The 57,671-nt window shown below is 51.0% G+C and carries 52 protein-coding genes (2 of these 52 cut by a window edge); 21 read left to right on the forward strand and 31 right to left on the reverse strand.

Annotated features, from left to right (window positions below; genetic code table 11):
* Both GJJ30_RS07510 and GJJ30_RS07515 read right to left on the reverse strand, forming a co-directional pair.
* On the reverse strand, positions 1–21 hold the beginning of the coding sequence (locus GJJ30_RS07510) for an acyl-CoA dehydrogenase family protein (RefSeq protein ID WP_154174541.1). 1,200 nt of this gene lie to the left of the window's left edge; the window shows 21 of its 1,221 coding nt (coding positions 1–21); it begins with the start codon at positions 19–21; its stop codon lies off the left edge, out of view.
* 4 nt (positions 22–25) lie between these two features.
* A complete protein-coding gene (locus GJJ30_RS07515; RefSeq protein ID WP_229313022.1) occupies positions 26–952 on the reverse strand; it encodes a DMT family transporter in 927 nt (308 codons plus the stop codon).
* An 87-nt stretch (positions 953–1,039) separates the two neighbouring features.
* Here GJJ30_RS07515 and GJJ30_RS07520 point away from each other — a divergent pair, with 87 nt between their 5' ends.
* A complete protein-coding gene (locus GJJ30_RS07520; protein WP_154174542.1) occupies positions 1,040–1,972 on the forward strand; it encodes a polysaccharide deacetylase family protein in 933 nt (310 codons plus the stop codon).
* Between the two features lie 27 nt (positions 1,973–1,999).
* Here the strand turns inward: GJJ30_RS07520 and GJJ30_RS07525 are convergent, their stop codons facing one another.
* Positions 2,000–2,758, reverse strand: coding sequence for an SDR family NAD(P)-dependent oxidoreductase (locus GJJ30_RS07525; protein ID WP_154174543.1), 759 nt, complete (start codon positions 2,756–2,758; stop codon positions 2,000–2,002).
* A gap of 351 nt (positions 2,759–3,109) precedes the next feature.
* On the opposite strand from GJJ30_RS07525, the gene GJJ30_RS07530 reads away from it, so the two are divergent.
* Entirely contained in the window at positions 3,110–4,048 is a 939-nt protein-coding gene (locus GJJ30_RS07530; RefSeq protein ID WP_154174544.1) for a CPBP family intramembrane glutamic endopeptidase, read from the forward strand.
* Positions 4,049–4,079: 31 nt separating this feature from the next.
* Entirely contained in the window at positions 4,080–4,727 is a 648-nt protein-coding gene (locus tag GJJ30_RS07535; protein WP_154174545.1) for an HAD hydrolase-like protein, read from the forward strand.
* A gap of 2 nt (positions 4,728–4,729) precedes the next feature.
* Here the strand turns inward: GJJ30_RS07535 and GJJ30_RS07540 are convergent, their stop codons facing one another.
* Positions 4,730–6,379 (reverse strand): ArnT family glycosyltransferase, encoded by a 1,650-nt coding sequence (locus tag GJJ30_RS07540; protein WP_154174546.1) that lies wholly within the window; start codon positions 6,377–6,379, stop codon positions 4,730–4,732.
* A 91-nt stretch (positions 6,380–6,470) separates the two neighbouring features.
* On the opposite strand from GJJ30_RS07540, the gene mog reads away from it, so the two are divergent.
* Positions 6,471–7,007 carry a molybdopterin adenylyltransferase gene (mog, locus tag GJJ30_RS07545; RefSeq protein WP_154174547.1) on the forward strand — a complete coding sequence of 179 codons (537 nt, stop codon included), beginning with the start codon at positions 6,471–6,473 and terminating at the stop codon, positions 7,005–7,007.
* Position 7,008: 1 nt separating this feature from the next.
* Here the strand turns inward: mog and GJJ30_RS07550 are convergent, their stop codons facing one another.
* Together GJJ30_RS07550 and GJJ30_RS07555 are read right to left on the reverse strand one after the other, a co-directional pair.
* Positions 7,009–8,295: an anthranilate phosphoribosyltransferase gene (locus GJJ30_RS07550; RefSeq protein WP_154174548.1), complete on the reverse strand. Its 1,287-nt coding sequence runs from the start codon at positions 8,293–8,295 to the stop codon at positions 7,009–7,011.
* A 296-nt stretch (positions 8,296–8,591) separates the two neighbouring features.
* Positions 8,592–9,239: a phosphatase PAP2 family protein gene (locus tag GJJ30_RS07555; RefSeq protein WP_154174549.1), complete on the reverse strand. Its 648-nt coding sequence runs from the start codon at positions 9,237–9,239 to the stop codon at positions 8,592–8,594.
* 94 nt (positions 9,240–9,333) lie between these two features.
* Here GJJ30_RS07555 and GJJ30_RS07560 point away from each other — a divergent pair, with 94 nt between their 5' ends.
* The 12 genes from GJJ30_RS07560 (at position 9,334) to GJJ30_RS07615 (ending at position 22,029) form a co-directional block, all read left to right on the forward strand.
* The gene (locus tag GJJ30_RS07560; RefSeq protein ID WP_154174550.1) at positions 9,334–10,887 is read left to right on the forward strand and encodes an ArnT family glycosyltransferase; all 1,554 of its coding nucleotides are present in this window, start codon (positions 9,334–9,336) and stop codon (positions 10,885–10,887) included.
* A gap of 65 nt (positions 10,888–10,952) precedes the next feature.
* Positions 10,953–11,498 carry a YceD family protein gene (locus GJJ30_RS07565; RefSeq protein ID WP_310588211.1) on the forward strand — a complete coding sequence of 182 codons (546 nt, stop codon included), beginning with the start codon at positions 10,953–10,955 and terminating at the stop codon, positions 11,496–11,498.
* Between the two features lie 78 nt (positions 11,499–11,576).
* The gene (gene rpmF, locus GJJ30_RS07570; RefSeq protein WP_038121838.1) at positions 11,577–11,771 is read left to right on the forward strand and encodes a 50S ribosomal protein L32; all 195 of its coding nucleotides are present in this window, start codon (positions 11,577–11,579) and stop codon (positions 11,769–11,771) included.
* 184 nt (positions 11,772–11,955) lie between these two features.
* Entirely contained in the window at positions 11,956–12,894 is a 939-nt protein-coding gene (plsX, locus tag GJJ30_RS07575; protein ID WP_154174551.1) for a phosphate acyltransferase PlsX, read from the forward strand.
* A gap of 116 nt (positions 12,895–13,010) precedes the next feature.
* Positions 13,011–13,997, forward strand: coding sequence for a beta-ketoacyl-ACP synthase III (locus GJJ30_RS07580; protein ID WP_154174552.1), 987 nt, complete (start codon positions 13,011–13,013; stop codon positions 13,995–13,997).
* A 95-nt stretch (positions 13,998–14,092) separates the two neighbouring features.
* A complete protein-coding gene (efp, locus tag GJJ30_RS07585) occupies positions 14,093–14,656 on the forward strand; it encodes an elongation factor P (RefSeq protein ID WP_154174553.1) in 564 nt (187 codons plus the stop codon).
* 95 nt (positions 14,657–14,751) lie between these two features.
* Complete coding sequence (accB, locus tag GJJ30_RS07590; protein ID WP_154174554.1) at positions 14,752–15,228, forward strand: acetyl-CoA carboxylase biotin carboxyl carrier protein; 477 nt, start codon at positions 14,752–14,754, stop codon at positions 15,226–15,228.
* 86 nt (positions 15,229–15,314) lie between these two features.
* Positions 15,315–16,658, forward strand: a complete 1,344-nt coding sequence (gene accC / locus GJJ30_RS07595; RefSeq protein WP_154174555.1) for an acetyl-CoA carboxylase biotin carboxylase subunit — start codon at positions 15,315–15,317, stop codon at positions 16,656–16,658.
* Between the two features lie 332 nt (positions 16,659–16,990).
* On the forward strand, positions 16,991–18,391 hold the full coding sequence (locus GJJ30_RS07600) for a chloride channel protein (protein WP_154174556.1): 1,401 nt from the start codon (positions 16,991–16,993) through the stop codon (positions 18,389–18,391).
* A gap of 88 nt (positions 18,392–18,479) precedes the next feature.
* Entirely contained in the window at positions 18,480–19,871 is a 1,392-nt protein-coding gene (locus GJJ30_RS07605; protein WP_154174557.1) for a DUF389 domain-containing protein, read from the forward strand.
* A 281-nt stretch (positions 19,872–20,152) separates the two neighbouring features.
* Entirely contained in the window at positions 20,153–21,493 is a 1,341-nt protein-coding gene (xylA, locus tag GJJ30_RS07610; RefSeq protein WP_154174558.1) for a xylose isomerase, read from the forward strand.
* 77 nt (positions 21,494–21,570) lie between these two features.
* Complete coding sequence (locus tag GJJ30_RS07615; protein WP_154174559.1) at positions 21,571–22,029, forward strand: nuclear transport factor 2 family protein; 459 nt, start codon at positions 21,571–21,573, stop codon at positions 22,027–22,029.
* 15 nt (positions 22,030–22,044) lie between these two features.
* Here the strand turns inward: GJJ30_RS07615 and GJJ30_RS07620 are convergent, their stop codons facing one another.
* The 6 genes from GJJ30_RS07620 to GJJ30_RS07645 form a co-directional block, all read right to left on the reverse strand.
* Positions 22,045–22,422 carry a DUF5618 family protein gene (locus GJJ30_RS07620; RefSeq protein ID WP_154174560.1) on the reverse strand — a complete coding sequence of 126 codons (378 nt, stop codon included), beginning with the start codon at positions 22,420–22,422 and terminating at the stop codon, positions 22,045–22,047.
* Between the two features lie 73 nt (positions 22,423–22,495).
* On the reverse strand, positions 22,496–23,314 hold the full coding sequence (locus tag GJJ30_RS07625; RefSeq protein ID WP_154174561.1) for an enoyl-CoA hydratase-related protein: 819 nt from the start codon (positions 23,312–23,314) through the stop codon (positions 22,496–22,498).
* Positions 23,315–23,510: 196 nt separating this feature from the next.
* On the reverse strand, positions 23,511–24,488 hold the full coding sequence (locus GJJ30_RS07630; protein WP_154174562.1) for a radical SAM protein: 978 nt from the start codon (positions 24,486–24,488) through the stop codon (positions 23,511–23,513).
* A gap of 4 nt (positions 24,489–24,492) precedes the next feature.
* Positions 24,493–24,750 carry a DUF2442 domain-containing protein gene (locus GJJ30_RS07635; RefSeq protein WP_154174563.1) on the reverse strand — a complete coding sequence of 86 codons (258 nt, stop codon included), beginning with the start codon at positions 24,748–24,750 and terminating at the stop codon, positions 24,493–24,495.
* A gap of 50 nt (positions 24,751–24,800) precedes the next feature.
* Entirely contained in the window at positions 24,801–25,643 is an 843-nt protein-coding gene (gene accD / locus GJJ30_RS07640; protein ID WP_154174564.1) for an acetyl-CoA carboxylase, carboxyltransferase subunit beta, read from the reverse strand.
* 88 nt (positions 25,644–25,731) lie between these two features.
* Entirely contained in the window at positions 25,732–26,430 is a 699-nt protein-coding gene (locus tag GJJ30_RS07645) for a DNA alkylation repair protein (RefSeq protein ID WP_154174565.1), read from the reverse strand.
* A gap of 77 nt (positions 26,431–26,507) precedes the next feature.
* On the opposite strand from GJJ30_RS07645, the gene GJJ30_RS07650 reads away from it, so the two are divergent.
* A complete protein-coding gene (locus GJJ30_RS07650; protein ID WP_154174566.1) occupies positions 26,508–27,068 on the forward strand; it encodes an NADPH-dependent FMN reductase in 561 nt (186 codons plus the stop codon).
* 11 nt (positions 27,069–27,079) lie between these two features.
* On the opposite strand, the gene GJJ30_RS07655 is transcribed toward GJJ30_RS07650, so the two are convergent.
* Positions 27,080–27,526, reverse strand: coding sequence for a winged helix-turn-helix transcriptional regulator (locus GJJ30_RS07655; RefSeq protein ID WP_154174567.1), 447 nt, complete (start codon positions 27,524–27,526; stop codon positions 27,080–27,082).
* Between the two features lie 98 nt (positions 27,527–27,624).
* On the opposite strand from GJJ30_RS07655, the gene GJJ30_RS07660 reads away from it, so the two are divergent.
* Complete coding sequence (locus tag GJJ30_RS07660) at positions 27,625–28,473, forward strand: SDR family oxidoreductase (RefSeq protein WP_154174568.1); 849 nt, start codon at positions 27,625–27,627, stop codon at positions 28,471–28,473.
* Positions 28,474–28,544: 71 nt separating this feature from the next.
* On the opposite strand, the gene ftsZ is transcribed toward GJJ30_RS07660, so the two are convergent.
* The 10 genes from ftsZ to GJJ30_RS07710 form a co-directional block, all read right to left on the reverse strand.
* Positions 28,545–29,963: a cell division protein FtsZ gene (gene ftsZ / locus GJJ30_RS07665; protein ID WP_154174569.1), complete on the reverse strand. Its 1,419-nt coding sequence runs from the start codon at positions 29,961–29,963 to the stop codon at positions 28,545–28,547.
* 85 nt (positions 29,964–30,048) lie between these two features.
* Positions 30,049–31,461 (reverse strand): cell division protein FtsA, encoded by a 1,413-nt coding sequence (gene ftsA, locus GJJ30_RS07670; RefSeq protein ID WP_154174570.1) that lies wholly within the window; start codon positions 31,459–31,461, stop codon positions 30,049–30,051.
* Positions 31,458–32,234 (reverse strand): cell division protein FtsQ/DivIB, encoded by a 777-nt coding sequence (locus GJJ30_RS07675; RefSeq protein ID WP_154174571.1) that lies wholly within the window; start codon positions 32,232–32,234, stop codon positions 31,458–31,460. The genes ftsA and GJJ30_RS07675 overlap by 4 nt, the downstream gene beginning before the upstream one ends.
* A 32-nt stretch (positions 32,235–32,266) precedes the next feature.
* A complete protein-coding gene (murC, locus tag GJJ30_RS07680) occupies positions 32,267–33,649 on the reverse strand; it encodes a UDP-N-acetylmuramate--L-alanine ligase (RefSeq protein WP_154174572.1) in 1,383 nt (460 codons plus the stop codon).
* A 156-nt stretch (positions 33,650–33,805) separates the two neighbouring features.
* Positions 33,806–34,906 (reverse strand): undecaprenyldiphospho-muramoylpentapeptide beta-N-acetylglucosaminyltransferase, encoded by a 1,101-nt coding sequence (murG, locus tag GJJ30_RS07685; protein ID WP_154174573.1) that lies wholly within the window; start codon positions 34,904–34,906, stop codon positions 33,806–33,808.
* Positions 34,907–34,921: 15 nt separating this feature from the next.
* Positions 34,922–36,064, reverse strand: a complete 1,143-nt coding sequence (locus GJJ30_RS07690; RefSeq protein WP_154174574.1) for an FtsW/RodA/SpoVE family cell cycle protein — start codon at positions 36,062–36,064, stop codon at positions 34,922–34,924.
* A 75-nt stretch (positions 36,065–36,139) separates the two neighbouring features.
* On the reverse strand, positions 36,140–37,501 hold the full coding sequence (gene murD, locus GJJ30_RS07695; protein ID WP_154174575.1) for a UDP-N-acetylmuramoyl-L-alanine--D-glutamate ligase: 1,362 nt from the start codon (positions 37,499–37,501) through the stop codon (positions 36,140–36,142).
* 130 nt (positions 37,502–37,631) lie between these two features.
* Positions 37,632–37,961, reverse strand: coding sequence for a large-conductance mechanosensitive channel protein MscL (gene mscL, locus GJJ30_RS07700; RefSeq protein ID WP_154174576.1), 330 nt, complete (start codon positions 37,959–37,961; stop codon positions 37,632–37,634).
* 112 nt (positions 37,962–38,073) lie between these two features.
* On the reverse strand, positions 38,074–38,856 hold the full coding sequence (locus GJJ30_RS07705; RefSeq protein ID WP_154174577.1) for a transglutaminase family protein: 783 nt from the start codon (positions 38,854–38,856) through the stop codon (positions 38,074–38,076).
* Positions 38,857–39,031: 175 nt separating this feature from the next.
* Positions 39,032–39,565 carry a thioredoxin family protein gene (locus GJJ30_RS07710; protein ID WP_229313023.1) on the reverse strand — a complete coding sequence of 178 codons (534 nt, stop codon included), beginning with the start codon at positions 39,563–39,565 and terminating at the stop codon, positions 39,032–39,034.
* 539 nt (positions 39,566–40,104) lie between these two features.
* On the opposite strand from GJJ30_RS07710, the gene GJJ30_RS07715 reads away from it, so the two are divergent.
* Positions 40,105–40,821 (forward strand): LexA family transcriptional regulator, encoded by a 717-nt coding sequence (locus GJJ30_RS07715; RefSeq protein WP_154174579.1) that lies wholly within the window; start codon positions 40,105–40,107, stop codon positions 40,819–40,821.
* 62 nt (positions 40,822–40,883) lie between these two features.
* Here GJJ30_RS07715 and GJJ30_RS07720 read toward each other — a convergent pair whose 3' ends face one another.
* A complete protein-coding gene (locus GJJ30_RS07720) occupies positions 40,884–41,360 on the reverse strand; it encodes a hypothetical protein (RefSeq protein ID WP_229313024.1) in 477 nt (158 codons plus the stop codon).
* Positions 41,361–41,575: 215 nt separating this feature from the next.
* Here GJJ30_RS07720 and GJJ30_RS07725 point away from each other — a divergent pair, with 215 nt between their 5' ends.
* Entirely contained in the window at positions 41,576–43,288 is a 1,713-nt protein-coding gene (locus tag GJJ30_RS07725) for a GMC oxidoreductase (protein ID WP_154174580.1), read from the forward strand.
* 79 nt (positions 43,289–43,367) lie between these two features.
* Here GJJ30_RS07725 and GJJ30_RS07730 read toward each other — a convergent pair whose 3' ends face one another.
* From GJJ30_RS07730 to GJJ30_RS07740, 3 genes are all read right to left on the reverse strand, one after another.
* The gene (locus tag GJJ30_RS07730) at positions 43,368–44,114 is read right to left on the reverse strand and encodes a GLPGLI family protein (protein WP_154174581.1); all 747 of its coding nucleotides are present in this window, start codon (positions 44,112–44,114) and stop codon (positions 43,368–43,370) included.
* Between the two features lie 15 nt (positions 44,115–44,129).
* Positions 44,130–46,964 carry an outer membrane beta-barrel family protein gene (locus GJJ30_RS07735; RefSeq protein WP_154174582.1) on the reverse strand — a complete coding sequence of 945 codons (2,835 nt, stop codon included), beginning with the start codon at positions 46,962–46,964 and terminating at the stop codon, positions 44,130–44,132.
* A gap of 248 nt (positions 46,965–47,212) precedes the next feature.
* Positions 47,213–48,040 (reverse strand): polysaccharide deacetylase family protein, encoded by an 828-nt coding sequence (locus GJJ30_RS07740; protein ID WP_154174583.1) that lies wholly within the window; start codon positions 48,038–48,040, stop codon positions 47,213–47,215.
* Positions 48,041–48,111: 71 nt separating this feature from the next.
* On the opposite strand from GJJ30_RS07740, the gene GJJ30_RS07745 reads away from it, so the two are divergent.
* Positions 48,112–48,408, forward strand: a complete 297-nt coding sequence (locus GJJ30_RS07745) for a hypothetical protein (RefSeq protein WP_154174584.1) — start codon at positions 48,112–48,114, stop codon at positions 48,406–48,408.
* Here the strand turns inward: GJJ30_RS07745 and GJJ30_RS07750 are convergent.
* The 4 genes from GJJ30_RS07750 to GJJ30_RS07765 all read right to left on the reverse strand — a co-directional run.
* Positions 48,405–51,788 carry a DEAD/DEAH box helicase gene (locus GJJ30_RS07750; protein WP_154174585.1) on the reverse strand — a complete coding sequence of 1,128 codons (3,384 nt, stop codon included), beginning with the start codon at positions 51,786–51,788 and terminating at the stop codon, positions 48,405–48,407. The two genes, GJJ30_RS07745 and GJJ30_RS07750, sit on opposite strands and share 4 nt — an antisense overlap.
* A 50-nt stretch (positions 51,789–51,838) precedes the next feature.
* Complete coding sequence (locus GJJ30_RS07755; protein WP_154174586.1) at positions 51,839–53,797, reverse strand: glycoside hydrolase family 9 protein; 1,959 nt, start codon at positions 53,795–53,797, stop codon at positions 51,839–51,841.
* A 141-nt stretch (positions 53,798–53,938) separates the two neighbouring features.
* Positions 53,939–54,139, reverse strand: coding sequence for a hypothetical protein (locus tag GJJ30_RS07760; RefSeq protein WP_154174587.1), 201 nt, complete (start codon positions 54,137–54,139; stop codon positions 53,939–53,941).
* A gap of 212 nt (positions 54,140–54,351) precedes the next feature.
* Positions 54,352–57,671, reverse strand: partial view of an alpha-2-macroglobulin family protein gene (locus GJJ30_RS07765; protein WP_154174588.1) — the 3' portion only. The gene runs 2,140 nt beyond the window's last position; 3,320 of the gene's 5,460 nt are visible here — the last part of the coding sequence; its start codon lies off the right edge, out of view; its stop codon occupies positions 54,352–54,354.

The raw sequence follows: 57,671 nt of genomic DNA on the forward strand, positions 1-57,671 counted from the left end.
GGTGGCGAAAAGGTCTTCCATTATCTTATTTAAAAACCACGATCAAAACCGCACCAGTTACCATAATGGCCGCCCCGATGAGTTTCTGAACGATATTTTTTTCCTTAAAAAACTGATAACCAAACAGAACGTTCAGCAGTGCCGAGGTCTGAAATAGCGCTAAAACATAGCCCACCTGCATACCGCCAAAGGCTGTATTGGTAGAAAACTGCATTAATCCTGCCGATACAAATAAGGCTGCGTACGTTCCTTTTTCGGTAGAGAAAACCGCTATCTGTTCCTTCCAGCGACGGCGGAGCGTCAGGATCACCCAACTGAAGGAGAACACAAAACCGAGTACGCACCAGAGAATAAACGTGGTCATGGGCGAAGAAAGCACCATGGCGCGTTTGATAAAAACCGCTTCGATGGCCGAGCAAACCAGGGCGATCAACCGAAACTGGATTTCCGGCTGTTTGAGAATATCGAACGAAAAACCGCGTCCGCGCTGCCCGGAATCTAGCACCACGTAACTACCAGCCACGATCAGCGCAACGCCCATGACCCCCATCCAGCTTGGAATTTCGTTGAGCAGCAAAATTCCGAATACAATGCTGACCACGGATTTGTAGGCATTGATTGGACCGAGAACGGACAATTCGCCGGTTCGGATGGCTTTGACTAAGAGCACGTTACCCAATACCCCAATTAAGTTAAAAATCAGTACCGACAACCAGAAATCGGCGGGGAGGTTACTCAAATTCAATTCCGGCCAGAACGAGATTGTTAATACGCTCAAAAAGCCATAGGTTGCAGAACTGACAAATAAAGGCTCGGCGGCTCGTTGGGTGAGTTGTTTCTGAAAAACGTTCGATAAGGGACTCGATACAATGCGGACGACGATGGCGACGGTGGTGAGGGTAAGGATAATGACTAACATAAGCACGTAAACCGGGAAAACGTCCGGTGCCATTCATGAAATAAGTCAAAGTTTAGTAAAAATTTTGTAGATAAACGTTTTTCGTTGTTCATAATCTTGTTGAATTAGCTGATTTCGGGTATGCGCTTCCGGCTGTTTCTGCTCTGTCTTGTTTTCTCCCACCAACTCTGGGCCCAGAAAAAAATCGTTATCACGGTCGATGATCTGCCGGGTGTTACCGACTATTACCGGACGCCCGACGGACGGCTGATCATGAATCAGAAACTCATCCGGCATTTTCAGGCCCACCGCGTTCCGGCCATCGGTTTTGTCATTTCGCGCTGGTTGTACCACGAAGTCACGCCCGATCCGAATCAGGTCAACGTCCTGAAAGCCTGGCTCGACGCCGGTCTGGAACTGGGCAATCACACGTTTTCGCACAAAGACTTTACGGTTATTTCCATTCAGGAGTATTTCGATGAAGTGACTGGCGGAGAGAAGATTACGAAGAAACTGGTGGAACAGCGCGGGAAACCGTTCCAGTATTTCCGGCACCCGTATCTCCGCAAGGGCGAAACACCCGCCAAAAAAGATTCGCTGGAGCGGTTTTTAGTTCAACACAACTACCGCGAAGCGCCCGTAACGGTCGATAATTACGATTTTCTGTTTTCCCACGCCTACGACAATGCGCTGCTGAAAGGCGACACCGCGTCGGCGGCTGAGATCGGTCGGCAGTACCTGGATTACATGACGGCGTATGTCCGTTACTACGAAGCACAATCGGATTCGCTGTTTAAGCGACAGATTCCGCAGTCGCTCCTGACGCACGCCAACACGATCAATGCAGTGTATATGGGCGATTTACTGAAACGGCTGGCCCAAAGCGGTTATACATTTATTTCCCTGGAAGAGGCCCTGAAAGATCCGGCATACCGGTCGAAAGATGGCTATATTGGCAAAGGCGGGATTTCGTGGATGCACCGCTGGGCGCTGACGCAGGGCAAGAAAGGCGTTTTTTTCAAAGGCGAACCAGAGGTTCCGGCGATGGTTACCAAATGGGCCGAAAATCCGTAGAGACGCGATTAATCGCGTCTGCACCCGTCAACCCGCCGTTAACCCGCCATCCATCTGGATCGCCTGACCCGTACAAAACGCGTTTTCATCCGAACACAACCACAAAATGGCCTGGGCAATTTCTTCCGGCTGGCCAAACCGCCCAATCGGAATCGCCCGGCGCAGGCGGTTTTCCATATCGGGCGAACTATTGATCAATTCGTCGACCATCGCCGAATGCGTATAAACCGGGCAAACCGCATTGACGCGAATGTTGTGTTTGACGTATTCCAGCGCTGCGGTTTTGGTCAGGCCCAGAACGCCGTGTTTGGCCGCCGTATAAGGCGCGGCTTTCACCAGTCCCCGAACGCCCGCAATCGACGAAAGATTGACGATTTTCCCCCCACCCTGCAATAACATCTGCCTGATTTCGAATTGCATGCAGTAAAAAACACCGCTCAGGTTGACGGCCAGCATCCGGTTCCAGTCTTCGAACGTCTGATCGACCAGCCGGGCGTAGGCACCCCCGATGCCCGCGTTGTTGATGCCAATATCCAACCGCCCGAACTGCCCGACGGTGTATTGCACGGCTTTTTCAACGTCATCAGGACACGCTACATCGCAGCTAATAAACCGGGCTTCCCGGCCGGTTTGCGTGATTTCGGCAACGGTTTGCTGCCCGTTCGTTTCGTTGAGGTCGGCCACCACTACCCGCGCTCCGGCCTGCGCGAAAGCCAGGGCCGTTGCCCGCCCGATGCCGGAACCGGCTCCGGTGATGAAGGCTACTTGATTGGAAAAGTCGGCCATGATCAGTCGGTTTTAAAAGATAAAAACCCATTTGTTTTGACAATCTCCGGTTAGCCTATCCTTCGCCGGTTCTTCGGAATCTAGTCCGAAGGACTTACCTATAGATAACGCCGGATGCAATCCGGGGATGACAGCTATAGACGTGATCCCCGAATTAACATTCGGGGTTATCCACGGTGAAGCCCTTCGGGCTTAGTGGGCTAAAAGACTTTGGAACTCAGGTACACCCATGAATACGATCGTAAAATGGAACAATTCAGTATCTATAAGTTCCATTTCACCCTAACTTACTGCCTTTGCGACCCGAACGGCTTTGGTTTGCTGGCGGCTTTCCACCAACTTTGGTCCACCATGCGTAACCTGATCCGCTACCTCCGCGAACACCTGAAAGCCGACTTCCGCGCCGATTTATACGGTTTTGCCGCCCTGTTTCTGGCGGTTTGCCTCAGCATTAATTATTACCTGGATTTCGAAGATAGTTACATCGATGCCTATCGCGGCCAAAACATCCGGATTCTTTTCTACTTTTTGCTGTACGCTTTTGCCTATTACTCCGGGGTGTTGCTGTGGACGCGGTTTCACCAGCGGATGGACATCTGGCACCGGCGCGATTTCTGGATTTACAGTTTGTCGGGACTGGCAATTTTCAGTTGGTATGCCGGTTTTTACGGGTTTAATGAATGGAGTTACGCGGTTTTTGGCGGCCAGGTTTACCAGTTTGCGTTCTATTGCCTCCGGAATTTGCAGTCGCTGCTGACGGTTATTCTGCCCTTGCTGCTGTTTTACCGGTTTATCGAAAAAGAACCGAACGGTTTTTACGGCATGCGCCCGAAGTGGAAAGGGCTGCAAATCTATTTCATTCTGCTGCTGTGCATGCTTCCGTTGATTACGTATGCTTCCTTCCAGCCATCGTTTCTCGAGTCGTACCCGACCTACAAAGACACCAACGCCAACGAGTTTTTCAACGTCCCGGAATGGGTAACGGCGCTGATTTATGAATTGTCGTACGGCTGGGATTTCGTCCCGACGGAGTTGATGTTCCGCGGTTTTCTGGTCATCGGCATGGCGCGGATTCTGGGCCGGGGAGCGGTTTTTCCGATGGTCATTACGTATGCCTTCATTCACTTCGGAAAACCGGCGGGCGAAGCGATCAGCTCCATTTTCGGCGGCTATATTCTGGGCGTCATCGCACTCCAGACCCGGAGCATCTGGGGTGGGGTCATCATTCACCTCGGCGTTGCCTGGCTGATGGAACTGACGGCGTTTTTGCAATTGGGGCTGGGGAAATAACTCTCCCGAAAACGGATTACTCCTTGTCACCATGAACTATAAACTGGTTATATTCGATTTCGATGGTACACTTGCGGACTCCTTTCCGTACTTTCTCCGCACGATTAACAAGCTGGCTGCGACGTACAATTTTACCCCCATCAATCCCGAAGACGTTGATCAACTGCGCGGTCTTGATGCCCGGGAAATGATGAAAAGAGCGAAGCTGCCAGCCTGGAAAATTCCGCTCATTGCCCGATCATTCATCCAGTTGATGACGCGTGATATTGATCAGATCCGCCTGTTTGATGGTATTCCGGAGTTACTGAAGCAATTAGTCCGGCAGGGCGTCCGGTTGGCGGTAGTCAGTTCAAATAGTGAGGCCAATATCCGCCGGGTGCTCGGCCCGGAATGTGCCTCATTGATTACTTATTACGGATGCGGTACCTCGCTTTTTGGGAAGCAGCACAAATTCAGAAAGGCGATGGCGGTCAATGGCGTTGGACCTGCCGAAACCCTTTCAGTGGGCGACGAAATTCGGGATATCGAAGCTGCGCGGGAAGTTAGCACTGCTTTTGGAGCCGTAGCCTGGGGCTATACTCGTCCGGATGTATTGAAAATGTACACCGATATTGCGGTTTTCTACACCTCCGCCGACGTCATACGAGCCGTACTTGGACCCAACGCGGGTCATCTTTGAAATCACTTAAACGCCGGTTTTCTTCTTAGAAAAACAAAACCGGCTTCTTCGCGGATGATCTCCAGATTCGGGTTGTAGCGGTATTGGTCGAGGTTGAAATTCCGGGTCACGAAAAAAACCGGTTTGTCGACCGGGCCGTTGATCAGCCAATCTTCATTATAACTTTTTGGATTGGTTGGCGGTGGTTTCCGGAAATAAAACAGGTGGGCGTAGCTCTTGTATCCGATCGGTTCGATGTAAACATCCTGACCCTGTTTCGCTTCGTAAAAATCGATGACCGCACCCTGCGTGTAGCGTTCAATTTTGGGAATAATGGCCGGTAACACCAACCACAACAAAACCGGTGTCGCCAGAAATAAGGTCACGACGCTCCCAACAGGGCGGTTTTTCCGTACTATCAGCAGCGCCAGAATCACCAGCCCGTAAGCCGTTCCGATCATCCATTCCCAGCCCTGCCACTCGACGGGCGCGCTCAGGTTGGCGACGGCGAACGGGTCTTTGATGTACGGCGTCAGCTCGGCGGCATGCATGCCAATCAGCGGCAACGCGGTGATGAGCAACCCCAACACACCCCCAATCACGGCAATGCCGACGGTCAGCCAGCGGTTCCATTTCAACTGACCGTTCAGATACTCGTACAAAACCGTTGCGGCCAGGTACGAAACCGGAAACCACGCCATCGACGAATAGTGAACAATTTTAGTTTTGACGATGGAAAACAGAATCATCACGACCCAGAACAGAATGACCATCCAGCGCCGGAACGAAAGCAACTGATCTGATTTAGAATTCGTTACGCCTGCGAAAAAACCGCGAATCGCCAGCAGCGACATGGGAAAACAGCCCAGCAAAACCACCACAAAATGGTAGTAAAACGGCTGCTGATGGCCCGCGTCTGGCGTTGAAAACAGGCGAACCTGGTAGCGGAAAAATTCTTCGAAAAACCAGAACCCGTTCTTGATCAACTCCAGACCAAACCAGACCGACGCCACGGCGAACGCACAACCAAAAAACAGCAAACCGTTCCGGAAACTCAAAATCGGGCGAAACCGCTGAAGGCCCCAATATACAAGAAATGTCAGGCCGAGCAGTAAACCGCCGACCGGGCCTTTGGTCAAAACCGCCAGACCGACGAACAGCCCCGAAAAAACCGCCAGCCGGATTGCGCCGGAGGTGCCGTAAGCCGAAACCGCCTGCGCCATGAACCAGACACTCAGGAAGATAAAAAGATTGAACGTCGGGTCGATGATGCCGGATTTGAAATATAAATGGGGCGTTAAAGAGCCGAAATAGGCCAGCGCCCACAAAAGCCCGAATCGCTCGTTAACGGCTTTTTTACCCACCGCATACAGAACCAGCAACGTGGCAATTCCGACGAGGGCGTTGGGAAATCGGGCCGCAAATTCGCCAATGCCGAACACTTTCATCGACAACACCTGAAGCCAGAAAAACAGGGGCGGTTTTTCCCAGAACGGTTGAAAGTTGATCTGAACCCGCGTGTAGTTGCCCGTCACGATCATCTCCCGCGCCGACTCGGCAAAGTTGATTTCGTCCCAATCGAAGAGGTGAACGCGGCCCAGAAACGGAAAATAAAACAACGCTCCGGCCAGAACAATCAACAGGGGAATAAAGCGCGACGGAATTCGGGGCATGGCGTTGGGGTTGATGGCACAAAAGTACGGAAACTACCCAATCCATAGTACGGCAAACCGTATCTTTGCCGCATCATCTAAAACTCTGTCGATGGCAACACCCATTCGCATTGGCGTCATTAATGTTTCGGACCGGGCCAGCGCGGGCATTTACGAAGATATTCCCGGCAAAGCCGTAGTGAATTTATTGACCAGTTACCTGAGCTGCGACTGGGAACCGGTTTACCGCGTCATTCCCGACGAACAACCGCAACTGGAAGCGACGCTGATCGAACTGGCCGACGCGGAAGGCTGCTGTCTGGTGGTAACAACGGGCGGAACCGGCCCGGCCCTACGCGACGTGACGCCCGAAGCTACGGAAGCGGTTTGCCAGAAAATGCTGCTCGGTTTTGGCGAACTGATGCGGCAGGAAAGTCTGAAATACGTGCCAACGGCCATTTTATCGCGCCAAACCGCCGGAATTCGCAACCAGACGCTGATCGTGAACCTGCCCGGAAAACCGACCGCGATTGGACAATGCCTGTCGGTGGTTTTTCCGGCCATTCCCTATTGCATCGATCTGATTGGCGGGCCGTATCTGACGACGCACGAAGACGTCATGAAGGTTTTCCGGCCTAAATCCGCCTGATTTACAATTTGTTACCCCGCCCGTCGAGTTGCCCTTCGATCCAGTCCATGCCCCGGCCGAGCAAAGCCTGCGTGAAACGGACGCGGTTGTCGAAGTCGTCGTTGGCGGTTTCGCCGTGCTTCATGAAGTCGCGGATAAGCCGAACGTTTTCGTTAACCTGCAAATTCATCACGATTTCGTCGCTGTCGGTTCGGTATTCGGCAAAAGCTGGCAGGTCGATATCGAAGTGCTGGTAGAACAAATGCCCTCGGGCCGTCCGAACGGCGCACAGGATTCCGCTGCTCCGGCTGGTCGAGGGCGACAGGCTTCCTTCCAGACCGCGTTTCATGACAATAACCGCGTCAAAACCGGCCATGAGCGCCAATTCCGCCATTTTCATCTGGAAAGGAACCTGAAAAACCGGGGTCACCAGAACGCGGGCGCTGCAGGGATTCATGATTTTTTCGAGCGTCGCCAGAAAAGGCCGGTTAATGATGACGCGCCGACGGTCGACCCAGCGGTTCAGCGCGGGCGAGAGCGCTTTCTGGTCGAGCACCCAGCCGAAAGGCTCCGGGGGCGTATTGATTTCGTGGTTGCTCTGTAACATCTGGCAACCCAGATACAGGTACAGATCATGGGCGTTGAGGGTATATTTCGGCCCTGGCGTCCGGCCCACCACCGACAGCGAACCGTAGCCGCGTTGCTCGAAAAAATGGGCCAGCAAGGGCGTAATCAGGTACGTATGCTCCACGCCGTCGAACGGTTCGGCGAGCTGAACCAGCGGCCGGTCAACGCAGCTCAGTTGCCGAAAACCGGGCGTGATGGTTTCCATCGCGGCATTGTAGAAGCCTTTGTATTCGTCGTTGGATTCAACCCGGATTCGTAAAATGCTGGTGGCCAGCCCTTTGAATGTCTCGCAGTCATCCTCCAGAAACAGGAAACTGCCCAGCTGGTGCGCTTCGCTGGCGCGCAGACTATGGCCTTTGAGCAGCTTTGTAGCAATGGGAAAAAGGTTCGTCGGTAAATCAGGACATACTTTATTGATAAAAAACGCCGGGTTCACAAAAGCGTCTCTTCCAAAAACAACTTCCAGCGATCGCTCCTCCGGAATGGAACCTTTGGCCAGCAAGGCCCCCAAAAACGCCCCTTTCTGCAGCGGGTCCGCCGTACCCGACAATAACACCTGTTTGCACTCTTCCAACAAAGCGGGCGAAAGGGGCCGACGGCCTTGCTTGCCAAAACCGATGTGTTGAATACCCCGGCCTAAGGCCGTTGTGGCAGGATCAGCAATGGATTGGGGTTGCGACATAATTGATGGGAACCTTGGTATTTACCCTGAAATTACAAAAAGGGATAATTTTTGCTGATAAATATGATTCGTTTTAAGCTGTATTTTCAATAAATACCCAATTTTTTTTGATATAAGGCTAATTTTTCGACCTATTTTTTGGATACTGACCACTTTTGCCAAATTGGCTGGGTAACTTGTCGGTATGTCCAGAAAAACCGCCGGGGTGGTTATACGAGCAAAAGACAAGTCATCGAATGATTTACCGATTTGATATAATTATTTTAAGAATATTTTGGATGCGTGTTTCAAAAGGGTTAAAACCGCAGACGCCGGTTGTGCCAGTTTTTCGGATTCTGGCCCCAATAACGGCTCAGTAATACAAAAACCACAACGGACGAAACCGTCCCGATGACGGAGCCAACGTAGACATCTTCCACAAAATGCTGGAAAAGATATACCCGCGAATACGCCGTGATGACGGCTAGCAATGCCCAGAACCAACCCCGGTTTTTGCGATCGTCGAGCAAAGCCAGCAAAGAAAAAACCGCAAAGGCCGTGGTAGAGTGGCCGGACGGAAAACTGTTGTAACTGTGAATATCCAGCCCGTCGATAATCCGGTATTGCCACTCGGAATGCTCAAAGTATTTCAGCGGCCGCAGCGATCCCGCAAAAACCACTTCTTTTAGCACGCGGACAATCAGGGTCGATAACAGAAATGAAGCCGCGCCCATCAACGCAGCCCGGAACGATCGGAACAGCAGCACAACGATGACAATAACCGCAAAGGCGCCATCGCCCAAATTGGTAACGTACTGAAAAAACAGGTCGCCGGTCGGCCAGTTGTGCGCATTCACCCACTGCATCAGCTCGGCCTTGCTGTAGAGCAGCATGAAGACGCCGACCAGTATGAAGAAAAAAAGATATACTATGAAAAAGGACCGATTCTTAATGAAAACTTCCATAAATGGCGGAATTAAGGTACAGAAATCAAGGTTATTGCGCAAAAAAAAGAATAAGCCGGTATATTGATACGGTTTTAATGAATCAGCACACTCTATGAGGTCAATTCCATCGCCCGGTTTTTCGCCGGTGCTTGCAACGGCTGTGGCATACAGGCGCATTGGCTGGCTATTTACCATTGCCTGGGGCGCCTTCGTCATTTTTCGACGGTTGCTGCGCGATGGCATGTGGGCCGATGGATTGACGTATGCTGCCATATCCCGTAATATGGCCATCGGTAAAGGCTCGTTATGGGCACCGGTTTTTGCCAATTCGTTCTGGCTGCCCTACAACCAAACGGAAATCTTCTACGAACATCCCCCGCTGCTGTTTTACATTCAATCCTGGTTTTTCAGACTTTTGGGTGACACCTATGCCACCGAACGGATTTATTGTTTTGTCGTCCTGATCCTGATCATTGTCCTGATCATTCAGTTGTGGTGGCAGATGGTTCCGGCGGCTCATCTCCTGCACCGCTATGAATGGTTGCCGGTTTTGATCCTGTTTACCTGTTCGCTGACGGAGTGGACGTATGCCCAGAATTACCTGGACGCCACGATGAGCCTGTTCTGTCTGCTGGCCGTCAAATATACGATTGTAGGCTGGCAAAATCCCGGAAACTCATTTCTCGGCGCTTCGATCGCCGTTCTGGCGCTGGTAGCGGCTTTTCTGACGAAAGGGCCGGTGAGCCTGCACGTTCTGGCGGTTCCGGGACTGCTCGGGCTGTTTTACTACCGGCCCGTACAAATTGCCCCGGCCATTCGGTGGACGCTCGTCCTGACCGGCGGTTTTTTATTGTTATTTTCGCTATTGCTGCTGTATGAGCCCGCCCGAATGTTTCTGCAAAGCTATTTTAATCAGCAGGTGTGGGCTGCGTTGAACAATAAGCGCGAAGTATTACCAACGACGGCGGGTTTTCTCGGGCGAGCCTTCATCCTGAAGATTGTCCTGATCAATGCGGCCCCGGGCCTGCTCGTGATGGGGATTCTGTGGATAGTAAACCGGATTTGGTTCAAATCTTCAGCTTCGGTTAGCCCGCTTTCGGGGGTGGCCCGGTTTTTTGCCGCGCTCTGTTTGGCCGCGACAGCACCCATCATGGCCACCACCAAGCAATTTGATTACTACGTGGTACCGGCGCTACCCTACATTGCACTAGCACTAGCTGCCTGGATGGGTCCGCTACTTCTGAAGGTGATTCAGGGGATCTCGCTGGAGCAACGCAGCCTGCGGATCGTGATGGCACTTGGCGGCATTGCCTGTCTGGCGACTGGTTTGTACAGCATCACCATTGCCGGGACGCCTTACCACAGTTACCGCAATATTCTGGCCGATGTTCGCAAGATCGGCTCGATTGTGCCGTCCGATTCCAAGCTCGGCGTTTGTCCGGAGGTTATTGCCGATCCTCTGCTGCACGGCTACATTCAGCGCTACTACCGAATCGAGCTGACCACCTTTGCCAAACAGTCGGATTATTTCCTGACCAACCTGCAATGCCAGGATGCCCAGCATCCGACCTTAGCCCAATCCGGGTATCAGCCCCTCCCGGTTTCTTTAACCAAATACTTCCTTTACCAGCGAACGATGCCGGTCAGCCTAACAAAGACATTGTAAATTGACAGCTAATCTTTTAGGATTCAGAAATAGTTCGTAACTTTGCGGACTATTTTGAGAAGAGCGTGAAGGAGTTGCAAAAATATACCATCTCCATTAGCAGTCTGGAAGATAAATCGTACGAATTCGACTTTGAATCGGGCGATGCATTTTTCGAAGCAATGGATCAGGACCTGATTCAGCACGGATCATTCAAAACGCATTTGGTATTGACCAAATCGTCGTCAATGGTTCAACTGGAGTTTCATATTCTGGGTTCGGTAGAATTGATTTGCGACCGCAGTCTGGATCCCTTCGACGAACCGATCGACATTGAAGAACAGTTGTTTCTGAAATATTCGGACCACGAAGAGGAACTGACCGACGAAATCGAACTGATTCTGTGGGATACGCAGCAAATCAACATTGCGCGTTACCTTTTCGATTTTATCGCGCTGTCGTTGCCGATGAAAAAATTACACCCCCGCTTTCGTCAGGAAGAAACCGACGAAGACGAGGAGTCGGAGGGCAAAGTCGTTTATCGTTCGGAACCCTCGGAGCCGGATGATGAAACCGCCGAACCGCCGGTTGACCCCCGCTGGGAAGCATTACGAAAACTGAATAATAATTAATACGATTTGTTATCACTCCAGCGCCGTTCCGGTTGTGGGAGAATGGCAAGCTAGACTGACAATTGACAAGATACAATTATGGCACATCCCAAACGCAGACATTCAAGCACCCGCCGGGACAAGCGTAGAACACACGACAAACTGACCGCCAAGGCATTGTCCTTTGACGCCACAACGGGTGAAATTCACGTTCGTCACAAAGCGCACGTATTCGAAGGCAACCTGTATTACAAAGGCAAAGTAGTTATTGAAAATTACGCGCCGACAGCCTGACATTTTAGCCCCCAACCCCATGCAAGGGCTTTTTCCAGATGATCGAAAACCTCCTTCGGGCGGTTGAGGGTAAGAAGTATTTCACAGGAATCTGCACCGGATGAACGTGAAATACTTTTTTATTGCCGGGCAACTAGTATTTTTACACTTCGTTTACCAATTCAGCGCACCCAAACCTGGTTCAATGAGAATCGCAGTCGACGCTATGGGTGGCGATTTCGCTCCGGACGCTATTGTGGAGGGAGTCGTAATGGCCACTAAAGAATTACCAAGTGACGTCACCATCGTATTGGTGGGCAAACAGCGGGTAATTGAAGATCTTCTTCAAAAGTATACTTACACGGGTTCCAGTGTAGAAATAGTCCATGCGGAAGAGGTAGTTGAAATGGGAGAGCACCCCACCAAGGCGCTTTCGCAGAAACCCAATTCCAGCATCGGAGTTGGGTTTAAACTTTTACGCGAGAAGTCGGTCGATGCCTTTTGCAGTGCCGGCAATACCGGTGCCATGCACGTGGGCGCGTTGTTCAGTATCAAGGCCATTGAAGGGGTGATGCGCCCTGCCATCGCCGGTTTTGTGCCGCAGTTGAGTGGCGGTTTTGCCGTTATCGTCGACATCGGTGCCAATGCCGACTGCAAGCCCGAAATGTTGCTGCAATTCGGAGAGATCGGTTCCATTTACGCTCAATATACCTTTGGAATCGAAAAACCGCGGGTGGCGCTGATGAATATCGGCGAGGAAGAGCAAAAAGGATCGGTGATTGCCCAGGCCGCCTACCAGTTGCTGAAGGATAGCCGGAAAATTAATTTTATCGGTAATATGGAAGGCGGAGACTTCTTCCGCGATAAAGCCGATGTTATTGTAACCGACGGTTTTACGGGTAACATTCTGTTCAAAATGGGCGAGTCGATCTACGACATGACCAAAGACCTGGGGCTCAAACACGAATTTACCGATAAAACCAATTACGAGTCTGTCGGCGGAAGCCCGATTGTCGGCGTAAATGGAAATGTCATTATTGCCCACGGTATTTCGTCGCCGTTGGCCATCAAAAATATGCTTAGTCTGGCAAAAAGGCAGGTAGAATCCAACGCATACACCAAAATCGCGCAGGCTTTAAGTTAAAATGAGACAAAAGAGAAGAGACATGAGACAAAAGATACCAGCACAATTGCGATCGATCGGTTCTCTTGTCTCATGTCTATATTCTCTTGTCTATAAAATCGATTGCACCCCCGAGTATGAACAGTAAAGCGGCAATTACAGGCGTATACGGATATGTACCCGATTACATCCTGACCAACGCGGAGTTGGAAAAAATGGTGGATACCAGTGACGAATGGATCACCAGCCGCACCGGTATTAAGGAAAGACATATTCTGAAAGGTGAAGGCCTGGGCACGTCGCACATGGCCGCCAGGGCGGTGGAAGGTTTGCTGACCAAAACCGGTACGGCACCGGCGGAGGTTGAATTACTGATCTGCGCAACGACCACGCCCGATTACGTTTTTCCGTCGACGGCCAATCTGATTTGTGACATGACCGGCATTCGGGCCGTCGGCAGTTTCGATATTCAGGCCGCCTGTTCGGGATTTTTGTACGCGTTAACAATTGGTTCTCAGTTTATTGAGACCGGAAAATATAAAAAAGTAGTCGTAGTCGGTGCCGATAAGATGTCGGCCATCGTCGACTACACCGACCGCACCACCTGCGTGTTGTTCGGCGACGGTGCCGGGGCGGTTTTACTGGAACCGGCTACCGACGAAAACGGTATCATCGACTCCATCATTCGCTCCGACGGTTCGGGGCAAAATCATTTGGTTCAGAAAGCCGGCGGCAGCCGCTACCCACCCACCCACGAGACAATCGATAAACGCTGGCATTACGTCTACCAGGACGGCCCGTCGGTGTTTAAATTTGCGGTCAAGAACATGGCCGACGTTTCCGCCGAAATTATGGAGCGCAACCACCTGACCGGCAACGACGTTGCCTGGCTGGTGCCTCATCAGGCCAACAAACGGATCATCGAAGCCACCGCCAATCGCATGGGCCTCGGCATGGACCGGGTCATGCTGAATATCCATAAATACGGCAACACCACCGCAGCAACCATTCCGCTCTGCCTGTTCGACTACGAATCGCAGTTGAAAAAAGGCGACAACCTGGTTCTGGCCGCTTTTGGGGGCGGTTTTACCTGGGGAGCGATTTATCTAAAATGGGCGTATTAAATTCTTAATGAATAATGAACAATTAATAATGAATGGCGAAAGCCTGGTTTTCATTGTTCATTGTGCATTATTCATTGTTCATTAAACTAAAAAACATGGCAACGACCGCAGACATTCGGAACGGACTCGTTATTAATTTCAATCACGATCTGTTTCAAATTGTTGAATTTCAACACGTTAAGCCCGGAAAAGGGGGCGCTTTCGTCCGCACGAAACTAAGAAGCCTGACATCGGGCAAAGTTCTCGATAACACCTTCAACGCCGGAGTTACAATTTATCCGGTTCGGGTAGAACGTCGCAAGTTCCAGTACCTTTACAAAGATGAAGCCGGGTACAACTTCATGGATAACGAAACGTTCGACCAGATCAACCTGACGGACAAAATCGTGGAAGCGGCTGATTTGATGAAAGAAGGGCAAGAAGTTGAAATTCTGATCAACGCCGAAACAGATACACCCCTGACCTGCGAAATGCCGCCGTTCGTGGAGCTGGAAGTGACCTACGCCGAGCCGGGCATCCGGGGCGATACGGCCAACAGCCCCAAGAAGAAAGTGGAAGTGGAAACCGGTGCCACCATCATGGTGCCGCTATTCATCGAACAAGGCGACAAAATTCGGGTCGATACCCGCACGTACGATTACGTTGAACGAGTAAAATAAGGTTTTCAGAATGATGAATTAGGGATGATGAACGATGAATGAAAGGGTTAACGCATCCATCGTTCATCATTCATAACCCATCATTAAAAAAAGAGATGGACACGAAAGACATTCAGAATCTTATTGATTTCATCGCACAGTCGGGACTGGATGAGGTCAGTATCGAGACCAATGAACTGAAACTGAACGTAAAACGCTACGGACAGACTCCGGTTTCTGCGGCTCAGCCCGTTGCGCAACCAGCCGTTCAGGCGGCTTTACCAGCGGCCCAGGCAGCGGTTTCCGCCCCAGCGGCTGCGCCAGCACCGGCACCCAAAGCCGACACTTCCAATTACCTCACCATCAAATCGCCGATGATCGGAACGTTCTATCGTTCGGCGGGTCCGGATGCCGACTCGTTTGTGGAAATCGGCGACGAAGTGAAGCCGGGTAAAACCGTCTGCATCATCGAAGCGATGAAACTCTTCAATGAGATTGAATCGGAGGTAGCGGGCCGGATTGTTAAAGTCCTGGTCGAAAACGCCACGCCCGTCGAATACGATCAGCCGTTATTCCTCGTCGAACCTGTTTAATGGTGGTTGAGTGATTGAGTAAATTAGTGATTAGATCGAAGATCACATTTTTGTTCACTCAATTGCTCAATCGCTCATTCAAAAATATGTTTAAGAAAATACTCATCGCCAATCGGGGCGAAATTGCGCTGCGGATCATCCGTACGTGCCGCGAGATGGGCATCAAGACGGTAGCGGTTTATTCGACTGCCGACCGCGATAGCCTGCATGTGCGGTTTGCCGACGAGGCCGTTTGTATCGGTCCTCCGCCGAGCCGCCAGTCTTACCTGAATATTCCCAGTATTATTTCGGCCGCTGAAGTAACCAGTGCCGACGCCATTCACCCTGGCTACGGTTTTCTGTCCGAAAACGCGGAATTTTCGCAAATCTGCGCCGATTACGGCATCAAGTTTATTGGTGCTACCGCCGAGCAGATCAACGCGATGGGCGACAAAGCCACCGCCAAAGCCACGATGCGGGCCGCCGGTGTTCCGGTTATTCCGGGCTCGGAAGGACTGCTCGAATCCGTAGAAGAAGGCAAGCGGCTGGCTACTGACATTGGTTATCCGGTGATTATCAAGGCAACCGCCGGTGGCGGTGGCCGGGGTATGCGGATTATCAAAAGCGAGCTGGAGTTTGAAAAAGCCTGGCTCGACGCCAAGATGGAATCCGGGGCGGCTTTTGGCAACGACGGTTTGTACCTGGAAAAATACGTGGAAGAACCGCGCCACATCGAGATCCAGATTGTGGGCGATCAATACGGCAAAGTCTGCCACCTGTCGGAGCGCGATTGCTCCATTCAGCGTCGGCACCAGAAGCTGGTGGAAGAAACACCGTCGCCGGTTGTCAGCTCCGAACTCCGGGAACGGATGGGTGAAGCGGCAATCAAAGGGGCGTCGGCCATCGGGTACGAAGGGGCCGGAACCGTCGAGTTTCTGGTTGATAAACACGGTGACTTCTACTTCATGGAAATGAATACCCGGATTCAGGTGGAGCACCCGATCACGGAGGAAGTGACTGATTTTGATCTGATTAAAGAGCAAATTAAAGTAGCGGCCGGAACGCCGATTTCGGGTAAAAACTATACGCCGAAAATCTACGCGATGGAATGCCGCATCAACGCGGAAGACCCCGCCAACGGTTTTCGCCCCTCGCCGGGAAAAATTACGAACCTGCACTTCCCGGGCGGCCACGGCATCCGGATCGACAGCCACGTTTACAGCGGCTATACCATTCCGCCGAATTATGACTCAATGATTGCCAAGCTGATCGTGTCAGGGCAGTCGCGCGAGGAAGTGATTACGCGGATGAAGCGGGCGTTACAGGAAGTGGTGATTGAAGGCATCAAAACCACGATTCCGTTCCATATTAAGCTGATGGATGATCCTAAATTCCAGTCGGGCGCGTTTACCACGGCGTTTCTGGAAGGCTTTGATTTCAGTACACTTTAGGTTATATTATTCTTTCTTCAAGTAGTGAAAAACCGCTACCAGAATCCTGCGTTCTGGTAGCGGTTTTTTTGTATGCCCTCGGCTGGAAAAAATCAGAAATTATCGGCGTGTGTCAGTGCAAAAATTAACTTTAGCTCGGCAAAGCAGCGTATCGGAGAGAATCTGCGGAACAAATCAGGTGTTAACACCTCCTTAGAAATGGCTTAGCGTCCACAGAATGCGAAGCCTGTCAGGTGGCTGCAAAACTTAAAATTCACTTAGAATTCACAGTATTATCAACCAGATGCCGAATCTACCCGTTACAGGTATATAACCATTGCATTTTGTGACCGATGGCCGAGAGACCTTCCCGATACGCCCAAGTGCTGGCCTGGTTGGACCGACATGTGATCAGGCGGTTTTATACCGAGCGGGTCCGCCGGATCATTCTCCAAAGTTTACCTTTCTGGGTAGCTTCCTTACTAACCGGGCTGGTTGCAGTGGGTTACGAAGAACTTTTTGTGTGGGCGGAACAAATCAGTTTCACCTGGATTCGGGCCCAACCCCTGCTGGTGTTTATCCTGACCCCAACGGCTTTTGTCGTTGCCTGGTGGCTCGTTGTGAAACTGGCGCCTGCCGCCCGGGGAAGTGGCATTCCCCAGGTTATGGCGGGCATTGAATTGTCCAATCCAGCCACGTATAGCCGGATTGCCTATCTGCTGAGCATGCGGGTTGCGATTGTCAAGATCCTGAGTAGTATCGTCCTGCTGAGCGGTGGCGGAGTAATTGGCCGGGAAGGGCCGACTATCCAGATTTCGGCGGCCATTTTTCGGGCAATTAACCGGCTGCAACCGGCCGGCTGGCCGCAACTGTCGCGTCAAATCGCCCTCGTGACCGGCGGGGCGGCCGGTTTGGCCGCTGCGTTTAACACGCCCCTGGGTGGAATTGTGTTTGTGGTTGAAGAACTTACCCAAACCCATATTACCCGTTTTCGAACTGCCGTTTTCACCGCCGTGATCATTGCCGGAATAACGGCCAAGGCCCTTTTGGGACCGTATTTGTACCTGGGTTTCCCCAAAGTCACGGCTTCGACCGGCTGGTTTTTAGGCGTTATTGCCCTGGTAGCGATACTCTGTGGTTTTGCGGGTGCTTTTTTTGCCAAAGCTTTACTGTGGGTCAACGCGTACCGCCGACGATTTCGCACCCCGGCTGCGCAGGCGGGATGGGTATTCGGTTGTGGATTCCTATTAGGTGGTCTGACTTTTCTGATCGGAACCGACGCGGTCGGAACGGGCAAACCCATTATCAACCGACTCTTATTCCAGAATGATCACCTGACTCCCTGGTATTTGTTTCCGGGGCGGTTTGCCGGTATGGCCCTTAGTTACAGCAGCGGGGCCGCGGGCGGTATTTTTGCTACTTCCCTCAGCGCCGGTGCCATTCTCGGCGATGGTCTTTCCCGACTAATGAATGTGGTCCCGGCCAATACCAATCTGCTCATTCTGGTCAGTATGGTTAGCTTTCTGACGGGCGTGGTTCGTTCACCGTTCACGGCCGCCATTCTGGTTCTTGAAATGACTGACCGGCATTCGGCCATTTTCCAGTTGCTGTTGGGGGGGCTGATGGCGCAGGGTGCGGCTTCGCTGGTTGATCCGGTTTCTTTCTATGAACAGTTAAAAACCGGATTTGTCCACGAAACGCTGGCGCAGGCCGTTTCCAGTGAACCATCGTCAACGTCAGAAAGTACGGATTGATCCATTAAGTTTATCCAGACAATGAATCACGGCCGGTTCCAGTCGATTCATTGATTTTTACACAGACCGCAATTTGTAGAAAAATAGGATGGTTAACGACCCTAATCTGCCTCGCTCCAAACGCCCCGACCTGTTGGCCCGCTTCGGCTCGTTTCTGCGGGAGCGGTTTAGCCTGGAGGAAGACAAAGACGACGAAGAATCGATCATTCAGTACATTAGCCGTGGTATTGAGTTCCGGGGAATCAATTCATGGACGCTGATCTTTGCCATCTTTATTGCCTCCATCGGTCTGAATATCAATTCTCCGGCCGTTATTACCGGTGCTTTCCTCATTTCACCGTTGATGGGGCCTATTATGGGCATTGGTATGGGAGTAGGCATCAACGATTTGGCAATGATTATAAGATCATTGAAAAACCTGAGCATCGCCGTGGTCATTAGTCTATTGACTTCAACACTATACTTCTTTTTGAGTCCGCTGCACTTGGCCCAATCCGAATTACTGGCCCGCACATCGCCAACGGTTTGGGACGCGTTGGTAGCTTTTTTTGGGGGGCTCGCCGGAATTGTGGCCAGCTCAAGGCGTGAGAAAGTAACGAATGTCATTCCGGGAGTGGCCATTGCCACCGCACTCATGCCGCCCCTCTGCACGGCAGGTTACGGTATCGCCACTGCGAATCCTTATTATTTTGCCGGGGCCTTTTACCTCTTTCTGATCAATGGCATCTGCATCAGCCTGGCAACTTTCCTGATTGTCCGGTTCTTAGGCTATCATCAGAAACAGTATCCAACCCCGGAGATCGAACGGCGCATTCGGCAAACGATCTGGTTATCCGTCCTGATTGTGGTCATTCCTAGCACTTATCTTGGGTATCAGATTGTCCGCAAAACCATCTTCGAGGAGTCCGCCAGACGGTTTGTTGCCAACGAATGTAATTTCCAGTACCGTCAGGTTATCAATTACAGCGCCCATTTTAACCGAAAACATAGTTCCGTTGAACTCACGCTGGTCGGTGAACCATTCCCAAAAGATTCCATTACTTTTCTCCGGGCAAAAATGCCTGCTTATGGTCTGGGCGATGCATCGCTTGTTGTTAAGCAAGGTAGTTTTAAGGATACCGAAATTGATGTGGATGCTCTCAAGAATTCGTTAACCGATCAGGTTATCAAATACAGCCAGTCGTCTATCGCTCGCAAAGACCACACCATCGACTCGTTGCGCCGGTATATCGATCTAACCCAATCGACACACGTACCGGTAGCGGATCTGCGCAATGAACTGAAGACCCTGATGCCCGATGTACAAACCTTTACCGCTTCCCGTTCGCTGGTGATAAATACCAATAAAGCGACGCCGGATACTGTTATGCTGGTTTATGCGACGTTCTCCCGCAGGCATACAAAGTCTGAGCGGCAGCGCATTGAAAAATGGCTCCAAAGTCGCACAAAAAGCAAACGAATTAAACTGCTTATTGAGTAAGGGTTCCGGAAATCAATAGCGCCAAAAACCCATGCAGCCTTTTCCTGCGAAACAATCCGGCTTTTGTTTTTCCGCCAACTGAGACAGAACAGTGCCTAATGAATCACCTGCGGCACTGCTTATCTTCTATCCTTCAGATTTTATCATCTCGACACGGCCAAAAGCAAGGTAAGAAATGGAGAGAATAGAGGATATTTTCGTGAATAATTCCTTTTATGGCTTGGTATCTTCTTATCAGAAGCAGACTTTTGAAGAATTATTCGTTTCAATCCCAACTTACCATGTCAAAACTGAAACTCACGCTGGGCGACAAAACGTATTTCCCCTTCGTAACCAGCCCCATTCCGTATGAAGGCCGCGAATCGGATAATCCGCTGGCGTTTAAATGGTACGATCAAAACCGCACGATTCTGGGCAAACCGATGAACGAACTGTTCCGGTTTGCGGTCGCTTACTGGCACACCTTCTGTGGCACCGGCGCCGATCCCTTCGGCCCGGGTGTCAAGCTGTTTCCCTGGAGCACCAATGCTGATCCGCTGGGAGCGGCTTTCGACAAAATGGATGCGGCTTTTGAGTTCATTACCAAAATGGGCATGGAATACTACTGTTTCCACGACACCGATGTAGCGCCCGAAGGCAGTTCCAACGCCGAATTTGAAAGCAATTTCCGCAAGATTGTCGATTACGCGAAGCAGAAGCAACAGGCGAGTGGGGTTCAGCTCTTGTGGGGCACGGCCAATCTGTTTTCGCACGCCCGGTACATGAACGGCGCTTCGACCAACCCCGATTTCCACGTTCTGGCCCACGGCGGCTGGCAGGTGAAAAATGCCATCGATGCCACGATTGAGCTGGGCGGTTCGGGCTACACTTTCTGGGGCGGTCGCGAAGGCTACATGTCGCTGCTGAATACCAACATGAAACGGGAGCAGGAACACCTGGGCCGGTTTTTGACGATGGCCCGCGACTACGCCCGGAAGCAGGGTTTCAAAGGTGCGTTCTACATTGAGCCAAAACCGATGGAACCGAGCAAGCACCAGTACGATTTCGATGCCGCTACCGTCGTTGGTTTCCTGAATAAATTTGGTTTGCAGGACGATTTTGAGTTGAACGTCGAAACCAACCATGCAACGCTCGCCAACCACACCTTCGCCCACGAATTGCAGGTAGCCGCCGACAACAACATGCTCGGCAGCATCGACGCCAACCGGGGTGATTACCAGAACGGCTGGGATACCGACCAGTTCCCGATGGACTTGTACGAACTGACGGAAGCCATGCTGGTGATTCTGGAAGCGGGCGGTTTGAAATCGGGCGGGGTCAACTTCGACGCTAAAACCCGCCGGAATTCGACGGATCTCGAAGACATTTTCATCGCGCACATCGGCGGGATGGATGCGTTTGCGCGGGCGGCCATCGTGGCCGAAGCCATTCTGAACAAGTCACAATACAGGAAGCTGCGTGCGGATCGGTATGCGAGTTACGACAGTGGAGAAGGCGCCCGCTTCGAAAAAGGCGAACTGACGCTGGAAGATCTGCGCGAATACGCTCTGGCTAATGGCGAACCGAAGCAACTCAGCGGCAAACAGGAGTTGTACGAAATGATTCTGAATCAGTATATTTAGGTTGGAAATTTGCCCTGTCAGCGGCCGAACGCCCTGACAGGGTAACCCCACGTTCAGTTCTTTACCTTCGTCAACCCATGAAAAAAACGTTCTTCCTTCTCTTCAGTTTGCTTTCGGTTTCCGCTTTTGCCCAGTCAAATGATGAAAAAGCTGTTCGGGCCGCCATTACGCAGATGTTCGACGGAATGCGCAAAGCCGATACGACGCTTTTCAAAGCGGTTTTTGCGCCGGGTGCCTCTCTGCAGAGTGTTGCCAAAAACAAAGAAAATGTAGTCAGCGTGCGGAATGAGTCGATTCCTAATTTTATTACGTCCGTTGGCAAGCGAAAACCGGGTGAGCTCGACGAACGACTTTCGGCTTATGATGTAAAGATCGACGCGGAACTCGCCATTGCCTGGACGCCGTACGTTTTTTACTTCAACGGTCAGAAAAGCCACTGTGGCGTCAACGTCTTTACGCTGGTGAAGCTAAACAACGGCTGGAAAATTCAATCGATCATCGATACCCGGCGGAAGGAAGGGTGCCCGGATTTGTAGATTGATTATTCCTGACTAAGCTCTGCCTATACGTTGTTCGACCCAATTAATAATGTTTTCGGCGTTTTCTAAACCAGCAGTGGCTACTTTTGCATTCAGGTTTCCGTCATAACCTAAAGCCAGATGAAGCGTGTCGTACGCCGATACAAACGAATTCAGAATATTTTTATCCAGCCGCGCTAATCGGGCTTTATACCAGGTTGCATCTTTGCGGCCTTTCGTCTTTTCTTCCAATAAACTATCCAGCGCCACTAAAATACCGTTGTAAACCGTATTGCCCGCCATTCTGACGTATTTACGATCCTGATAATACCCATTTTCTTTCAGCCCTTTTTCACGCAAAATCTGGCGGGCATTGTCTAAATAGCGTTTTGCCTCCTGCACGGTATTCATTTCTGGTAAATCTGGTGTGTCAAAACACTAAAATAACAAATGAAATTTTAGTGTACAATCACATACGTATTTTTCACTCTCCTCTCCACGTCGGTTTCCGCTTCTCCAGAAAAGCCGCCGTGCCTTCTTTGGCGTCGGCGGTTTGCTGAATTTGCTGAAATTGGTCGTGTAAAAACGCCTGTTGCTGATGCTGAGGAATACTTTTTAGTTGCTGATAAGCCCGTAACCCAAACTGCATCGCCGTTGGTGAATACTGCTTCAATTCATCGACCAGTTTTTGGACGGTTTCGTCCAATTGATCAATTGGAACGAGTTCCGTCACCAGTCCGACATTTTTCGCTTCGCTGGCTGACAGCGTTCGGGCGCGGAGACACAAATCCAAAACCGTTCGGGCGGGCATGATTTCGAGCAAAACCGCCATCACCTGAAATGGAAACAACCCGCGTTTTACTTCCGGCAAACTGAATGGAACCGTATCAGCAGCCACTACGTGCGTACAACCGCCAATCAACAAAAAGCCGCCCGCATAAACCGCTCCCTGAACCTTCGCCAGACACGGTTTATGAAGTCCGGCAAGTAATTCCCCCAGTCGCACGGGGCCGGAGGGCGGGGGCACGGTTTGTTCCGTTTGCTCATCCGAAGCCAGGCTCTTCAAATCCATCCCAGCGCAGAAAACATCGCCTGCTGCCGCCAGCACCACCATCCAGACATCCTGTTCGTAATGCGCAAACGCCAGCGCAAACGCCAGTTCGTTCAGCAGCGCCGGATTCAGGGCGTTCTTTTTTTCGGGCCGGTTTAAGGTCAGCGTCAGCACGTGATCATCCAGGTTCGTTAGCAAATACCGAAACGAATGCGTTGAAAAACCGGCGGTTTGCTGAGGAGTGTAAAGCATGGCATCGGGTGCGAATTAGTGCGGGTTGTAATACTACAAAATTACGGTGCGCGGGCAGATTTATACCAGCAAAGTAATTAAGCGATGAATAATCCAGTCAGCGGTCGCAGACCCTGACTGCGGTGGATTTGATAGTATTTTCAGCAATTTGGACGGAAATTTCACCGCAGTCAGGGTCTGCGACCGCTGACTGGGTTTAGAATAACTGCTTCCAGGTGCCTTTCATCCGGTTGTATTTCAGCGTGCTGGGCAGGGCTTTCCACCAGTACCGGTTCATCTCGACGGCGAAGGAAGGCTGCATGTAACAGTTGATGGCGCAACCTTCGCAACCCGGCAGTCGCCCTTCCAGCGCCACCAGTTTTTGCACTTCGTCAGAACGATACAGGTCGTAAAGCTGGCCTTCGATCGGGAAATCCTTAAGGCCAAGGTGGTAACAGGGGAGTACCAGTTTATTTTCGGGGGAAATCACCAGCGTCGTACTTCCGGCCAGACAAACCGGGTCCGCAACGTGGTTACCGCCGTCGCGCCGGAGTTGAATAAATGCGTCGTTGATATAGACATTTTTCTGTTTGCCCCACCACGTCATTTCCTGGAGCGATTTTTCCGAAAAACCGCCCCCGGTTTCTACTTCGTTGTATTCAAAAACCGGGTTCAGGATTAACACCAGATTATTTGGCAGGCAAATCTCTTCGTACATCTGCCTGATCTGGTGGACATTGTGTTCAAAAACCGTAAACAGAATATCCGGGCGTTCGCCCAATTGTTTGGCAATGGCGATGGATTCCATCACCTTATCGAAACACTTGACGCCCCGCGATTTGTCGTGTTCTTCGGCAATGGGGGAATCCAGTGAGAAGTGCAGCATGTCGATTAAACCGTGCAGCTTCTCGGCATTTTTGGGGTACAATAAACCGTTGGTGGTTACGGTGGTAATCAGCCCCCGGTTTTTCGCTTCGCGGAGGAGTTCGTCCAACTGGCGGTGGAGCAACGGCTCACCGCCCGTAAAATCGATGACTCGGACGCCCAGCCGCTTCAGATCCCGCAGATTATCCGCCACATTTTCGGGCGTTACATAGGGCGAAGGCCGCTCCCAGATATCGCAAAAACTACAGGTCGCATTGCAGCGATACGTAATGTAATAATTGCAGAGAACGGGATGAGAGACCAGGCGCATGTGCTTATGGTTTTCGGGGAGGGTTATAAAGCAGCATTCCTTCCGCGGACAAATCTTCGTCAATTTCCTCCCAATGCACGCCATAGCCACCAACAACTAAACGCCAATTCTGGCGTTGACTATCGCTGGCTTTGTTGAGTTTGGGAAACCAGCTAAGTGGACTACCGATCGTTTTTCCATCGGTCAGGTCGAAATAGACCTTTTCAGTATCAAACCAGACGGAAGTTACTTTCAAGCTCTTTAACAATGTTGCGGTGTCCATACTTGCTTCAATTAAAGTAGCTCCTCCACTTCGCAATAAACAACGGAGGGCTACTGCAACATTTTAAACAGTCCCGTCAGCTTTTCTTTCAAATCTTTCCGATCGACGATGAAGTCCAGAAAACCGTGTTCGAGCACAAATTCGGCGCTTTGAAAACCTTCGGGCAGGTTTTTTCCGATGGTTTCACGGATAACGCGCGGACCGGCAAAACCGATCAGCGTACCCGGTTCGGCGATGTTGAAATCACCCAGCATCGCGAACGAGGCCGTTACACCGCCGGTGGTTGGATCAGTCAGCAGCGAAACGTACGGAATTTTCTCTTTCGACAAGAGCGCCAGCTTGGCCGAGGTTTTGGCCATTTGCATCAGCGAATAACCGGCTTCCATCATCCGCGCACCACCCGATTTTGAAATCATCAGAAACGGCGTCCGGGTTTTGATCGAATGATCGATGGCCCGCGCAATTTTTTCGCCCACAACCGATCCCATCGAACCACCGATGAAATTAAAATCCATACAGGCCACCGTGATATCCAGTTCGTTGATCTTCCCGTAGGCCGACCGAACGGCATCTTTCAGGTGCGTTTTGTTGATCGTCGCTTTCACGCGCTCCGGATACGGTTTGGTATCGACAAACTTCAGCGGGTCCGCGGAGGTCATATTGGCATCCAGTTCGGTAAACACACCGTCGTCGAACAGGATGGAGAAATACGCATCTGAACCGATGCGCTCGTGGTAGTTGCAGTGTACGCAGGTATAGGCATTGAGTTTGTGCTCCCGCGTATGCATTATTTTCTTGCAGTTCGGGCATTGGTACCACAAGCCGTCCGGCGCTTCGCGCTTCTCTTCGGTTGGCGTAATGATACCTTTTTCTTTACGGATAAACCACGACATAGGGTGTCAGTCTCCAGTTAACAGTTCGCAATCAATCGTTTGCTTTGTAAAGCAGGGGGCAAAGATAGTAAGAAAACAGCAGGCGTGGTTATAGATCGAGGTAGTACTTTCGCCGTGCGGGCTCAAACCGCTCGATCGCATACCGCAAAGCCGTCCGCGGCAACCGCCCCGCCTGGTCGTGCAGGAACTCTTCGAGCGCGTCCGGATTTTTCTTGCCTACTTCCCGCAGCATCCAGCCGACCGCTTTGTGAATCAGGTCGTGCCGATGGCTTAGCAACAGTTCCGCGATTTGAAAAGTGTCCTGAAATTGATTTTTCCGAATAAAAGCCAGCGTCGACACCATCGCGATCCGCTGCGACCACAGGTGGTTTTCCTGCGCCAGCTCATACAAAATGCCTCGGTCTTTGTTGAGAAAATAAGTGCCGACGATTCCCGGGCAGCTCGTATCCACCAGATCCCAGTTGTTGACGTACGTCTTATTTCGCAGATAATAGTCAAAAATGAGCCTGCGGTTTTCTTCGTCCGGTCGTTTGGCCTGGTTTGTCCAGATGATCAGGGCCGTCAGCCGGCATTCGTGAAACGGGTCGTGCAGGAGCTTTTCAGTTTCATCGGGGGATAACAACCGGTATTTCTGGGCGATGATGCGTTGCTGCGGAACCGACAACCCCAGAAACTCGTCGCCTTCGCCGTATTGCCCCGGCCCGGTTTTGAAAAACCGTTTGAAAAAGACCGCTTTTTCGGGATTTCCCAGGGCCAGCAGCTCGTTTTTAACGTCCTGATGCGTCATTGGTTTCCTGAACTAAAAGAAGAATGAGTTGTTATTGCAGCAACCGTGTGTATCTTCGGTCGAACGAAAATAAGGGTATGAATCCAAATCCTACCGATCCGGTCAGCGAAAATCCAATTATTATCATTGTCGGAACCAACCGGAAAAACTCCATGTCGCGTCATATTGCGGATTATTACCACACTATTCTGCAACGGCTTGGTACACAGAGTCAAATTCTGGACATCAGCGGTTTGCCCCCCGATTTTATGACGACGGCTTTGTACGAAAATACGGGAAAAAACCCTGAATTCAACCGGTATAAGGAAGTAGTCGAACGGGCGAAGAAAATGGTGTTTATCGTTCCGGAGTACAACAATTCGTACCCCGGCGTGCTGAAAGCGTTTATTGATGGCATGAGCTATCCGAGCGGTTTGTCCAACAAGAAAGTCGCGTTGGTGGGCATTTCTGCCAATCACCAGGGTGGGGCGCTGGCCCTCAGCCACTTAAATGATATTTTCAGCTATCTCGGAACCAATACGCTGGCGTTGCGCGTGAAACTGGCGCAAATCCGGAATTACTGGAAGGACGGCGCTTTGCACAACGATCTCTACAATCTGCTCCTGCAGCAACAGGCTGAACAGCTCATCGCGTTTTAAAACCGGCGGTTTTACCATTCCACCAGAACCGCTTCCTGCTCACGCCTATCGTACCGTTCGCGGGCTTTGATTATCTGATCACTATGATTGGTGGCCCATTCGCCCAGTTCGATAATCTTTATCAAAAAACTACGGCCTAAATCGGTCAGCTCGTATTCAACGCGGGGCGGAATTTCGGGATACATCCGGCGGGTTACCAGTCCGTCGCGTTCCAGATTCCGCAGTGTTACGGTTAGCATTCGTTGCGAAATCCCGTCGATCCGTTTCTTCAGCTCATTAAACCGCAGGGTTCCGGCGTCGCCCAGGTGAAAAATGGACAAGGTTGACCATTTGTCGCTAAACCGATCCAGAATATTCCGAATGGGGCAGCGATCCAGCGCACCGGGCGTCGGCTGCAAAATTTTCTGCAACTTTTTTTGCAGGTTATCCTGCTGATAATCAACGATAGTTCTGTCCATGTGCCTGACTTACCAATAAATGCCTTCTTGTGGCGTCCTTAGTTACTAAATAGTTTTGAGTTACCAAAAGTAACTAACAAACCGTAAACAAACACCCCATGATTGCAATAACCGGAGCTACCGGCCATTTAGGAAAGGCTACGCTCGAATTTTTAGTCACCAAAACCAGTCCGGATTCCCTGGTTGCTCTCGTCCGCGACCCGGCGAAAGCGGTCGATCTGGCCGCCAAAGGTATCCAGGTTCGTGTGGGCAATTACGATGATCCGGCTGTGCTGGTGACGAGCCTGGCGGGTGTTGATAAACTGGTTCTGATTTCCAGCTCCTTGACGGGTCCGGAACGGGTTCAGCAACATACCCATGTCATTAATGCGGCCAAAGAGGCCGGTGTCAGACACGTTTTTTACACCAGTGCTCCGAAACCTTCGCTGGAAGCCCGGTTTACACCCGCGATCGACCATTTTCTGACTGAAGAATTGCTGAAAGAATCGGGATTGGCGTATACTTTTTTCCGGAACAGCATTTACCTGGATGTCTTGCCGATGATGGTGGGTAATGCCACGCAAACCGGGCAACTGCATTATCCGGCTGGCGAGGGCAAGGTGAGTTTTGCGTTACGGAATGACATTGCCGAAGGGCTGGCGAACGCATTGACCACCGAAGGGCACGAAAACAAAATTTACGAGATCGGCGCTCCGGTTTCCTGGTCGTTCGCCGACATTGCCGCTGCGCTCAGCCAGAATGGCAAAACCGTCGAGTACATCGATATTCCGACCAGCGCGTTCGAAGCTGAATTACTAAAACATCTGCCCGCGCCGGTCGCTAAAGTCTATACGGGTCTGGCCGAAGCCATCAAACACAACGAGCTCAATGAACCGGACCCAACTCTGGAAAATTTTCTGGGCCGTCCGCCGGTGAGCCTGTCCGAATTCCTGAAAGCGCTGGCCTGAAACCGGTTTTATCCAAATGAAAAAGACTCCCGATGAGGAGTCTTTTTCATTATAACTTGTTCAGTTAGAGCCTAATCATTGAGACGCGTTCGGATAATATCCCGTTCATCCAGCAGCGGTATTTCGTAGAGAACCACTTTCTGGCGCGTAAAAGCCGGGGTTTCCAGCTCGCGTTCCCGCTCCGAATAACGGCTTTGCGAAAATCCTTCGATCATTTTCTGGATCTGCAGCAAATCATCTTCGCGTTTCTCATCCACCAGAATGTCTTCGAGCTTCGTGCCGTTGGTGCGGGTTAACGGATCGATACTGGGACCGCCACCAATCTCGGCACCGTTTCCGCTGCCGCGCGTCAGGGTGTCCGTTCCCTGTGACTGATCTTCGGTTACCAGTTCCTGATCTTCTTCATCGCCGGGTAACTCATCGACAACCTCCTCCTTTTTCAGCTCCGGTTCGGGCTGTTTCCAGTTCGTCGGCGGAAAATCCGGTCGGTCGGTCGGCAGATCAAAACCGGCGGCAATCACCGTTACGCGCAGGTTTTTGCCGAGGGTCTTATCCTTGATCGTACCGTATTTGAACAGGTGCGCCTGCTTGTCTTTTCCGATTTTTTCCTTGATGTAACCGGTAATGATCTGCAGTTCCTTCATGGTGGTGCGGGCTTCGGGTCCCGACGCCATCGTGAGCAGAATCCGTTTCGCACCCCGGATGTCGCGGTCGTTGAGCAACGGCGAGTTGAGGGCATCCGTAATGGCGTTCAGTGCGCGGTTTTCGCCTTCGGAATCGGCCGAACCCATAACGGCCTGGCCAGCTCCCTCGAGCACCCGCTTCACGTCCATGAAATCGACGTTGATTTCGCCCTGAACGGTAATGATTTCCGCGATACTTTTCACCGCATTCGCCAGCACGTCATCGGCTTTGGCAAACGCCTGATCCATCGGGAAATCTTCAAAAATTTCCGCCAGTTTATCGTTCAGAATCACCAGAACCGTATCGCAATACTCCTTCAGCTCATCGATACCGCGCATGGCCTGGTCCAGCTTCTCGATGCCTTCGAAGTCGAACGGCGCCGTTACGACGGCAATGGTAAGCAGACCCATTTCCCGGGCGATCTGAGCAATAACGGGTGCCGCACCGGTACCCGTACCGCCCCCCATACCCGCCGTGATGAAAACCATCTTGGTGGGCTCACCGAGCAATTGCCGAATGTCTTCCGTGTTCTCCAGAGCGGCCTGACGACCCACCTCCGGGTTCGTTCCGGCACCCAGTCCGGAAGTCAGAAGCGCACCCAGTTGAATTTTAGTCTTTACCGGACTGTTGGTCAGCGACTGGCGATCGGTATTGCAGACGATGAAATCCACATCTTTCACGCCCATTCTAAACATATGGTTGACGGCATTGCTCCCGCCCCCACCGACGCCTATCACTTTAATAATTGGGTCATCTTCCTCGTCGGGGAATTCAAACCTCATGCCGTACTCCAATGCCTCTGGCATACCTGCTAATGTTTGGTGCGCGATTGTTAACTATATAGTTGGAAACGCCGGATTGCCAATGCGTTGTGCCGTCAAAATTAAGTACTTACTGATTGTACCGGTCGTCGGGACCCAGTTCTTTCCCGATGTCGTCGTTCAAAAATTTCTGGAGCCAGGTCATGATTCCGCCCCCTTTTTCTTTCTTTTTATCCGGTTCCTTAACGCTGGTTCCGGTGCCATGTCCATGCCCGTTGCCGTTACCAAAGCCGTTCGCACCGTTTCCACCCACCAGATGAAGGGGGGCGTGCTGCAACGGAATCCGATCGTCCAGGCGTTTGAAACCGGCCCACACCAGGCCCACCGCCGTCGCAAAAGCCGGGTCACTGACCAGATCGGCCTTCACGTTGTGCTCCAGCTGATCCGGGAAACCGATTCGAACGTCTAAACCGGTAACACGTTCAAAAATCCGCTCGATGCCCGAGATGGAAGCCGTGCCGCCCGTTAGCACAACGCCACCCACCAGCTTGTCGCGGTAGCCGGAGCGAATGATTTCGGCCTGAACCATAGCCGCAATCTCTTTCAGCCGGGCTTCGATGACGAGCGCTACGTTTTTCAGCAGAATGTCTTTCGGCGGCCGGCCACTCAGATTCGGCACGGCCACGACTTCGTTCAGCCGGAAATCGGTCGGGTCGGCGCTGCCAAACTTCGTTTTCAGGAGTTCAGCCTGCGTCGGTAAAACCCGACAACCGACTTCCAGATCGGAAGTTAAGCTATTTCCGGCGTACGGAATAACCGCAACATGCCGCAGGACGTTTTTGTGATAAATCGCAATTTCAGTGGTGCCACCACCAATATCGACCAACGCTACACCGGCGTGTTTTTCTTCCTCGGTTAAAACCGCTAAAGCCGATGCCAGGGGCGCCAGCAGGAATTTGTCGTTTTCCAGCGGTTCTTTCTGAAGCGATACGGCGCGAGCCCGTTGAATACATTTCCGGGTGTAGGATGCCGAACTGGTTTGGGCGGTAATTACTTGAAAATCAGCTTCCAGCTTAACGCCAATCCGACCAACGGGATAGTCGATATTCGATTCGCTGTCAACCGTAAAATCCATCGGCAGAACGTGAACGATTTCGGCCCCGGCGGGTAACACCGAGCGGTACATGTCATTCACCAGGTGGTCGATGTCGTCGGCCACGACTTCATCGCCGGGAGAAACGCGCGTAATACTGCCGTGTTGCCGGCGAGCCATCACGTTCTGCCCGGAAAAACTGACATTGACCACGTGAATGTCAATATTAGCCTGCCCGGCGGCTTCTTCAACGGCCCGGTTAATGGCTTCAACGGTTTGGCCAATATTGACAACGGAGCCTTTGGTAACTCCTTTGGAAACGGCTTTTCCCACGCCCAGAACATCCAGACGGGCGTGATCATTACTGCGGACAAGGCGACCGGCCACGGCGCACACTTTGGTGCTGCCAATGTCCAATCCAACTATAATTTCTTCCTGCTTAGGTATCATTCGCACACAATCTGGTTACGGTACTGCACACTTACCCTCCGGTATCCATCTCCCTTTTTTAAAGGTAAGATATGTTTGTAAAATAATTTAATTTTTTCAAATTTCGATTCCAAATCAACGGGTTGTCCGATCTCTATCAGACAATCGCCCACCTGTGGAATCAGCGTAACCTCCCGGTTTTTATCAACCATTACCTGCGCTACCTGTGCTTTCCAGAACGGATCGGCTTCAATCTGTTTCAGCAGATTGAGGAAGGCCTGATTTTTCTCCGTCGTCAACGATTTCCGCTCGCTAAAGTAGGGCCCGGAGATCAGAACGACCCGCGCCGTGTAATTCATCGAAAGCGGAAACCACTGGCCTTCTTCTGTCAAATAATACCCGGCAAAAGCCGATTTGTCTTCTGTTCCATCCGGAACCAGCCGGGCCAACGGGCGTTGCTGCTTGATGTCCGCGATCAGAATTCCTTTCAAATCCCGGTACAATTGACAACTTTTGATCAGACCATTCTGTTTCAGACGATTTTCCAACCGCTTCAAATCCATCGTGGCGTAATCATCGCCCAGTAACGGATCGGCCCCGTCGTTGGTCAGCGTTCGGAGCACATCGTTCCGGTTTAGAAACCGGTGCCCATCCACTTCGTCCATCCGAATGTCGATGCCTTCACACTGCCGGTGATTTTGCTTGTGTTCCGTAAAAGCAATCAGCCCCGCCAAAACCGCTAAACCCGCTACGGTCAGAATGAAAGTTCTATTTAAGGGAAAAATAGAAAACATTCGTGTTTATTAACTTTAAAAAAGGTGAATTTTTATTGATTGGTCTGAAATAGGTTTTTTAGCACCGGAATCATCTGATCAATGTCTCCGGCGCCGATCGTTGCAACCAATTCCGGCGGGTCTTTTTGTAAAATACCGGGCAACTCGGCTTTGGTACATTGAATTTTGGTTTCGGACTGAATCGATTTAAAAATCAGATCGGACGTTACGCCCTCGATCGGCAACTCACGCGCCGGATAGATATCGAGCAGAATCACGCGATCCGCCAGTGAAAGACTTTCGGCAAATTCGTCGGCAAAATCGCGCGTCCGGCTGTAGAGGTGCGGCTGGAAAATGGCCGTTACCTTCCGTTCCGGATACAATGCTTTCACCGATGACAAAAAGGCAAAAACTTCTGCGGGATGATGAGCGTAATCGTCGATAAATATAACATTTTTTGATTTGTGTATATATTCAAACCGACGTTTTACACCCTTATAATTTCCGAGCGCCAGTTGGATGGCCTCCGGCTTTACGCCCACCCGAAGCGCAGCCGCGGCAGCCGCTACGGCATTTTCAACGTTGTGAAAACCGGGTACCTGCAAGGCCACATTCTCGATAATACCCTCAGGATAAACGATATCGAAAACAAAACAGGCGTTTTCAATCCGCAGATTCCGGCAGTGGTAAGCGCCTTCATTCAGAGAATAATCGTAAACGGTAGCCGGTGTACGATCGGCCAGCGCCAGGCCCCGTTTCATAAATAAAGTTCCGCCGGTTTTTATTTGTCCGACAAACGCGCTGAACGAATCCAGAACCGCCGAGTGATCGCCGTAGATATCCAGGTGGTCGGCGTCGGTCGAAGTGACAATCGCGACCTGGGGAAACAACGTCAGAAACGAGCGATCGAACTCATCGGCTTCGACCACGCAGATCACTTTCGACAGATCGTCGGTTGGTTCGTTCAGGAGGAAATTGGTGCCGTAGTTTTGGGTAATCCCGCCCAGAAAAGCCGCGCAGTTCACTCCGGAATCCCGCAGGATATGGGCCACCATCGACGAGGTCGTGGTTTTTCCGTGGGTTCCGGCAATGGCGACGGTCGTCATCCGGCCCGCCAGAAAACCCAGCACCTGCGATCGTTTCTGCAACGTAAAACCGTGCTCGGTCAGGTAAACGTATTCCTGGTGGTTTTTCGGTACGGCGGGCGTGTAAATCACCAGCGTTTCTTCCCGGTTTTTCCGAAAATGCGCCGGAATCTGCTCGACATCTTCCTCAAAGTGAATCGACATACCTTCATGTTGCAGGGCGTCGGTCAGGGCCGTGGAGGTCTTGTCATAACCCGCCACTTCGTACCCATTCACCAGAAACCAGCGCGCCAGCGCGCTCATGCCAATCCCGCCAATTCCCAGAAAATAAACGTACCGAATGTTATTCATTTTTAAATTATGGCTCTGATGGTTAAAAATGGTTGGATGGTTCTAAGGGTTAAAAATGGCTGGAATGGTTAAAATGGTTGGACGTTTTTTAATCCTTTAACCATTTTAGCCATTGAACTATTTAACCATTCAAACCATCAGAGCCATTCAAACCATTCATTTTGTTATCAATTTTAAAACTTCTTCCGCGATTTCATGGGCGGCTTGGGGCCGGGCCAGTTCGCGAATGTGTTGGCTCAACGCTTGCTGCTGCGCCGGATCGGCCAGCAGCCGCAGGGCCGCCGGAACCAGATCGGTGGAAGCCACTCGATCATTGATCAGCAAAGCCGCCTGCCGGTTGACCAGACTCAGTGCATTTTTAGTCTGATGGTCTTCCGAAGCCGCCGGAAACGGCACCAGAATCGCCGGTTTTTCGACCAGACAAAGTTCCGAAACCGACAGCGCACCCGCCCGCGATACCACTACATCGGCGGCCGCGTAGGCCAGATCCATTTCGTAAATAAAATCAAATGCCCTGACCGAAACCGCTCCGGCGTCCGCAATGGCTTTTCGGGCGCGGTCGATGAACAACGGCCCGGTTTGCCAGACCACCTGATGACCGGATTCGATCAGCAAAGCAAGGTCTTTCGCAATGCTTTCGTTGATGGTTCGCGCACCCTGACTACCGCCGATGATCAGCAACGTCTGGCGGTTTGGGTCCAGACCAAAAAAAGCCAGCGCTTCCGCCCGTTTGCCCCCGGCCTGCATAATGTCCGTCCGGACGGGATTGCCGGTCAGCTTAATTTTCTGGGCCGGAAAAAACGCTTCCATGCCGGGATAGGCCACACAGATGGTTCTGGCCCGGCGCGACAGAAGTTTATTCGTTAAACCGGCGTAGGAATTCTGTTCCTGAATCAGGGTTGGAATGCCCTTCAGCGAAGCCGCCAGCAAAACCGGTCCGCTGGCATAACCGCCCACGCCCACGGCAACATCCGGATTAAATTCACGAACAACCTGCTGTGCCCGCAAAAAACTCCGCCCCAGTTTGAACGGAAAAGCCAGGTTTTCAACTGTCAGTTGCCGTTTGATGCCCACCACCGGCAGTCCGATAATTCGGTAGCCCGCCCGCGGCACTTTCTCCATTTCCATCTTTCCTTCCGCACCGACAAACAGGATTTCGGTGGCTGGGTCAATGGTTTTCAGCTCATTGGCAATGGCAATCGCCGGGTAAATATGCCCGCCGGTTCCACCGCCACTGATGATGATACGTCTTGGCATAGGCTTGACTCCAAATTAAATTTTGCTCTCGTCGGCTTCTCCGCGACTGACGCTGATGATGATGCCGATGGCGGTTCCGGTGAAAAGCAGCGATGTTCCGCCCATACTCAGCAACGGCAGCGGCTGACCCGTTACGGGCACCAGCCCTACCGAAACCGCCATATTGATCATGGCCTGAATAACAATACTAAACGTTAAACCGGCGGACAGCAAACCGCCAAACGCCCGGTTGGCTTTTCGGATGGCCCGCATGCCTCGCCAGAGCAGGTAGAGGTAAGCTGCGATGACGACAATTCCGCCGATCAAGCCGTATTCTTCGACAATCATGGCGAAAATAAAATCGGAATAGGAGTGGGGCAGGAAGTTGCGCTGGTGGCTGTTTCCCGGCCCTTGTCCATACACGCCACCGTGGGCGAGCGCGATGTACGATTGTTCGACCTGAAATTCGGGCGGTCGTCGTCCCTGGAAGGTTTCCCAGTAATTTTTTAGTCGGCTAATCGAGGTTTTGGCCCGCTGTCCCACCAGCAAAGCCCCGCTGCCCATGATGAGGCAAACGACCACCATGATGGCCAGGTATTTGGTGGGAACGCGTCCGATAAACATCAGCAGAAAACAGGTTGCGGCCAGTAAAGCCGCCGTCGATGCGTTACTCAGAACAATACAGGCGCAAATCAGCCCGATCCAGATGATCATGTTGGCCAGAATACTCGGATCGTATTGTTCCTTTTTGATGTGCTGCCGTTTGGCGAGCATGGCGGCCAGGTTGGAAATCAGCGCCAGTTTGGCCAAATCCGAGGGTTGAAAAGTCTGATTGATCAACGGAATCGTGATCCAGCGCGACGCGTCGTTCAGGTTAACGCCTTTGAAGTAGGCCCACAGCAGTAGCGGCACCGAAAGCCACATGCCGAACCGCGACAACCGGGCGTAATAAATGTAGTTAAACCGGTGGGCGATCCACATACATGCCAGCCCCAGCACCACCAGCGCCCCGTGCTTGAAGAGGTAGTGCTCGGTTGACTGCAGCTTCTGATACGCCATCGTACCCGTCGCGCTGTACACGACGGCAACACTCATGATGGAAAAAAACAGCACGACTCCCCAGATATGGTAGTCGCCCTTGATGTTGTTTTTTAGCCAGTCGGTTACGGAAATCGTCATCTTGCTGAATAATGAACAATGAACAATGAATAATGAACAGCATGCGTCAGCCATTCATTGTTCATTGTTCATTGTTCATTGTTTAATATTCATAATTCTCTTTACCGCTTCTTTAAACTGATCGCCCCGGTCCAGGTAATTGCGGAACAGGTCGAAGCTCGCGCAGGCGGGGGATAACAAAACCGTATCGCCCGGATTGGCCAGTTCGAGCCCTTTGGCAACCGCTTCGTTCACATCCTGCGTTTCAAACAGCGTTGGAACGAGATCCGAAAAATAGCTGACGAGCTTCCGGTTGTCTTTTCCCAGACAAATTAACGCTTTTACTTTTTCCTGAACCAACGACGCCAGCTGATCGTATTCATTTCCTTTATCCTGACCGCCCGCGATCCAGATCACCGGCGTGGTCATGCTTTCCAGCGCGTAATAAACCGAGTCGACGTTGGTCGCTTTGGAATCATTGATAAAATGGACACCCTTAACGTCGCCCGCCGGTTCGAGCCGGTGGGCGGCATTCTGAAACGTTTGTAAACCGGTTTGCAGAGCTTCCGGTTTTACCCCAACCGACTGAGCCGCCAGCGTGGCTGCCAGCATATTGATGGCGTTGTGTTTGCCTTTCAGGGGTAAATCGGCCAGGGCGGTTTTAAAATCCAGATCACCGTCGTTGACTACCAGAAAACCGTCTTTCAGATAAGCACCCGGTTGGGGTGTATCGACCAGGGAAACGGGCAATAACCGGGCGACCGGTTTTTTAACGGGCAGTTCGGCACTGATTGCCGGGCTCTCCTGGTAATAAATGAATGCATCGTCCGGCGTCATGTTCTGCAACACCCGAAACTTCGAATCGACGTAATTCTGAAACTGGTATTCGTAACGGTCTAAATGATCGGGGGTGATATTCAGCAGAATAGCCACATTCATCCGGGCCTGATACATGTCATCCAGTTGAAAGCTGCTCAGTTCCAGCACATAATAGTCAAACGAGTTTTCCAGCACCTGCCGGGCGAAGCTGTCGCCGATGTTACCCGCCAGCCCGACGTTCAGCCCGGCGGTTTTCAGCAGGTGGTAAACCAGCAGCGTCGTGGTGGTTTTTCCGTTGCTGCCCGTAATCCCGATCAGGTGGGCGTTGGTGTAGCGTGAAGCCAGCTCGATTTCCGAAATAACCGGGATGTTCCGTTCGCGCAGTTTCTGAATGATGGGTGCTTTTTCGGGAATTCCGGGACTTTTCACTACTTCGGTTGCCTCAAGAATCCGGTCTTCCGTATGCTGACCTTCTTCAAACGGGATGTCGTTTTGCTGCAGAATCTGCCGATAGGACTCCTGTAACAGGCTTTTGTCCGACAAAAAAACCGCATAGCCTTTTGCCTTCGCCAGCAAGGCCGCACCAGCCCCGCTTTCTCCTCCGCCCAGAACGACCATCAACGGCATTTTAACTTCCATAGATTTATGTGCAAACCGGGGACAAAAATAGAAGTTTCGGCGTAGTCTGTCCGTCCGTTTGTCAATCTTTTTACGAATAAAAAAGAAACCCCGCTTTGGGCGGGGTCAATGGGTGGGTACAGCGGAAAGGTCATTCTTTCTGCAGCGACGACGAAACCCGCATGCGGTTGGCCGCTTTTACAATGAGGAAAATAACCCAGGCTACGATGAGGAACTGAATGACAATGTTGAGGAAATTACCATAGCGAATGGCGACTTCCGGTGTTTCACCAACGGCTTCCTTTAGGACGATTTTTAACTGGCTGAAATCGATTCCGCCAGTTACCAGGCCTAAGATCGGGTTGATAATATCTTCAACCAACGACGTCGTGATTTTTCCGAAAGCCGCTCCGATGATAACACCGACGGCCAAATCCAGCACATTACCCTGAGCGATAAAGGTTTTAAATTCTTTTAGCATGGATTGAGTGGTTAAGTTGATTGGCAGGAAGTTAAGAAATGTTACCATTTTGTCAAATTTATACACAAAAAAATAACATCCGCACAATACCCCTGTCTGGCAAATTAATGGCTTACAGTTTTTCTTCCACCCACACTTTCATTTCCTGTAATTGCATTTCGCCAAATTGAGTCGCCAGCGCCACATCGGCGGCATCGCGGCCGTAGGCCACCACAATCCGATTGCCGCGCGGTTCTTTCTGGGTTGCGTCGAAGGTATACCAGCGGCCATCGACGAAGGCTTCGAACCAGGCGTGTAAGTCCATTGGCTTGAGGTTATGCAGGTAACCAACGACCATCCGCGCCGGAATGTTGAGGCTGCGGCAGAGCGAAATGCCCAGGTGCGCAAAATCCCGGCAGACACCGATGCGTTTTTCGGCGGTTTCGATGGCCGATGTACTCGAATCGCTGGTCCCGTACTGGTAGATTACGTGGCTCTGAATCCAGTTCCGGATGGCTTCCACCTGATCGTAGCCCGGCGTAGCATTGGCAGTGATGTCAGCCGCGAGCGGCCCCAGCCGGTCCGACTGGCAATAGCGGCTGGGCAGCAGAAACTGCAACGTATCGTCGGGCAAATCCTGAACCGGGACAAAAGGCGCACCCGGCGCAACATCGATCTCATCGGCGGTTTCGACCACCAACGTAATCTGAATCCGGAACCGCCCTTCCGGCGTCATGAGCCGCTGGCATAAATTGCCGTATGAGTCGGTATATTCGATAACCGGCACGCCCGGTTCGATCTGGTATTCTTCGGAAATTACCCATTGCCCGGCGCCGGAGCGGGGGCGTAACATAAACACAACAGGAGCAGGGGCCGGAACGTCATAGACGAGTTCGCAGCCGGCGAAAAGTTTCATAAATATCAGGAATTCGAGCGTCGGTTTTGAATGGCTCAAGCTTTCCTAACCGCATTTCTACCCAAATTGTTCTTGGTTTTTCGGGCAGGAAACAAATTAATAATGTGTCCCAAAAACAAAACGACAGCCTTAATCCGAAACCGGGGCTGTCGTTGTGACGAACAAGTTGGTGGGGTTAAATTTTTACCGAGAATTTCTGCGGATATGTCTTTGTTTTGAACTGTTCGAACGGTTCTTTGTTGTAATAATCTCCGCCGATAAAAGTGATGATCTGGTGGAATTCCGGCGCTTTGATGTAACCGGGGATCGGCTGGATCGGCTGGAATTTTTCGTTTAGAAAAACCACCGTTGGGTAACTGAGCTGATTTCTCAGAAGCGCAGCCGCCAGTTGGTGATAACCCCGGCTTCCCTGAGCCACGTACACAAATTTATCGGTTCCCAGAACGATGTCTTCTTTCTGCTCGGCATTAAGCTTCACGGCGTAATAATTTTTGCTGATGTAATCGACAACCGACGGATTCGTGAACGTTTCCCGGTCCATTACCTTGCACCAGCCGCACCAGTCGGTGTAAACATCGATGAAGATCTTCTTCGGTTTTTTCTGATTCAGCGCAAAGGCTTCCTCAATCGTCAGCCATTTGATCTTGCCTTCTTCCTTGACCTCCGGCCGGGACCGGAACGAAACCAGACTGCCTGCGATAAGCAGCATGGCGATAAGTACAGTGAATAATTTATTCATGAGTCTGCTCTATTTATAAAACCGTTAGTCGAAGAGTTGCCGTATCGAAATTAGATAACGAATGATAAACCGTTAACCATATGGCACTGAGCTAAGTTTCGTGCCACTTAGTTTTGACTCCAAAAGGGAGGAAGAGTAACGGGTTTTCGATAAAATTATACTATAAAGTACAGATCGGAACCGGTTTTTGCGGGTATCATCTTCAAAAAGACTATGTAATACCAGTTGAGCGGGCATAAACCGGTTTACGCGAACGCTCATGCTGCGAATAGATGGATTCAAAATCGGCTGGTCGCGGAAGTAAAATTCACCTATTTCTTACAACTGGCAAAAAACTGTCCAAATCGACGGACAGAACCGTCGGTTTTTTGTAGTCTCTTGGCCTTTTCATACGATATTTCAGGTTTTGTATAATATTATTCTGGCAGTTATCATTAGCTTTGTCGTTTTTTTTAGTAAATTTGATCACAATATATAATACTTATATTATACAAGTCAATAACTATATCATGTTCAACGAACCCGGAAAATCTTTTGAAGAGGGTTTAGAGCCGATTCAGGAGCGGCTGCGGCAAGTATTTGACGCGCTGGAAATCAGTATCTACCAAGCCGCGAAAGATCTTGGTGAGAACTCGTCCAAATTTTACAACATCCTGAACGGCCGGGCTAAACCGTCGTATGATACCATCATGCGGTTGTTGGAGCAATATCCGCAGGTACGGGCCGACTTTCTGTTGCGGGGTCAGAAACCCGTATTGGACGAGCCGGAGCAAAATGGAAGGATTATCGAACTGGAGGTGCGTTACATGGATCTCCCGTTTGTACCGACGCGTTTCTACGCCAGTTTCATCGAAACCTATATCGAGGGAATCAGCATGGCGCAGATGGAAACGTACCGCGTTCCAGTTCATATGGTCGGGAACCATAAAGAACCGGTCGTGATCGAAGTTTCCGGTAATAGCATGACACCCCAATTGGCCAACGGAGCGAAAGTGCTGGCGATTCTCGTGGACCCGAACAATTGGGAGTATCAGTCGGGCGGTATTTATGCCGTGATTTACCGGGATTTTTTTGTGGTTAAACGTATTAAAGACAATGAGTTGCTGACGAAGCAGCGGTTAACTCTTCACTCCGACAATCCCAATGGCGGCAGCGTCACAGTTCCGTTGAAGGACATTCGTGGAATCTGGAAAATTGTGCGGGTGATCGATTCACCGGTGGAGTAGTTCCTAAAGATGGCCGAATAGTTATAAACCCGTCAGGTCTTGAAGACCCGACGGGTTTATAACTATTCGGCCGCCCTTTCGTGAAAATCAATAAAAATCTCTCGCCCACCAAACCAATCCAACACTTCATTGCGGCACAACAGCGTTGTTTTTTCCGAAATCAGTAATCGAAAAGAGGAATACGGCCAACTGCTAATTTTTCTGGAAAATCCGTGTTTAACCGGATTTTGATGAATGTAGTAAATGAGCCGTGTGTAATACCGATCGTCGGTGACTTCTTTTCTTTTGAATTGATTAAGGAATAATGCGCCCTTACGTTCAAAGCGTTTGTTGTAGGCTTTTGAATACGCATTGAAAAAATTTGAAAATTGCTTACTAAGCTGTACGAATAATTTATCTTGCAGAGCCAGCGGTTTTACCGGTTCATGGATTTCAAAATAGCTTACCAGCTCACCCTCTGCTCTGATCTTACACGGACAAATAAATGGAAGTGATGGGGCATTAAACAGTAAGCGAATGTGTCGACTATTGGAAAGCAATATTGGGCATATTTTTTTAGAAAGTACTGATAGTTAGCTGGTTCTCGAAATAATAAGTCCGCTCCATTTGCATGATTATAGATATGATAGTATTGTTCAGGTAGTAGAGGCTGAAGATTAGCGGACATAGCTATTTTCGATTTATAATTAGACGTAAAAAAACCTGTAAGATCTTCAAGACCTTACAGGTTTAATCTATAAACTTTCTCTAGCCAATGCATTTCAACGGAAAAGCCAAAGAACAGATGAGTTACGATGCCATTGTCATCGGTTCGGGAATCAGCGGGGGCTGGGCGGCCAAGGAACTGTGCGAAAAAGGGTTGAAAACGCTGGTGCTGGAGCGCGGGCGGATGGTGAAACACGTGGCCGATTACCCGACCGCGATGGCCAATCCCTGGGATTTCCCGCACCGAAACCGGATGCCCGACGCCTTTGACGTGGAAAATCCGATTGCCACCAAATGCTACGCACTGGACGAAGCTACCCAACAGTTTTTTGTGAAAGATGCTGACCACCCGTATATTCAGGAAAAACCGTTCGACTGGATTCGCGGCTACCAGGTGGGCGGAAAATCGCTGATCTGGGCGCGGCAAACGCAACGCTGGAGTGATTACGAATTTCAGGCTCCGGCCCGCGACGGTTTTGCCGTCGATTGGCCCATTCGCTACGCCGATCTCGCGCCCTGGTACAGCCATGTCGAAAAGTTTGTCGGAATCAGTGGGAATAAAGACGGCATCGACACCTTGCCCGACGGCGAGTTTCTGCCGCCGTTCGAGCTGAACTGCGTCGAGAAACAAATCCAGACGACCGTTAAAAACAACTATACCGACCGGCACGTCATTATCGGCCGCTGCGCCCACCTGACCAAACCGCAACCCATTCATTTACAGCAGGGCAGGGGCCAGTGCCAGGCCCGGCATCTTTGTTACCGGGGCTGTCCGTTTGGCGGTTATTTCAGTTCGAATTCAGCGACCTTGCCGTGGGCGGCAAAAACCGGTAACCTGACGATCCGGCCCGATTCGGTGGTACATTCCATTATTTACGACGAGCAAAAAGGAAAAGCTACGGGCGTTCGCGTGATCGACGCGAACACGAAGCAGTCAACGGAGTATTTTGCCAAAATCATTTTCGTCAATGCCGCCTGCCTGAATTCCAATCTGGTTTTGCTGAATTCGACCTCGAAACGCTTTCCGAACGGTTTGGGCAACGACAACGGGTTGCTGGGTCGCTATGTGGCGTTTCACAACTACCGGGGTAGCCTGAACGCGTCGTTCGACGGTTTTCAGAAACAATATTTCTACGGTCGTCGTCCGACAACGGCTTTTATGCCCTCTTTCCGCAACGTAAAGAAACAGGAAACCGACTTTCAGCGGGGTTATATGGTGGCTTTCAGTGCCAGCCGGGCAGGTTGGCAACGGGGCAGTTCGCAGAGCGGTTTTGGGGCCGAATTCAAGGAAAGTCTGCTGACGCCGGGCGATTGGAGCGTGTACATGATGATGCAGGCCGAAACCTTGCCGAAATACGAAAACCACGTTCGTCTCAGCCCGGACCAAAAGGATCCCTGGGGTATTCCACAACTGATAACATCGGTAGGCTACGACGATAACGATGTGAAAATTCTGAAAGATTTTCTGGTGCAGGGCGCCGAAATGCTCGAAAAGTCGGGTTGCAAGAATATCACTTCGCACGACGACCACCGAAATCCCGGTCTGGACATTCACGAAATGGGCGGGGTGCGCATGGGAAAAGATCCCAAAACGTCGTTACTGAACAAGTGGAATCAGTTTCATAACGTCAAAAACGTTTTCGTGACCGACGGCGCCTGCATGACCTCCGTCGGCAACCAGAACCCGTCGATTACGTTCATGGCCCTCACCGCACGAGCCGCCAACCATGCGGTTTCGGAGTTGAAGAAAGGGACGTTGTAAATGAATAATGAACAATGAACAATGAAATGTCGACGTGTCCTTTTCCTTCATTGTTCATTGTTCATTATTCATTGAATCCCTAATACCGTATCGACCAGTACGGGTTTTCCTGGGCTTTCATGCTGGTCTGGATATGGTCTTTGATGATTTTATCGTAATCGGCGGTTTTGATTTTTCGGCCTTTGATTTTCTTGTTGGCGGTTAATTCTTTCGAGACATCCTTCATTTCAATTTTGCTAGCGGTAACGACCACGTCGCCGTCGTTCAGATCCAATTCCAGAATCAGTCCCGGCAAACCGGAATACTGCTCCGGACCCGCCGGAACCGGGATGTCCTGAGCAAACCAGGCTACTACTTTCTGTTGCTTGATCGGATCTTCCGTCTCGGCCTTCATGCAGATATGCCCGGCGATGTCTTTCAACTGATTCAGAATCTTCCACTTCGGTACTTTTAGGGAATCATCGATGAGATACGTTCTCCCCAACATTTCAATGACATCCGATTTAGTTTCCTGCTTGAAATCCCGGCGGATAATGTAATCGCTGTTCCGGTACGACCACTGCCCGTTTTCACTCCGCCAATATTCGTCTGCGTTGGTATAAAGGCTCTGGTCTTCGTTGAAATACAACACCATTTGCGTCGGCTTGCTGCTGTAGTTCTTGTTCGTGGCCTTCATCCGTTCTTTCTGATCCAGGCTCAGAAACGTCATCCGGGACATAATTTTAACATAATCCTGCGTGCGGTCATACGTAACCATGCCTTCCATTTTCTGGGCCACTGCCTGAACGCCGATCGTCGCGAAAAGAAGGATTAAGAGCTTTTTCATCATCATTGTTAGGAATCAATAAATATAGTTATTCTGCCGCATTTGCGACTTCAGCCCGCGGATGTTATACGAAAACGAGAGCATGAAATACCGCGCCAGCGTCTGAATCCGCTCCGTTTGAACGTAGTTTTGGTAGGCCTGTTGCGAAATGCCCCGGTTTTTGTTGAATACGTCATAAGCCGAGAGCCGAACCTCCGCTTTGTTGTCTTTCAGGAAGAGTTTGTAAACCGATAGATTCAGAATTGGCAACTCCTGGCGGAAGTCAAACTTGGGGTTTTTGTAGATCATGTAACTCATGCGCGCATTGAAGAACATACCCTTTGGCAGCATGACGTTCATGTTACCGCCGTAGTTGTAATTATAAATCTTCAGGTTTTGCGCCGTATTGACGGAATACTTCGTATCCGTGATGCTAAAGTTAAACGTTGGGTAGAACGTAAACTTATCACTGGGGGTCAAATCCAGACTGGCGTACATGTTGTAGTTGTTGCTGTTCGTTTGGTTCAGCGCATTATTAATGTACGTTGGAAACTTGTTCAAGTTGGTATAAAAACTCGTATTCAAAACCGCCTTCGTCTTTTTCAACGGGAAACTGAAATAAACGCTTCCACCCTTGGTGGTTCCTCCGCTGATATTTACCGGCTTGGTGGTTGTCACCAACAAGGTGTCAATCGTTTGATTATAAACGATTTGGTTGATGTTATACCCGTAGTTCAGGTTGATAAAGACGTTGACGAAACTGCCGGGATCGAAGATACCAAAACCGCCACTGACCCGGTGCGTGAGCGAAGGCAACAGATCAGGGTTTCCTTCCCGAATGAAGCGCGGATTGCTGTTATCGACAACCGGTTGCAAATCACTGGTTTGGGGTTGGCTGACGTTTACGTTGTAACCGGCATTGAAGCGCTTGTTTTTCCGGTTAAAGTTCAGGCTGACGTTGGGAACGAGGGAGAAATAACTGCGGTCGACTTTAGTAAAGTTTGACGAAGCCTGATCCGACGCAAACTTCCCGGCCTGGTGGAACCACAGGGCCGCCAAACCGCCCGACACATTGAATCCTTTGTCGGAATAGCGAATCAACGAACCCACCCGGTTGTAGGTAAAATCGTTGGTGTAATACCGGCTCAGTGTATTGTTCCGCACCGAGCCCTGATCACCAACGTCGAAAACATCGCGATCGACCTTGTCATTCCGCAGGCTAAAGTTGTAAAACGTCTCCCAAAACGTGGTTTTCGACAGCGGCTCGATGTAGTCGAGACTGGATTTGATCTCCGTCCGTAAACTGTTGGTAACGTTGTCCTGGTTGATGCGGAAAATGGTTGGGGCGCCGGTAGCGGTGGTGTCGTTGAAATAGGTGTTGGTCGAGCGTTGCTGGGCCGAACCGTCGGTATCATTCACGTTATAAGCAACACTGGCCGCAAAATTGCGCCCTTTCTTCCGGAACGAATGCCGGAAAATAGCCGTCGTCGCCAGTTGAAATCCGTTGAACTGGTTGCGGTTATCGAACAGCGTCTGGCTGGTTCGCTTTTCGTGATTGGCTCCCTGAAAGAAATTCTGATCGCTGAACAGCGTGGTGTTGCCGTTGTTGGCGCGCAGGTTACCAATCAGAACCAGCGTATTCAGCGAGTCAATTTTTTGCTCGAAACGGGCGCTGCCGCGGTGGTTGCGGGTCAGACTCCCCTGGCTTTTGTGATCCGTATTCAGAAAAGAGCTGTTGGGCAGGAAGGTTTCTTTTTCCAGGTCCGAATTAAGCGTCAAACCGCTCTGGTTGTAGAAATAGTTGGAACTGAGTTTGGTCTTTTTGGTATCGTAATTATAGTTGGCCCCACCGGCGTAGTTCCGGGAAAAGCCCCGGTTGTTGCTGCCTCCGCCCGTAATCGGAACGCCCATACCATCATCACCCCCAAAGAAGTAAACCCCTCCGCTGTAGAACCCAAAATCGCCCTGGTCTTCCCAGTTGAAGGACTGGCTGCCTCGAAAATCCTGGTAATCATCGAAGGACAAACCGGTCTGGTTGATGTTATTGCCGAGGCCAATCACCGACATTTGTTCCTTGGTGTTGAAGCGGTTGTAATTCCCCCGGAGCTGAAACCGGTCCTTAGTACCAACGCCCGCCGTAATTTTTCCAAAACCGCCCTTGCGATGACTTTCCTTCAGTTCGAGATTAACGGCTTTTTCCCGCTTTCCGTCGTCGATGCCGGTCGTTTTGGCGGCTTCGGTTTTATCGTTGAACACCTGAACCTTCGAAATGGCGTCGGCGGGCAGGTTTTTAGTAGCTAATTTCGGATCCGAACCAAAAAAGGTTTTTCCATCGACGGTCACTTTCTTGACATCTTCGCCCTGGGCTTTGATGTTCCCGTCCTGATCGACCTGCATCCCCGGCAGCTTCCGCAGTAACTCTTCCACCGTCGATCCGGGCGGTACTTTAAAAGAACTGGCGTTATACTCCACCGTATCACCCCGAATGGTAAGGGGCGCTTTAGCGGTTTTGATGACTACCTCAAGTAGCTCTTTCTGAATAGGTTTGATGGATAAAGCGCCCAGATCGGTTACATCGCCAGCTTCAGGATTGACTTCCACCTGTAACGGCAAAAAACCGACGTACGAGACTTTCAGAATATAGGTAGCGCGTTTTACGTTTCGGAATTCAAAAGCGCCTTTGTCGTTCGTTCGTCCGAAATTAACCAGTGCTGAATCTTTTGGCGTCAGCAGCATGACCGTGGCACCGGGCATTGCGGCTTTGGATGTATCAGTAATGGAACCCCGGATGGAAATACGGGCCGACTGTTGAGCAAAAACCACACTGCAACAACAAACCGTTAGCAACAGCAGCAGGAGAATTTTTTTCATGGGGATAGGAAACTGTTAAGAGCTATGAGTCGGCAAATTGGAAAGAATTAACATTCATTGCTGAAAGTTAACAAATTTTAATAGTTACAACTACAAATATAGTTAAAAAAATAATTTTATAGGTAAAACTCCGGGTAAGAAGCCAAGCGGAAATGAATCGGGAATACGGCAAAGAGGGTGTTTTACAACGGAATGTTGCACAGACTAACCGCAAAACGGAAAAAACGATACCAGTTGTATGTTATAAATCAGAATAATTCGCTGACTCGAACCAGCCGGTAGCTTTTCTGCCGTAAATACTTGAGCAGTTCGTCGAGGTGGGCATACAGTTTATCCGTTCGGTCGGGATGGGTGCCAATGTGCAGCAGCAGAACAAAACCGCTCAGGCCAGCAGGGCGCTGTTGTTCATAATCGTAAATGGATTTCAGAATAACCGGGCTGCTGCGGTAATTCTTCAGATCGGGGGTTGTATAATCGGCGTGGCTGAGGGTTCCGGGCGAATACGAAATCAACTGTAAGCCCGCTTTCCGGGTCCAGTCGGCAATCGTGTCGTTGTACCATTCGTAGGGCGGCAGGAAAAACCGGGCGTCTTTTTTCGAAATTCCGTAGTGCCGCATTTCCGCGTAATTCTGATCCAGATCGGTGCGAAACCGGTTATGATCCACCAGCAAACTATCGCGCTTGCTCCAGTCGCAATAAAGTAAATGCTCATTGGAATGAGCGCCGAGGTAATGGCCGTCTTTTTTTAGGTTGCGAATGAGCGCTTGAAAAGCCGGATTGCGATAAAACCGGCCCGTCAGAAAAAACGAAGCCGGAACCCGGTTTTTTGCCAGCGTCTCCCGGATCACTTCTCCGCCGTCCGCATATTCATCGCCGGTAAAAACAATGGCCAGTTTCCGGATCGTCGTATCGCCCCGGATGATAGCTCCGCGGACCCTCGTTTTTCCGTCCGGAATATATTTTTGATGATTTTTTATTTTACGTGCAACGCCGATCGGGGGAAGTGCATCTTTCACACAATTATCGATCTCCGGAACGATACACCAGCAAAGAATCCGTAACCAAACGATCAGCATAGCGGGACACCATTACTTTCAAACAGCATTGTATTATGAATCTGATGAACTCTTGGGCTACCCGGACCCCTATGGCCACTCCATTGACCAATTACACCGTTGAAATGGAACATACCGGTTTATCCGGTTGGATCAGCTACCGCGAGTCGATGGTGACGCTTCGGTTTGCTTACGAACGCATGCTGACCTCGATCTACGTTTTCATTCCGGGTGACGAGCAATGGTCCGCCTATTGCCGTAGCTCCGGCGCTAAAACCGCCACCCCGCGCCGGTCCGAAATTATCCATCGTCTGGTCACCGAATTGCGCAATCAGCAGGCTCCCTCGATGGTGCAAATTAATGAATTTGGGATTGAAATTGTATTTTAATCCAGCAGCCGCAGCAAATCGGTCCGCGTCAGTGATTTCAGAATCGACGTATCGGTTTTGATCAAGTTATCCGCCAAATCCTTTTTCGATTCCTGAAGTTCCAAAATCTTTTCCTCAATCGTATCGGGGCAGATCAGCCGGACCGCAATGACATTTTTCGTTTGTCCAATGCGGTAACTCCGGTCGATGGCCTGGTTTTCGACGGCCGGGTTCCACCACGGATCGACCAGGTAAACGTAGTCAGCCCGTGTTAGATTCAGTCCGGTTCCACCGGCTTTCAGACTGATTAAAAAGACCCGCACGGTTTCGTCGGCCTGGAACCGATTGACACTGGCGGCTCGGTCCCGGGTTTGGCCGGTGAGGTATTCGTAGCGAATCTGCCGATCTTCCAGCGCTTTTTTGATCAGATCAAGCATCGCGACGAACTGCGAAAACACCAGAATTTTGTGCTGCGGGGACTTTGTTTCCAGTTGCTCCATCAGAACGTCGATCTTCGCGGACGCGTCGCCGTAAAACTCTTCGTCGTTGATCAGCACCGGCGAGTTGCAGATTTGCCTTAATTTGGTGAGCCCCTGCAACACGTGTAAGCGCTCCCGGGGAATGTCTCCTTCCTTCGTCGTCAACAGAAACTGGCGAAACTCCCGTTCGTACGCTTCGTACACCTTTCGCTGTTCGGCGCCCATTTCGCAGTGAAGAATCATCTCCGTTTTGTCCGGCAACTCGGTCGCGACCTGCGCCTTGGTCCGGCGCAAAAGGAACGGACTGATTTTCTGTTGCAGCTCGCGGGCGCGTTTCCGGTCGTCAAATTTGTCGATCGGCGTCGAAAAGTGCGCTTTGAAGTAATTGTAATTTCCCAGCAAACCGGGGCAGGCAAACGAAAACTGTCCGAACAGATCGAACGTATGATTTTCAATCGGTGTGCCCGTCAACACGATTCGGTTGCGGGAATGCAGTTGCATAACCGCTTGATACCGTTGCGATTCCGGGTTCTTGATAGCCTGCGATTCGTCCAGGAAAATGTAGTTGAAGTCGTACTCTTTCAACGACCGGATTTCGGATACCACCGTTCCGTAAGAAGTCAGAATAATGTCGTACAGATCAAAATTCGATTTTTTGAGCTTCCGGTTCGTACCGTAAAATACGTAGACGGTGAGCGATGGCGCAAACTTCGCGATTTCGGCCTGCCAGTTAAACAGCAGCGACGTAGGCACCACAATCAGATTGGCATTCGGCCGTTTTTTCTGGCGCTGTAGCAGAATGAAAGCGAGAATCTGGAGCGTTTTTCCGAGTCCCATATCGTCCGCCAGACAGCCGCCCAGGCCCAGTTCGTCCAGAAAATTCAACCAGTTCAATCCTTCTTTCTGGTAAGCCCGCAACGATGCCTGAAGACTCACCGGGACTTTAACGGTTTTTATGGACTGAAAATCAGCTAGTTTTTTGGTGAAGAACGCCAGCTGCTCCTTCGTCTCCTGACTCAAAGCCTCGTCATCGTACAACTCCCGAATCCGCGAGAAACTACCTTTCGGGGTGCGGATTTTCTCATCGACCAAATCGCCAGCTTCAAAAAAATAGGAAAACCGCTCGAGCCATTCGGTGGGGAGTACGCCCAGCGTTCCGTCGTCGAGTGTTACAAACCGGCTCTGGTTTTTGACCGCTTTGCGCAGGTGTTTCAGCGAGACTTGTTGTTTGCCGAACGAAACCCCGAGCGAGGTTTCGAACCAGTTCAGGCCGCTGTTCACCAGCACGGAAACCTTCGCTTTGTTTGAATTCAAGCGATTGTTTTTCAGTTTGCTAAAGCCCAGAATGCGGATGCTCTGATGTTGCCAGGCATCGAAAGCGTCCAGAAACCATCCCTCGTCCAGAAACTGTTTTTTGTGCAAATAGAAATAATTCTGGTTGAGTTGCTCCTGAAAATCCGGGTGCTGGTTGACCAGATCCATCGTAAATTGTAGTTCGGCTTCATCGTCGCGGGCCACCGTAAACGGTTTTCCCCGGCTGTCGACGGAATGAATCTGGCGCTTGGAGAGCACCGGCACTTCCACCGGCCCGTATTTCATAACCGGCGTAAGCCGGATATAATCTTCCGAATCATCCAGATAAATGAGTCGGGCGCGCACCTGATTAAAACCGCTTTCTTCCAGTTGAGCCGCCGTTGCCGGTTGCAGATACGCATACGAAATCAGAATCTGATTCTCGAGTTTGGATAAAACCGCCTGCCGGAATTCCTCGTATTTTGACTGATGAATAAAAATGACGCTGTTAGTCTTGTGAAAAAACTGAATAACGCGCAGGTAATCAGGGTTGTCAATTAGGTAAAGCGTGTCGTAAAGCAGAATGAAATAATCGTACAGCAGGGTCAGCTGGTGAAGCTCGTAGGACGCGCCCTCGCGGGTCATTGATCCCCGAATCTCGTACAGATTTTCGATCTGTCGAACCGTCAGACGAACCTGAGCGTCCAGGTTTTTTAATTGAACCGGCACCAGCGAATGCGAGGTAATATTTTCAGAAATACCGCTGGAATGATAAAAAACCGCCAGTTTGGCGGGATTGGCCACCAACAACCGCAGACTTTCCAGATCGGTTTCTGCTTTTTTAGCCCGGTACTGGTTTTGAAATTTGGCGACGACGGAATAAAATTTCAGTTCATTCAGATTTTCCACTTTGCTGAGCAAATCAAAGGGCTGAAGGACGGTTAATGGATTTTTGATTTTTCCATCCCGCGTCGTCGATGCCTCAAAAAGCCCGAGGCTAAAGTGTTCCTGATAACGGTGTTTCGTAAAAACGACAATTCGGGCTAGTTTCGGCGCCGGGCCACCAGCTATCGGAGTCGGCAGCTCAGAGGAAGGTAGCAATTGAGCCACCAGATGCAATTTGGCAGCCTGCGTAACGGGAATAAGCTCTTTCCGAACGGGCTTGATCACAACGGATTTCGTCTCGTACGTGACCTCAAAAAGCGCATCCAGCCGGGATTCGTTTTCCAGACCGTAGTCTTTGGCAACCTTTCTGATGGCTTCAAACCGCAGCGCTTCATCGAAAAAAATGCGCAGGTCGTTGCGCCGGCAAATACTCGACAGGATGTAAACCTGATGTTCACATAATTTATCTTTTGGGGCACTGCACGCGCAGGAAACCGCCAGGGAATAATCGGTTTGTGTAACGATAACCGTGGGAAAATAAGAAAGCCGCGATGAGGTCGTGAAAGACCCCTGATTAACCGCAATCGTCAGCGGCTGAACATCCGCAAAGGTCAGTGGAGGGAAAAAAGACTCGGCGCTGTGCCTGGCCAGCACCCAATCGGTCAGCGTTGGAATGCTGATCGACTCCAGGTAATAAACATGGTTTTCGTCAGGCTGATCGCTGCTGTCAGAATAATCGGGCATAGTTTGCCGAATGTGTAGGATTCACTAAAAACACAATTGAAGCCGTTCGCTTACCGCCGTTTTTTCTTCTTCCCTGAAGAACGTTTGGCGGTTGTTTTTTTCCGACCCGACGATTTTTTCCGAACGGTTTTCCGGGATGAACCTTTCTTTTTGCTCTTGACGACCTTTTTGCTTTTGACCGCTTTCGTCTTTGCCGGGGCGTCGGCTTCTGCTGCCGCCGTTGTCGTTTCGCCTTGTTTAGCGGCCAGTAAATAGATCAGCGAAGCCGTGCCATCCATCGTCGGCTCGTTGGTGCTGTAGTCGCCGTAGTCGTCGTGATAAACCACCAGATCGCTCTGAAACTCGGCGTATTCGTCCGGTTCCTTGAGTTCGATACCGATCAGATTTTTATAAATTTTGCCATACACCGGTCCGTCGACCAAACCGCCGTCGATCGGAAATTTGCCGAGGTGGGTAAAAGCCGAGTGCGGATCGGCGGGCGTGTCGGATCCGGCGGGCAAACCGTACACGAAGCTCGTTCCCCACGGATTGCAGCCAAACAGCCAGTCGAAACAGGCCTGTTCAAGCTGGAGGTAGCGGTTGTCGCCGGTCAGTTTGCGGTACCAGTAACACTGGATGGCGAACGAAGTGGTCAGGTTGTTGCTGCACCAGATAAACGGAACGCCCCGGTAAAAGGCGTTGGCCTGCGCCTTTTGCCAGACCTTTTCAATACCACTCTGGTAGAAACCGACGATGTGCTGCCGACGCGAATCGAACACCCGTTTAGCGACTTCATAATGTCCGATATTGATGAACGGATACCACTGGTAATGCCGCGCCGTGTCGGCGCCGAGCCAGGGCGTTTCCGGCTCAATCAAACCGTAGGCATAGGCGCTATTGAGGTAATCGGCGGCTTTATAGCCCTGAACGCGGGCGGCATTGTACATCTCGACAGCCGCCAGCTCCATATCATCGACGTAATTATCTTCCTCATAAAAATAGGGAGATCGGCCCGGAGCTGTCTGACAAACACCCGGTTTTTGTAAGCCCAGTGTGTAGGCGGTTTGCGCCCGTTGCCAAAGTTTATCGGCATAATCCAGCTCCCGTTTCCGAAGTATCTGAAACCCTAATGCAAAGGCACTGCTGAACTTTCCAGCCGTTGAAGCGACGCCCGTTGCCCGGTTTTTGTGTTTAAAAAGTCCCTGCGGTTTTCCGGTCGCAAAATAAACCGGTCGCTCGAATCCTTTCCCGTAGAAATCATCCTGTTTGGGAATCCGCAGGCCATTATGATCCCGGTCGTCGGCCAGTTGATTGAACATCCAGTCGTCTTTGGGATGCATTTTCAGCAGCCAGTCGAGCCCCCAGCGCGCTTCGTCCAGTACATCGGCCTGATTATTCGGCCCTTCCAGCCCGTTGGCCTGATGCAAATCCCCAAAAACTTTGGGGAAATCGCGGTAAGCGGCTAATAAGTGATAGGTTGCATTGGCCGATGTCGGAACGTATTGCAGGTAATCGGAAGCATCGTGCCAGCCGCCCGAAACGTCGATGTGCGTACTGTCGGGCATGGGGCCATACATCGTATAACCATCGTGCGTATGGCAGGAATCTTTCAGGAAAGGATTGTAGCCGCTGCGTTGCTGGCGCATATAGCGCAGGCAAAAATCAGCCGTTCCGTTATATACGTCGTCCGCAATCCGAAAATCCGGTGATTGAACAGACCCGGTTTTCAGGTAATATTTACCCGATTTGCGCACCGCCGAAAAATCAAGCCGGTACGTTTGCGCGAACGGACCGTAAGCACCAAAGTCTTTTCCAACGGTATTTTCGTACACCACTTTTCCCGTCACGGCTTCGACTACCTGAAAGTCTGGCGCGACCGCTTCGTCCGTTTTGCTCACCCAAATGGCAACTTTCGGGCCGGTGGGCCGATAGCCCAGGAAGTTGATTCGAATCCACGCCTGTTCTTCAACGGTGGATTTAAACGCGGTAATCCAGACAATTAGGCCAATCAGCAATAATAATTTCCTCATCGTAGGCAATTTACAACTTTTACCGTTTGCGAGGGAAAGTCCGGATAAATGAAATAAACCCATCCCCGATCTTGGCTAAAAATCATCGGGAATGGGTTTATTGGATGGGATATAGTATTGTACTGCTAAGCCGAATAAAATTTAGTAGCGCTTTTCGAGCATTTCAAGAATGCGCAACCAAGGCATGCCACTGCGGATAAATTGGTCCAGCGGAATCTCTGAAAGAAGATTAAAACGCTTTTCCAGACTCTCTTCAATAGGCTGATCTTTTTTTGAAGAATGCTTCCGATAAAGTTCATCGCCCATCATGCTGGATAAGAGATAATAGCTATTGTATTGCATGTGATTACTTAAAATTTCGGTGGCACAAAGTTAGACTACAAAAGCATTTGCTCCAACCCGTTCAAACAGATTATTCAGATCAACCTGCTCCTAATCAGCACAAAACGGGTTATTTAACCGACTCGCGGGCGCTTCTTGCCGCCCGGCAAATTGGTGAGATATACTTAATAGACGCAACTTAACTCAAAAAGTCACTTTTCGATTTTTTTTTGTTAGTATGTGGTTATGTTTCCTCCACCCGAATAACTCCGCAAACTGCCGTCATACATGGCGTCGGCGGATACCGGACCGAGCGCAAACCGCCCTTTCGAGACCACACGAACGAGGTAATAAAATGTTTTTTGGGTACTGCCAACCGATGTGAAAAAGTTGATCCGGTCGTCGCGAACATCGAAATGTTCAGGCGTCGAAGCGTCTTTGATCCAGGGCATTTCGCGGGGCTCGTTCAGGCGCGGGTTTTCGATCTCAAAACCGGCGGGCAGCATGTCGGTCACCACCACATTGTTAACAAGCGTGCCATTGTCGCTGGCCAGTGAAATCCGGACGACCACCAGATCGTTCTGCCTGAACGACGACATTGGCGCGCCGTCTCGGTTCAGAAACTCCCGCCGAACCCGCAAACCGGCATCTTCTTCGGTGTAATTGCCCGTTGCGCTCAGCCCTTCCGTTTGGGAAAACCAGTACAGACTGCCGCTGCCCTGAGCCGCCAGCTTCAGTTTGCGGTTGGCAATCCCGTTCGTCAGGTTCAGCGTTTTTCCGGTGAACTCACCAACGGTTTTTCCATCCGCCGAAAGCGTGGCCGTCGCCGTTGAAGTCGCGGCTTTTTTGGCCATTTTTCCCAGCGCTAGCACCGCAAAAACCGATTCCTGCGTGTTCAGGTATGAACTGGTATTCAGTGCCTGCGACAATTGCCGGGCCAGCGTCGGAATCTGCAGATTATCCGGATCGGTTTCCAGCAAGGTGTTCAGAACCAGTGCCAGGTTGCGAATCGGCGACGCATAACTACCGCCCGACTGCCGCCGGTTAAGCGTATTGGTGAATTTTTTGGGTAACAGAGCCTCGTAACTGCGCGTGTCGCCGGTGAGGTAGAATGTGGCCGCCAGTAGATACCGGCTATCCGGCGTCAGCATGGTTTCGTTCGGACGCAGGGCTGCGGTTTTGTAGTAATTCATCGCCGGGCGATTCGGCTGGCCGCCCAACGCCAGCGCGTATAACCCGTACAGATTCTGCCGACTCACAATCTTCCGAACCGTGTTACCGGTTTCGCTGAACGTAATTTCGTCCTCCAGCGCGGGACTGCTCGTTCGGGTGTTCAGCCGGTCGAGGGCTTTGCTGTACACCGAAGGACTGATTTCAAAACCGGCGCGCCGGGCTTCGGTCAGGAAGTGAACGGCGTAGGCCGACGCCCAGCCGTCTTCGGTCGGCAAACCGGGCCACATGCTGAAACCGCCGTCGGCCAGTTGCATCGATTCCACACGCCGGATGGCTTCCTGAACGGTGTAGGTCGGATTCAGGTCGCTTTCGCCGGAACGGACAAAATACGTCCCCGGTTTTCCCATCGTTTTGAGCACTTCGGCAAAATACAACTGCGGAAACGCCTTGGAAATTGTCTGCTCCATGCAACCGTACGGATACCCGAGCAGGTACGACAATTCTTTGCTCAACTGAATCATCGGCGACCGGCTGACGGTCAACTGGCTCCGCACCGTGCCGGGAATGAATTGATTCGTCAGGTCGATGGTTTGGGATTGATTGGCGGCCAACACGCCCGATTGGGCGGTTTTCAGCAAAGACGTTACCGGACGAACCGTCAGGTCGATGCTTTCGCTGAACGTTTCATTCAGGCCTTTCACCAAAACCGTGATGTTGCCCGTTCCAATGGCGGTTTTAGCTTTTACGCTAAACGTCGCGCGGGCTTCCTGCCCCGGCTGGATAGTCAGTTGCTGCGTGGCCGGGCCGTTCGCCAATAAAGCGCCAGTCAGTTTCAGCGAAGCCGAAACGTTTGCCGGTTTTTTGGTCGTGTTGCTGATCGTGACGGGCAGGCTCAGTTCATCGTCCGGACTCAAAAACCGGGAGGCTCCGGTGCTGATCACGAGCGGATCGGCCACTTTCATGTTTTTCGTCGCCGAACCGAACGACTTGTCCTTGTAGGCAACGGCCATCACGCGTAAATCGCCCGAAAACTGCGGAATAGCAATATCGAAACTGGCTTCTCCGCTGCCGTTGGCTTTCAGAACGCCACTCCACAAGGCCACTAATTTCACCCGCCCGTTGCTCAGCGGATTGATGCGTTTACCGAGATTATAACCATCACCGCCAAACGACGAGCTTCCAGAGATGGCTAATTCGGGAAACAGAAACGAATACAAATCGTGGCTATTGACTTCCAGCGCGCGTTTCTGGTAAAAATAACCGTGAATATCGGGCGTCTGAAAGTTCTTCAGTTGCAGAATCCCCTCATCGACCACGGCCACGGTCAGCTCGGCATTTGGGCTGGTTTTCACCGAAATATGCTGCTTTGTTTTCGAGCGGGATTGCGTCGCCACCGCAATTTCGACCGGCAATTTCGTGTCCGGATCTTCGACCTGAACCGGCGCAAAACCGTGGGCGACCATCAGCGGCAGGTTTGACCCATCGATGGGCCGAATCAGTGTCGCCGTGACATAAACCGTCGGCAAGTGTTCTGCGGACAGATTGAATGTCAGTTCAGCGGCTTTCTGGTCGGTTTCCAGCACCTGCGTTTCCAGCACTTTGTTCCGTTCCAGCGTCACCAGCAGTTTGCCTTCAAATGGCGTCTTGAACAGCACTTTCGCTTTGTCGCCCACTTTATACTGTTCTTTATCAAACTCCATCAAGACCTGCCCTTCCGTGCTGACTTCGAACGACGAGCTTTGTGTGGTACCAAAACCGTAGGCGTAGTACGAAACCGCCGTGTAAGCCGCTGCCACCTCGCCGGATTTGCCCGTTCGCCGGATGCGCACTTCGTATTCCCCCGAAACCGTCGGCACGTAACTGAATTTGGCCCGGCCGTCGGCGAACGTCAGGTTATTGGTGTAAACGACCTTTTCGCGTTTTTTCGAAACATACCGCAACTGTTCGTACTGTTTTTCGACAACCGTCTGGTATTCAAACCGGACCACTTCAGCCTGGGCCGTTGCCCCCTTTTGCAGATTGCCGTTGCGATCAACAGCCACGACTTCAACGGGCAGCGGAGCATTGGTACCGACGTACGAATCCGCCAGCCGAATGCCGTAAAACGTTTCCTGCGTAAACACATCCAGTTGCTTCAAGCGGTTGACGGGGCGGCTGTTTTCGTCGAAAATCGTGACGAACAATTTGCCTTCCAGAACCCCGATGTCGCGGTGGCTGGTCGAAATCGGAAACCGCTCGATGGCCTGTCCATTGCCGTCGGTGACACCCTGCCGCAGATTCTTTTCGAAGGATGTATTGCTTTGGATCGCAAACGTGTAGTCCAGAAACTGTTTGGCCGTAAACGCCCGCTGTTTCAGTTGCAAATCCATTTCGTAAGTGC

Origin of the sequence: Larkinella terrae, assembly GCF_009668025.1 — a bacterium.
Lineage (GTDB): Bacteria > Bacteroidota > Bacteroidia > Cytophagales > Spirosomataceae > Larkinella > Larkinella terrae.

Excerpts from the sequence above, each read along its gene's own strand:
- GJJ30_RS07515 (WP_229313022.1), bottom strand. The coding sequence starts at position 952 with ATGGCACCGGACGTTTTCCCGGTTTACGTGCTTATGTTAGTCATTATC.
- GJJ30_RS07520 (WP_154174542.1), top strand. The coding sequence starts at position 1,040 with ATGCGCTTCCGGCTGTTTCTGCTCTGTCTTGTTTTCTCCCACCAACTC.
- GJJ30_RS07525 (WP_154174543.1), bottom strand. The coding sequence starts at position 2,758 with ATGGCCGACTTTTCCAATCAAGTAGCCTTCATCACCGGAGCCGGTTCC.
- GJJ30_RS07530 (WP_154174544.1), top strand. The coding sequence starts at position 3,110 with ATGCGTAACCTGATCCGCTACCTCCGCGAACACCTGAAAGCCGACTTC.
- GJJ30_RS07535 (WP_154174545.1), top strand. The coding sequence starts at position 4,080 with ATGAACTATAAACTGGTTATATTCGATTTCGATGGTACACTTGCGGAC.
- GJJ30_RS07540 (WP_154174546.1), bottom strand. The coding sequence starts at position 6,379 with ATGCCCCGAATTCCGTCGCGCTTTATTCCCCTGTTGATTGTTCTGGCC.
- mog (WP_154174547.1), top strand. The coding sequence starts at position 6,471 with ATGGCAACACCCATTCGCATTGGCGTCATTAATGTTTCGGACCGGGCC.
- GJJ30_RS07550 (WP_154174548.1), bottom strand. The coding sequence starts at position 8,295 with ATGTCGCAACCCCAATCCATTGCTGATCCTGCCACAACGGCCTTAGGC.
- GJJ30_RS07555 (WP_154174549.1), bottom strand. The coding sequence starts at position 9,239 with ATGGAAGTTTTCATTAAGAATCGGTCCTTTTTCATAGTATATCTTTTT.
- GJJ30_RS07560 (WP_154174550.1), top strand. The coding sequence starts at position 9,334 with ATGAGGTCAATTCCATCGCCCGGTTTTTCGCCGGTGCTTGCAACGGCT.
- rpmF (WP_038121838.1), top strand. The coding sequence starts at position 11,577 with ATGGCACATCCCAAACGCAGACATTCAAGCACCCGCCGGGACAAGCGT.
- plsX (WP_154174551.1), top strand. The coding sequence starts at position 11,956 with ATGAGAATCGCAGTCGACGCTATGGGTGGCGATTTCGCTCCGGACGCT.
- GJJ30_RS07580 (WP_154174552.1), top strand. The coding sequence starts at position 13,011 with ATGAACAGTAAAGCGGCAATTACAGGCGTATACGGATATGTACCCGAT.
- efp (WP_154174553.1), top strand. The coding sequence starts at position 14,093 with ATGGCAACGACCGCAGACATTCGGAACGGACTCGTTATTAATTTCAAT.
- accB (WP_154174554.1), top strand. The coding sequence starts at position 14,752 with ATGGACACGAAAGACATTCAGAATCTTATTGATTTCATCGCACAGTCG.
- accC (WP_154174555.1), top strand. The coding sequence starts at position 15,315 with ATGTTTAAGAAAATACTCATCGCCAATCGGGGCGAAATTGCGCTGCGG.
- GJJ30_RS07600 (WP_154174556.1), top strand. The coding sequence starts at position 16,991 with ATGGCCGAGAGACCTTCCCGATACGCCCAAGTGCTGGCCTGGTTGGAC.
- GJJ30_RS07605 (WP_154174557.1), top strand. The coding sequence starts at position 18,480 with ATGGTTAACGACCCTAATCTGCCTCGCTCCAAACGCCCCGACCTGTTG.
- xylA (WP_154174558.1), top strand. The coding sequence starts at position 20,153 with ATGTCAAAACTGAAACTCACGCTGGGCGACAAAACGTATTTCCCCTTC.
- GJJ30_RS07615 (WP_154174559.1), top strand. The coding sequence starts at position 21,571 with ATGAAAAAAACGTTCTTCCTTCTCTTCAGTTTGCTTTCGGTTTCCGCT.
- GJJ30_RS07620 (WP_154174560.1), bottom strand. The coding sequence starts at position 22,422 with ATGAATACCGTGCAGGAGGCAAAACGCTATTTAGACAATGCCCGCCAG.
- GJJ30_RS07625 (WP_154174561.1), bottom strand. The coding sequence starts at position 23,314 with ATGCTTTACACTCCTCAGCAAACCGCCGGTTTTTCAACGCATTCGTTT.
- GJJ30_RS07630 (WP_154174562.1), bottom strand. The coding sequence starts at position 24,488 with ATGCGCCTGGTCTCTCATCCCGTTCTCTGCAATTATTACATTACGTAT.
- GJJ30_RS07635 (WP_154174563.1), bottom strand. The coding sequence starts at position 24,750 with ATGGACACCGCAACATTGTTAAAGAGCTTGAAAGTAACTTCCGTCTGG.
- accD (WP_154174564.1), bottom strand. The coding sequence starts at position 25,643 with ATGTCGTGGTTTATCCGTAAAGAAAAAGGTATCATTACGCCAACCGAA.
- GJJ30_RS07645 (WP_154174565.1), bottom strand. The coding sequence starts at position 26,430 with ATGACGCATCAGGACGTTAAAAACGAGCTGCTGGCCCTGGGAAATCCC.
- GJJ30_RS07650 (WP_154174566.1), top strand. The coding sequence starts at position 26,508 with ATGAATCCAAATCCTACCGATCCGGTCAGCGAAAATCCAATTATTATC.
- GJJ30_RS07655 (WP_154174567.1), bottom strand. The coding sequence starts at position 27,526 with ATGGACAGAACTATCGTTGATTATCAGCAGGATAACCTGCAAAAAAAG.
- GJJ30_RS07660 (WP_154174568.1), top strand. The coding sequence starts at position 27,625 with ATGATTGCAATAACCGGAGCTACCGGCCATTTAGGAAAGGCTACGCTC.
- ftsZ (WP_154174569.1), bottom strand. The coding sequence starts at position 29,963 with ATGCCAGAGGCATTGGAGTACGGCATGAGGTTTGAATTCCCCGACGAG.
- ftsA (WP_154174570.1), bottom strand. The coding sequence starts at position 31,461 with ATGATACCTAAGCAGGAAGAAATTATAGTTGGATTGGACATTGGCAGC.
- GJJ30_RS07675 (WP_154174571.1), bottom strand. The coding sequence starts at position 32,234 with ATGTTTTCTATTTTTCCCTTAAATAGAACTTTCATTCTGACCGTAGCG.
- murC (WP_154174572.1), bottom strand. The coding sequence starts at position 33,649 with ATGAATAACATTCGGTACGTTTATTTTCTGGGAATTGGCGGGATTGGC.
- murG (WP_154174573.1), bottom strand. The coding sequence starts at position 34,906 with ATGCCAAGACGTATCATCATCAGTGGCGGTGGAACCGGCGGGCATATT.
- GJJ30_RS07690 (WP_154174574.1), bottom strand. The coding sequence starts at position 36,064 with ATGACGATTTCCGTAACCGACTGGCTAAAAAACAACATCAAGGGCGAC.
- murD (WP_154174575.1), bottom strand. The coding sequence starts at position 37,501 with ATGGAAGTTAAAATGCCGTTGATGGTCGTTCTGGGCGGAGGAGAAAGC.
- mscL (WP_154174576.1), bottom strand. The coding sequence starts at position 37,961 with ATGCTAAAAGAATTTAAAACCTTTATCGCTCAGGGTAATGTGCTGGAT.
- GJJ30_RS07705 (WP_154174577.1), bottom strand. The coding sequence starts at position 38,856 with ATGAAACTTTTCGCCGGCTGCGAACTCGTCTATGACGTTCCGGCCCCT.
- GJJ30_RS07710 (WP_229313023.1), bottom strand. The coding sequence starts at position 39,565 with ATGCTGCTTATCGCAGGCAGTCTGGTTTCGTTCCGGTCCCGGCCGGAG.
- GJJ30_RS07715 (WP_154174579.1), top strand. The coding sequence starts at position 40,105 with ATGTTCAACGAACCCGGAAAATCTTTTGAAGAGGGTTTAGAGCCGATT.
- GJJ30_RS07725 (WP_154174580.1), top strand. The coding sequence starts at position 41,576 with ATGCATTTCAACGGAAAAGCCAAAGAACAGATGAGTTACGATGCCATT.
- GJJ30_RS07730 (WP_154174581.1), bottom strand. The coding sequence starts at position 44,114 with ATGAAAAAGCTCTTAATCCTTCTTTTCGCGACGATCGGCGTTCAGGCA.
- GJJ30_RS07735 (WP_154174582.1), bottom strand. The coding sequence starts at position 46,964 with ATGAAAAAAATTCTCCTGCTGCTGTTGCTAACGGTTTGTTGTTGCAGT.
- GJJ30_RS07740 (WP_154174583.1), bottom strand. The coding sequence starts at position 48,040 with ATGCTGATCGTTTGGTTACGGATTCTTTGCTGGTGTATCGTTCCGGAG.
- GJJ30_RS07745 (WP_154174584.1), top strand. The coding sequence starts at position 48,112 with ATGGCCACTCCATTGACCAATTACACCGTTGAAATGGAACATACCGGT.
- GJJ30_RS07750 (WP_154174585.1), bottom strand. The coding sequence starts at position 51,788 with ATGCCCGATTATTCTGACAGCAGCGATCAGCCTGACGAAAACCATGTT.
- GJJ30_RS07755 (WP_154174586.1), bottom strand. The coding sequence starts at position 53,797 with ATGAGGAAATTATTATTGCTGATTGGCCTAATTGTCTGGATTACCGCG.
- GJJ30_RS07760 (WP_154174587.1), bottom strand. The coding sequence starts at position 54,139 with ATGCAATACAATAGCTATTATCTCTTATCCAGCATGATGGGCGATGAA.